A 57,671-nucleotide genomic window follows, 5' to 3' on the forward strand; every position below is an offset into this window, starting at 1 on the left:
GGAGTCTCGCATCTTACGCTCCAATCAACCTGTCAATGAAGCTAAAACAAAAATGATCAAACAACATTTTTAGAAAAAAGCCTTTTAAAGATATGAATGTTAGAAAGGGAGGCAGTGGAGTGGGAAATGAAAAGAGTGCAAACGATTTTCTTCCTCAGCTTCAAAAGATGCTGAGCAGTATTAAATTCGGTTCGATCACTTTAATCGTCCAAGATGGAAAAGTAATTCAGCTGGAAAAAAATGAGAAGGTAAGAATTAAATAGTTCGCTGACTAGAAAACTAGAGGCGGTTTTAACGATAGGGCTAAGCTCTAAAATCGTTAAAGCCGCTTTTTGTATGTTAAAAGGAGGTAGCGAATTGCTAACGTATGGAACTTGGAACAACAATTTACCAGATTTTGATCACGAAAATCCGACCAAAGGTGCTCTAGATGTGTTGGAGTGGGCTTTTGGAACATACGGTGAGGACTTAGTCTATGCTTGCAGCTTTGGTATAGAAGGTAGTGTTCTTGTGGATCTTGTTTCCCAAGTGAAACCAGATGCACAGATTGTATTTCTCGATACAAACCTGCATTTTCAAGAAACATATGACGTAATTGAAGCTGCAAAGAAACGATACCCTTCACTTCGAATCAAGCTGAAAACGTCAGCTCTCACTCTAGAGGAGCAAGCAAAAAAACACAGTGAGGAGCTTTGGAATGTGGATTCTAATCTATGCTGCACGATCAGAAAAGTAATACCTCTAGAAGAAGAGTTAAAAGGGGTAAAAGCTTGGCTCTCTGGTCTGCGTAAAGAGCAATCAGCAGCTAGGAGCAATACCGAATTCGTCAACAGAGATGAACGGTTCAAAAGTATTAAAGTCTGTCCTCTCATCCATTGGACGTGGAAGGATATTTGGCGGTATGCCCATAAGCAAGACTTGCCGTATAACAAACTACACGACAATGGTTATCCAAGTATAGGCTGCGCTCCTTGTACACAGGCAGCTATTAACGCAGATGATCTTCGTTCCGGAAGATGGTCAGGTACCGGAAAACTTGAATGTGGACTTCACGAGACTAAATAGAGAATCACTAGGAGGAGAGAAACAATATGAGTACGATTCAACCGCACGGAGGGCAATTAATCAATCAGTTCAAGCCTGATACACCACATCAGAACATTAAAAAAGAAATTAACCTTGATGCAACAGCACTTAGTGATCTTGAATTGATCGCGATCGGAGCATACAGTCCATTAACAGGATTTTTGAACCAAAAAGATTATCAATCCGTTGTCCACGATATTAGGCTCAGTGATGGTACGGTTTGGAGCTTGCCCATCACGTTACCCGTAGATTCTGATACAGCATCAACACTTACAAGAGGTGAAGAAGTTCGTTTAACATACGACGGCGTAACCTATGGAATTCTTAAGGTAGGTGATGTTTATTCTCCTGTTAAACAAATTGAAGCGGAGCGAGTTTATAAGACATCTGACCTTAATCATCCAGGAGTTAAGAAGCTGATTGAAAGAAGTTCTGTTTATGTAGGTGGCGAGATTACGCTTGTTAGACGTATTGAGAAAAGTTCGTCCAAAGAGTATCATCTCGATCCTATCGAAACAAGAAAACAGTTTACGGAATTAGGTTGGAGTACCGTTGTAGGTTTTCAAACGAGAAATCCCGTTCACCGTGCTCATGAATATATTCAAAAAGCTGCACTTGAAATTGTAGACGGTCTGTTTTTAAACCCACTCGTTGGTGAAACAAAGTCTGATGACATACCAGCTGATGTTCGAATGGAAAGCTATCATGTTCTTCTAAAAAACTATTATCCTAATAACCGCGTGTTTCTTGCTGTCTTTCCTGCAGCGATGCGATATGCAGGTCCTCGTGAAGCCATCTTTCATGCGATCGTCAGAAAAAATTACGGCTGCACACACTTTATCGTAGGTCGTGATCATGCTGGAGTAGGAAATTATTACGGGACGTATGAAGCACAAGAGATCTTTTCACAGTTTACAGAAGAGGAGATCGGCATCCAAACATTGTTTTTTGAACATAGTTTTTATTGCAACAAATGCGAAGGTATGGCTTCTTCTAAAACATGTCCACACCCAACGGAAGAACATGTCATCTTATCCGGAACAAAGGTAAGAGAGCTCCTTCGAAATGGAGAACTTCCACCAAGTACGTTCAGCCGAAAAGAAGTAGTAGAGGTATTAATAAATGGACTAAATCGAAATGATGAAAATCATAGAATAGGAGATTCAAATGAGCAATCCGCACAATATCATTTGGCACGATAGTTCAATTTCAAAAGAAGCTAGGCGAATCCAAAACAACCATTCAAGTTTTGTACTTTGGTTTACAGGACTTTCAGGGTCAGGAAAATCAACGGTTGCTAATGCATTAGCGCAAGTATTGTTTGATCAAAACATAAGAAGCTACGTGTTGGATGGAGATAACATTCGAAATGGATTAAACCGTGATCTTTCTTTCTCAGATGAAGATCGAAGTGAAAACATACGACGCATATCTGAAGTATCAAAGCTTTTTGTAGATAACGGAACGGTCGTACTTACAGCTTTTATCTCTCCGTTTATACAAGATCGGGAAATGGCGAAGAAAATCGTTTCAGAAGAGGAATTCATAGAAATTTTCGTTTCATGCCCGATTGACGAATGTGAAAAAAGAGATCCAAAAGGTTTATACAGCAAAGCTCGAAAAGGTGAGATTCCTGACTTTACTGGTATTGATTCACCTTATGAAGAACCGGTTTCACCTGCTCTTACCATACATACTAACGAACAAAACGTTTCCGAGAGTGTGGAGAGCATCGTAAATTACTTGAAAAATAGAAAGCTAATCTAACTAACTAAAAAAGGAGATTGAGAGAATGGCATATGAAAAGCCGTGGGCAGAAAATCCGAAGATCAATAAAACAGAACAAAAAAAGCTCGTAAAAGACGGTTTAAAAATATTTGAGGATATTCCTCATTACGCAGAGCTAGGCTTTTCTTCTATCCCAAAAGAAGAATGGGATAGTTTCAAATGGGCAGGACTCTATCTGCAGCGTCCTAAAGAAGATGGTTATTTTATGATGAGAGTCAATGTTCCATCAGGCATTTTAAACTATGAACAAGTAAAAGCGCTTGCTTACATTTGTAAAGATTACGGAAGAGGCGTATTCGATATAACCACTCGGCAAGCGATTCAGTTTCACTGGCTTACCATTGATCAGATCCCGGATATTTTTAATCGGTTAGAAGCGGTTGGATTATCAAGCGCTGGTGCATGTGGTGACATTACGCGTAATATCATGGGGAACCCGATCGCAGGCATCGATCCGCATGAACTTTTTGATACCACTGAAATAGTAAAAGAAGTTTATGAGTTCTTCCAGCATAATGAGGATTTCTCGAACCTGCCAAGGAAATACAAAATGTCGATCAGCTCAAATGTAAACAATAGTGCACATGCTGAGATCAACTGTGTGGCATTTACTCCCGCATACAAACTTATTGATGAAAAGGAAGTTCCAGGGTTTCATATCAAGATTGGCGGAGGCCTTTCTTCTCGGCCTTTCTTAGCACAGCCACTCGATGTGTTTATTGAACCACAACAGGTTAAAGATGTTTCTATCGCAATTACTACTATTTTTCGTGACTACGGTTATCGGGAAAAGCGTCACCTTGCACGTCTTAAATTCTTAATGGCAGATTGGGGACCAGAAAAATTTAAAGAGAAACTCTTAGAATATACTGGACCTCTCCAGACTAAAGGAAAAGATGCTCTTAAAACATGGAATGGAGGATACTTTTATGGTGTTCACCCTCAAAAGCAAAAAGGGTTAAGTTATATCGGCTTTAACGTACCTGTTGGTCGACTTCATGCTGACGAAGTTTTAGAGCTCGCTGAAATTGCGAAGAAATACGGAAACGGTGAGATTCGAACAGTAAATTCTCAAAACTTAATTATTCCAAATGTAAAACACGAAAACGTCGAGTTGCTCTTAAAAGAAAGCATCTTCAAGCGCATTACAACGCAGCCTCTATCTTTCATTGGTCATTCTGTTTCTTGTACCGGGATCGAGTATTGCAACTTGGCACTCGTTGAAACGAAAGAAAGGATGCGTAGAATTGCAGAGAATCTGGATCAGAAAATTACACTAGATGTACCCGTTCGAATTCATATGGTAGGCTGTCCTAACTCATGCGGACAGCGTCAGATCGCAGATATTGGCCTTCAAGGCGTATTGTTAAAAACAAAAGAGAAAAAGATGGTTCAAGCCTTTGAGATTTATGTAGGAGGCACACTTGATGATGGCGGAAAATTTAATGAAAAGCTAAAAGGAAAGTTTCATGCGGATTCGCTAGACGAAGTACTTTTACAGTTTCTTACTACATTTAAAGAAACGAAACTTCCATCAGAAAGCTTTTTTGACTATATAGACCGACTTGGAATACAACAGCTTCAAATAGAACTTGATCGTATCGCAGAAGAATTAGAAGAAAAAGTCTCATGAAATGGAGATCTCGCCATGTATTTATACCGGTTTGAAGTGATCTCAAAATCAGAGGTTATTCCTGTTGTGATAGCCGCTTCAACAGATGAACAGGCTTTTCAGTTAGTTGACATAGAGCTCGAGAAGTATTTTTTGAAACAACCTGAAGTTGATGAGATCTCTCTTTATGAAAAGAAAAGAATTCGTACGGGGAACGGATTCGTGCTGTATGAACGTGAAACAATATTAAATCCTTAAGGAGTGATGATGATGGGAAAAGTCTATCTTGTCGGAGCTGGTCCGGGTGATCCAGGACTGATAACTGTAAAAGGTCTGCGTTGTATACAGAAGGCGGATGTCATTTTATATGATCGATTAGTGAACAAAGAACTGCTCTCTTATGCAAAACCCGACTGTGACTTAATCTATTGTGGAAAACTGCCAAACTATCATTTCATGAAGCAAGAAACGATCAACAGTTTTTTAGTGAAACACGCTCAAAAAGGAAAAGTAGTAACTCGGCTTAAAGGTGGTGATCCCTTCGTGTTCGGAAGAGGAGGAGAAGAAGCAGAAACGCTAGCAAGAAGTGGCATTCCCTTTGAGGTGATTCCTGGAATAACATCTGGGATTGCAGCACCAGCTTATGCCGGAATTCCTGTTACTCATCGAAACATCGCTTCAAGCTTTGCAGTCGTTACAGGTCATCGTAAAAAAGGCGAAGAAGATGAATTGAAATGGGAAAGTCTGGCAAACGGTATTGATACGTTAGCGATCTATATGGGTGTAGGCAATTTAGGTTATATTTGCGAACAGTTAACGAAAAACGGTAAAAGCAAAGAAACACCAGTTGCCCTTGTTCAATGGGGTTCCATCAAGAGTCAACGAACCGTTACAGGTACACTCGATACGATTGAGGAAATCGTGGTTAAAGAACAAATTGAAAATCCGAGCATGATCATTATCGGTGAAGTCGTTCGTCTTCGTAGTGAATTGAAATGGTTTGAACAGCTAAATGAAGAACCAAGTAAGCTTGCCGTAAGAGAGGCTTTGTAAATGAAGTCATTGCTCTTTATCTGTCACGGTACAAGACTTGCAAAAGGACGAATCGAAGCGGAAGAATTTGTGAGACTTTGTATGGCGCAAGTTGATGTGCCTATTAAAGAGATTTGTTTTCTAGAGCTTGCTGAACCCTCTATCGCAGAAGGGTTTGAAAGGTGTATACAAAAGGGAGCAAGTAGTATCTCTGTGATTCCTGTGTTTTTATTAAGTGCTAATCATATAAAAATAGATATTCCAAAAGAACTACAGCAAATGCAGAACCAATATCCAGAAGTTGAAGTGAATTACGGACGTCCTTTCGGTGTACACGACGCCATTTCACATTTGTTATGGGAGAAAATTACCAAAAGTGAACTTAGTTTAAGAAAAAATACACATATCCTACTTGTAGGCAGAGGCAGTACCGATCAAGATGTAAAGCGGGACCTAGATGTAATAGCGTCTAACGTACAAAACCATTATGGAATTCCTAGAATTCAAGCTTGTTTTCTAACGGGTTCAAATCCAAGCTTTGAGGAAGCATTATGGAGTAGTCGCGAGCTATATCACCAAGTTATAGTTGTGCCTTATCTTCTATTTTCAGGGCTATTAATAAACGGAATGAAACATACGATAACTCGTTATCAGCAACAAACCACTCAAAACGTAACTCTTTGTGAGACGCTTGGCTACCATCCTATTCTTAAAGACGTTTTACTCACCCGTATCAATGAAACACTTGAAACAAAGAAATATGCATTTTCTTAAAAAGCGAGGAATGCTATGTATCCCATACATGTAAACTTGTCGGGTAAAACGGTCGTAGTAGCTGGCGGTGGCTTAGTAGCCTCTAGAAAAATTAAAGATTTATTGAATGAAGAAGCAAAAATTACAATAATCAGTCCAACGGCGGTTGAAGAAATTAAGGAATGGCATGCGGAACGAAAGCTGACTTGGATTGAAAGAAAAGTGAAACGAGAAGATTTGGAGAAAGCATTACTAATCATTGCGGCGACAAATTGTAAGGAGGTTAACTCTTGGATTGCAGAACAGGCAAGTACAAAACAACTTGTGAATGTAGTTGATCAACCACACCTTGGCAATTTTATTGTTCCTAGTGTTGTAAAAAGAGGAAAACTCATACTTTCGGTTTCAACCTCTGGAGCTAGTCCAAGTCTATCTAAATCTATAAAAAAAGAGCTTCAACAAAAATACAGTGAAGACTATGAAACGTATTTAGATTTTTTATTCCAATGCAGATCAATCATTAAGAAGGAATTTCCGGAAAAATATCGACAAGACTTATTAAAAAATCTAACTGATTGGTCCTTTTTATATGACGAGGAAAAGCAACACGCGTACAAACAGGAATTAATAAGAAGTATTGATCGCAATTTAGTAAATGAACACATAAATGAATAAATCCTTATCAAGAGAGGTAGAGGGAGCGGCCCTATGAAACCTCAGCAACCAGCAGCTACAAGCTGAAAAGGTGCTAATTCCTGAGAGTTCAATTGCTGAACTTGTAAAGATAAGAAGACCCTGACGCTTTAAAAAAGTCTTCTTTTATAGAAGGCTTTTTATTTTTATATAGGAGGTTATCATGAGTTTAATCACAGACTTGAAACAAAACAAGATACTAATAGGTGATGGCGCGATGGGAACGCTTCTGTATTCGTATGGATCTGACTTTTGTTATGAAGAGTTAAACCTTTCTCAAGAAGAGCAGATCTATAACATTCATCGCGCCTATTTAGATGCAGGTGCCGATATCATTCAAACCAATACTTATGCAGCGAACTATTCAAAGCTCGAACGTTATGGACTTCAAGATCATGTAAAAGAGATTAATAAAGCGGCTGTTCAAATCGCTAGAAAAGCCGCTCATAACGAATATGTTGTAGGTACGATCGGTGGGATACGCGGTATTAAACCGAATAGTATTCCTCTCGATGAGATTAAGCGCAGTTTTCGTGAGCAGCTGTATTGTTTGTTGATGGAGAATATAGATGGAATTCAATTAGAAACTTATTATGACCTAGAAGAACTAGAAACCGTTTTAGAGATTGCTAGAAAAGAAACATCTTTACCGATCATTGCTCAAGTGTCATTGCAGGAAGTCGGTTTTATGCAGGACCGTACGCAGATTTCAGATGCTTTGACGCGGCTTGAGAACTTAGGTGCTGATGTTGTGGGATTAAACTGTCGCCTTGGGCCGTATCACATGCTGATGACGCTTGAAGAAGTTGCATTACCGAATCAGGCATTTCTTTCAGCGTTCCCTAATGCATCTCTTCCTTCCTATACAGATGGCCGTTTTAATTATGAGGGGGACGCTGATTATTTTAAAGAATGTGCCCATTTGTTCAGGCAGCAAGGTGTTCGTTTATTAGGCGGATGTTGTGGTACGACGCCTGCTCATATACATGCCTTCTCTAGTGAACTTAAAAACTTAGAACCTGTAACGGAAAAAGAAGTGAAACTAAGAGAGCAAAAAATTGTTATTCAGTCTGCATCAAAACCTAAATACGTACCACTAAGTGAAGAAGTTAAAAAGAAGCAATCCATTATTGTTGAATTAGATCCACCGCGTAAATTAAATACATCACGTTTTATGGAAGGAGCAAAGGCGTTAAAAGAAGCGGGAATCGATGCACTTACCCTCGCCGATAATTCGCTTGCTTCACCCCGTGTTTGCAACTCTGCATTAGGGTCGATTGTGCAGTCCCAACTTAACCTTCGTCCGCTCGTTCATATTACGTGCCGCGACAGAAATTTAATCGGCCTTCAGTCACATTTGATGGGGCTTCACACACATGGCATTCATGAAATACTTGCAGTTACCGGAGATCCGGCAAGCGTCGGAGACTTCCCAGGTGCTTCATCTGTTTATGATGTCACGTCTTTCGAACTGATCAAGCTCATCAAGCAGTTTAATGAAGGGTTATCACTATCTGGTAAAGAGCTTGGAGAAAAAACATCCTTTACAGTTGGAGCGGCTTTTAACCCTAATATCAGATCCATTGATAAAGCTGTTGAGCGGTTGGAGAAAAAGATTGTTTATGGCGCAGATTACTTTATCAGCCAGCCTGTATTTTCAGAGCAAAGACTTATTGAAACGTATGAGGCTACAAAACACATTGATAAACCGATCTATATTGGAATTATGCCATTAACTTCTTTCCGAAACGCAGAATTTCTTCACCATGAAGTTCCAGGAATCAAACTATCTAATTCTGTGCGTGATCGCATGGGCAAGTATAAAGATGATCCAACACAAGCTTGTAAAGAAGGCTTATTGATTGCCAAGTCATTATTAGACACAGCCATGGAACTCTTTAACGGCATCTACCTGATCACTCCATTCATGCGTTACGAACTAACCGTGGAATTAGCACAATATGCACGAGCTCATCATCCATCACTTTTAGCCAGGAGGTCACAGAATGCCTAAGTCATCAATAGAAAGACAGATGGAATCAAAGATTTTAATCATGGATGGCGCGATGGGAACGATGCTTCAAGAAGCCAATCTTACACCAGAAGATTTTGGCGGTGAATCGTATGACGGTTGTAATGAGTATTTAAACGTAACGGCACCTCATGTTATTAAAAACATTCATCATAAATATCTTGAAGCGGGCGCGGATATCGTTGAAACGAATACATTCGGCGGTACGAATCTTGTACTGGATGAATACGAATTAGGACATAGAGCTTATGAGATCAATAAGCTTGGAGCAGAAATTGCAAGAAAAGCCGCTGATGCTGTTTCAACAGAACAGTGGCCGCGTTTTGTTGCCGGCTCACTCGGCCCGACTACAAAAACACTCAGTGTTACAGGCGGAACAACGTTTGATCTGTTAAGAGATGCTTATGCTGAACAAGCACAAGGATTGATTGACGGGGGTGCGGATCTTCTGCTTTTAGAGACAAGCCAAGATATGTTGAATGTAAAAGCTGGCTTTTTAGGGATTGAGCAAGCTATTGAACAAACTGGAAAAAGAATCCCACTCATGGTTTCTGGAACGATTGAACCAATGGGAACCACACTTGCGGGACAGTCGATAGAGGCTTTTTATATATCGTTGAAGCATATGAATCCGATCGCAGTGGGACTAAACTGTGCGACTGGTCCTGAATTCATGCATGATCACATACGCTCCTTATCGAATCTGTCTAATACAGCCGTAAGCTGTTATCCGAACGCAGGTCTTCCTGATGAAGAAGGAAATTATCATGAAACACCAGAATCATTGGCTACTAAACTATCTGGGTTTGCAGAAAAAGGGTGGCTGAACATCGTTGGTGGTTGCTGTGGTACTACACCCGCTCATATAGAAGCACTTACAAAAGTTATGAAGAACTATCCACCTCGTCACCTGCAAGTATACGAAACTCATATGGTCTCAGGAATCGAACCTTTTATATATGATGATCCAACGTTAAGACCGATCATGGTAGGAGAAAGAACAAATGTTATTGGATCACGAAAATTCAAACGGCTAATTGCTGAGGGGAAGTTTGAAGAAGCTGCTGAGATTGCGAGGGCTCAAGTAAAAGGCGGTGCACATGTACTCGACGTTTGTTTAGCTGATCCTGATCGAGATGAATTTCATGATATGGAAGAGTTCATGAAAGAAGCCGTTAAAAAAGTAAAAATTCCATTTGTCATCGACTCTACAGATGAGGATGTGATTGAGCTAGCGTTAAAATATTCACAAGGAAAAGCCATCATCAACTCCATTAATTTAGAAGACGGCGAAGAACGGTTTGAAAAGGTGATACCGCTTCTTCATAAATACGGAGCAGCGGTAGTGGTTGGAACGATTGATGAGATTGGAATGGGCGTTTCGGCTGAGCGAAAACTTGAAATTGCAAAGAGATCGTATAACCTTTTAGTTAATAAATATAATGTTTCACCATCAGATATCATTTTCGATCCTCTTGTATTTCCAGTTGAGACAGGTGATGAGCAGTATTTTGGTTCAGCTAATGCAACGGTTGAAGGCATCCGCCAGATTAAAGATCAATTTCCTGAATGCTTAACCATTTTAGGAGTCAGTAATGTATCGTTCGGGTTGCCTCCAGTGGGACGTGAAGTTCTAAATGCAGTATATCTCTACCATTGCACAGGAGCGGGACTTGATTACGCGATCGTAAATACCGAAAAGCTAGAACGTTACGCTTCTATTGCACCGGAAGAAATTGAGATGGCAGAAAATCTATTATTTCAAACAACAGAAGAAGCATTATCTGCTTTTACAGACTTTTATAGAGGTAAGAAGAAAGAAACAAAATCAAAGCTTCCTGATATGAGTTTAGAAGAGCGACTACACTATTACATTTTAGAAGGTACGAAGGAAGGTTTAATTCCCGACTTAGAGATCGCATTACAAAAGTATGCTACACCTTTAAGCATCATTAATGGTCCATTAATGGATGGAATGAAAGAAGTGGGCAGGCTTTTCAATGAGAACCAGTTAATCGTTGCAGAAGTCCTGCAAAGTGCGGAAGTCATGAAAGCATCTGTTGCTTTTTTGGAACCTTACATGGAAACGAATGATGAATCTGCTTCAAAAGGGAAGGTATTACTTGCTACAGTTAAGGGTGATGTTCATGACATCGGAAAAAACCTGGTAGATATCATTCTAAGCAATAATGGATTTAAGGTGGTAGATCTAGGGATCAAAGTATCGTCACAAACGTTAATCGAAGCAATTAAAAAAGAACAACCAAATATTATCGGACTTTCTGGATTGCTCGTAAAATCTGCTCAACAGATGGTGTTAACAGCAAACGATATGAGAGAAGCAAACATTTCAACACCCATTTTAGTCGGCGGTGCTGCTTTATCTAGAAAGTTCACCGATACGAAGATATCAAAGGAATACGAAGGAATGGTTCTTTATGCAAAAGATGCGATGGAAGGTCTCTCGTTTGCCAATCAAATTCAAACTCCAAAAGAGTTCGATCGACTAGCTGTAGAACTTGCACAGAGAAAAAAGACAATAGCGATACACTCAGAAATGAATGAAAGCTCTGCAGGAGTTGCTACTGCCGTTAAAGTCCGGTCAAAGGTTTCAGAAACTGCTCCCATTTTTGTACCAAACGATACAGTAAGACATATTCTAAAAAATTACTCACTCTCACATATTCAGCCTTATATCAATCTACAGATGCTGCTCGGACATCATCTTGGCATCAAAGGTAAAATAACTAGATTACTTCAAGAAAAGGATGAGCGAACACTTGAAATTAAATCATTGATTGATCATCTGTTAACAGAGGCAAAAGAAAAGAATTTGATTCAACCTTCAGCTCTATATCAATTCTTTCCTGCACAAAGTAATGGTGAACAGGTATTAATCTATGATCCGATTGATCAAAGGACAGTAATTGAAACTTTTGACTTTCCAAGACAAAATAAAGAGCCCTATCTTTGTATTGCAGATTATTTACGCTCAAAAGAAAGCGGGGAAATGGACTATGTTGGATTCTTTTCTGTTACAGCAGGTACAGGTATTCGTGAACTAGCTGCAGAATATAAGAAAGAAGGCCGTTTTCTTGAAAGTCATGCACTACAAGCTTTAGCACTAGAAACAGCAGAAGGTTTCGCCGAACTTCTTCACCAACAGATGCGAGATCGCTGGGGCTTTCCTGACTCGGTAGATTTTACGATGAGAGAACGATTTTCGGCTCGTTATCAGGGACAAAGGTTTTCATTCGGCTATCCCGCTTGTCCAGAACTAGAAGATCAGCAAAAGCTATTTAAACTGATACAGCCAGAAGATATTGGTATTCACCTGACCGATGGGTGCATGTTGGAGCCAGAAGCATCTGTTTCTGCGATTGTTTTTGCTCATCCTGAAGCGCGGTATTTTAATGTGTTAAGTTAGAATAAAGCACCTGATTGAAGTTTCAGGTGCTTTACATAATTAACTTGGGATTTAAAAAGTAAGGTGTTGTTAAGTTTTAGATTTTTGAAAGAAAGCTTTATGAGCAGATGGAGGATAAGCAAACCACTCAGCTACAGCATTTGCTTGTTCTTGATTTGTTACACCTTCTAATAAAGTATTAACAACATGCTGCGGCAATGGTTGAGACATCGCATTTGTCCATTGGGTAACTTCGGCTACATACGTTTTTATTCGATTCCAATAAGATAACCCAATTTTTTCGTCCCATTTATCATGTTTAGAATCAACTAACGTTTCGTACAATTGCTCTGCACAGTATGAGGACAGATTTGAACCTTGACCAGTGATAGGGTCATGGAGAAAGACGCTGTCACCACAACCAATAACGAGCTTATCATTAAATGACATGTAAGGAAGACGAATTTCAGGTTTGATGGCGACCTGAAGAAAAGCACGATCATCTATTAATGAGAATTCTTGCGCATTCAAACGTTCATGAATATCTCGGAAAAACTCTTCAACTGTCTTTTTCATTTGTTTCGTAAAAGATGAAGAATCTTTAATTGTTTTAAACGTGTCTAGTTCTTTATCAGGGACTGCCATGATAAATAGAATGGTAACTGAACCTTTTTCAGTTATTGCAGGAATTTCAAACATCTCACCAATTTCCGGGAGGACTGTGACATTAATACCTAAAGGCTTGTGTTGTGTAACACCTGTAAAGTAACCGACTATACATTTACGCTGAGGTACATCATTCAACATGTTCATTGTCTACTTTTTGTTCTTGAAATGTAACACCTTTTAAAGCCAAATCTTCCATACTAGTTGCATAATATAATCGTTGATCAACAGATAACGCATCTTCTTGCAGCATACCTGTAAAAAGCTTTTGGTTTCCTATCGTTACACGTACACATTTTAACGGTTCGGTATCATCACATTTTGGCATGTGAAACCGGGATTCACGTGAACGGGTTGGTCCAAAATGAACTTGAGTTGACATAACTCGTCCAGAACGTATCTTTTCAGGAGATTGAGAGTGAATAACCGTTACTTGAAAATCTTCTCTAAGAGCATAAGCGAGCTGTAAACCAGAGGTACCGCTTCCGACAATACAAATCTGTTTCTTCAAGATCATCGCTCCTTCTATGTAGTTTATATAGACAACACATTGAACTCGTAACGCTCTCAGTCTATTTTTGATTCCGAATTTTGTAAATGAGCCTTTTTGTTTAATTTCATATAGGTATATATGAATAGAAATATGTAACGGAAAGTGGGGAAGCGGGTATGTTAAAACAAATCGAACATTCATTATCTGAATTATTAGCTTCTGGAAAAGGGATATATGGCTGTTCTTTGTATGATTTTAAAACGAATGAGAGTTTTGCTTACAAAGAAAATGAATCATTCTATGCTGCTAGTATTATCAAGGTTCCTATTATGGCTGCTGTTTTTGCACATGCATATGAAGGGGAATGCCGTTTAACGGATAAAATTCAAATTCATGAAGAAGACTTTGTACCTGGGGATGGTATTTTGAAGCATTTGTCTGCCGGTATGGAATGGTCGATTTATGATCTACTTGTACTAATGATTATTGAAAGTGATAATACGGCAACAAATGTCTTGATTGATTTGGTAGGTGTTGAGAACATAGCAGCACACATGACACGATGGGGATTCAAAAAGAGCCAACTTAATCACAAGCTGCAAATTTCACCCGACAGAAAACCTGGTGAATTAAACGTTATAATACCTAATGAAATTAATCAGTTTTTAATCCATTTAGCATCAGGTAGAGTTGTATCAATAAAAGCATGTGAAATGATGATAAATATCCTAAAGCAGCAGAAGATGAATGGTTTACTTCCAAGGTTATTACCAGATGCAGAAGGTGCTATTGGTATGATTCCAAATTGGGAAGCAGCTCATAAGACGGGCTATGTATCAGGGGTGGAACATAATGTGGGATTATTCTATTTTCCAGGTCATACATACGCCATTTCTATAATGAGCAAAAACATTGTAAACCGTAATGAACCTAGGCGGATAATGGGAGAAATCGGACAATTAATATTCAATGTTTCTAGATAGAAAAAAAGCTAATGGATCAACACCCATTAGCTTTTTTAAAGTTAACAAATTGAATCTGTAGATTTAGGGTTCTTTAACCCGAACAACGGTCGAACGAACAGAGCTAAATACGTACCCAACATAGCCATAACTGCCCATACCCAGCCGTGGAGACTAAATGAAGCAATTCCACTAAAATAAGCACCAATGTTGCAGCCGAATGCTAAGCGAGCACCATAGCCCATCAATAAACCACCGATGATCGATGCGCCAGCAATACCTGGTTTGATCTTTCCGGGTTTAAATGTTCCTTGGAAAGAAGCTGAGATAAATGCACCAAGTATGATACCGAAGTTCATAACACTTGTTCCATCTGTTAGAACACTTCTTGTAAGAGCTTCTCCATTCTTCCCGTCAAAGTAACCCCACGTAGATACGTCAACACCAGTTGCCATCATCGCTTTACCGCCCCATAATGCAAACGCTGATGTAATACCCCATGGACTTCCTTTAACTGTTAATGTAAGTGCATTTAATAATGCTAGCACAATTGCGGCTGCAAATAATGGCCATGAGCCACGAAGTACCTTTTTCCAACCAACTGTAGTTGGGAGTGGCTTCATCATAGGCGGCTTTTTCTTTTTAGCAATTTGAACAGTTATCCAATAGATGAAAGCGAAGAGTGCTAACTGAACGACTAACGCTCCTAGGTAACCGAGTCCTGGAATCTGATTTAAAGATAATGGTGGGAGAGAAGGCAATCCCATCCAAAATGTGAAGTGGTAAGCCCCTAAAACAGATCCTGCAATAAATGAAATCAGGGTTAAAACCATTGATGATGATCCGCCACCTAAAGAGTAAAGAGTTCCTGATGCACATCCATTGCCAAATTGCATCCCTATACCGAACAAAAAAGCACCAACTAGAATACTAATGCCAACAGGTGATACATTTCCTGTTGGTTCGCTACCTGTGAAGGTAAAACCAGTACTAAAGATAACGGCGAATAATACCGATGCCACGGCTAGCATAACCATATGTGCTTGCAATCCTTGAACGTTACCGACTGAAACTAATCTACGAAATGCTGAGGTAAAGCCAAAACGTGCATAAAGTAAAGCTCCACCAAGTGCTAATCCAATGATAAAAAGGGTTCCTTGCGTCCAGCTCGCAACTTCAATTGTAAAAAAAAGTAGAATCAATGCTGCAAGGACTCCTATAAATACGTAAGTTCTTTGCATAGGCTGTAATTTTGATACAACAGTAGTAGGCTGAAATGCTCGTTGTTTATTTGTTGAAAGATAAGTTTCTGTTTGTTCCATAACTACAAACCCTCCAATTCCTATGAGTTATGTCGGAATTATAGCATTATACTATGGAACCATAAATATGAAAAGTAATTTCTGTTTATTCTACTATTGTTCACAACCAACCATTAACAACTGCAATAACGAAGGGGGTTTAGGAGCAAAGTTAATACAAACTTAATTGGGTATTTTTTTAATGCACGCTTATTTTTCCAAGAGTGTCAAAATTATTTAGATCGATCAAACCAATAATAATCAGCAGGTACAATCAGAATAAAAACCAGCTTGAAATTATTAGAAAAATAATAAAAAATTTTGCTGCGGGGACTAATAAATCAAAAATTTTCATTTCGTCTCACTATTTTAAGTAATCTTTAATTTTGAGACTAGTTTCATTATGTTTTACATAGCTGCCGAGAATAGATATTATGTCTACAAGAAATAAAAAATTAGAATTAGCTACATTCAACGCTTCCGCTTCACTTACTCCTCTTACTCCTAATTTTAGTTCAAATTAAAAAGCCCGCTTATTGAGCGGACTTAATTTAGACACTGTTTAGATTTGTATGTGTCAATAAAATTTTTCTTTCTCTGAGCTACAGCTTCTTTTGTTCTTTTGTGAAAGTTGTTTGTTAAATTAGTTGATTCGATATGTTTATCCTTGAATAATTTAAATTTCCTTTCTAAATATAAGTTTTTATCGCTATAGATATAATTGTAGAACTCTTTTAATGTTTTTCTACCACTAATATAGAGTCTATAATATTGTTGAGTTTGTTTTATTCTTGGCTGAAACCCTAGTTTTTCTAATACATTATTCAATCCAATCATGAATGCAAGTGATCCTCCAACAAAACTCACTATATTACCTCTAGCGTATATGTTACCATCACCATCAAAATAACCTCTTACAAAATGGTGTAAAAGCTCATTTGGTACATAAGGAAACTCAAGTATAGTTGATTTTTTTGGTAACATACCATGTACATTCATTAGGTCATCTTTAATTATTTTACTAGAGATTTTTAATAGATGTACACCTGTTCGGGGGTTAATTGTTATTGGATGTGTAGATTGAAGATCTTCCCTAATATCTTCGAGGATCTTTGGGTCTTTTTGTGAAAAACTAATCATTTGCGCGTCTTGAGGCATGTTTCCATCTGCAGCGAAAAATCCTAATACATATGCCATAGATGCTGACCATGTTTTGAAGTAATCTTCATTCACTGTATAACGTCTTAACCAGCTGCTATGTGGTTGTCTTTCAACGTTATGTTGCTGCAGAACAGAATTGATATATCTTGTTGTCACATTTGCCTCTAATGCGATCTCATTGCTGGTCATTCCGCTTTGAAAACGTTCAATAATGGTAGGAATACTCATGGTGCACTTCTTTTTTCGCATACCAATCAACTCCTTTATTCACTTAACTCTATTATACCGAACACTCGTTCTCTAGTCGAGTTTTTGGCACTATTCTCAATAAAAAGACGCTATCTTAAATGACAGCGCCCCAAAAAATTCTATTTCATTAACTTTTTAATGATCTTTAAACCATGTTTGGCATTCGGATATCGAAAACTAAAGTCGAATTTGTTCGTTTGATTGAGCACACTTTTGTTATGAGAAAACGCGACGAAACTGGACTCACCGTGATAACTTCCAATCCCGCTCTCTCCCACCCCACCAAAAGGTAGATAAGGTGTGGCGATGTGCATCAATGTGTCGTTGATTGAACCACCACCAAATGAGATGTTATTCACCACTTTTTCTTCGATCTCTTTGTTAATCGTAAACAGGTATAGTGCAAGTGGTTTTGGGCGTTTTACAACAAAATCGATTACTTCATCAATGCTTCCGTATTCCATGACTGGAAAGATAGGTCCAAAGATTTCATCAGTCATAACAGGTGAAGTTGTATCAGAGGGAGCTATTAAAGTAGGTTCGATCTTTTCACTGGTTTCATCGTATCGACCACCGAAAAGTATCTCACCTTCTGCTAAGTAACTTTTTAAACGATTAAAATGACGATCATTAACGATCTTACCGAATTCCTCATTCTGCAGTGGGTTTTCGCCGTAAAATTCTTTGATTACTTCTTTAAATGTATCAATGAATGGTTGACGTATGTTTTTGTGCAGATAGATATAATCTGGTGCTATACACGTTTGACCAGCGTTCGTGAACTTTCCGAACGCTATACGCTTTGCAGCAAGCTTAAGGTCTGCTGTTTCATCTACAATGCAAGGGCTCTTACCACCTAGTTCTAATGTGATAGGAATAAGTCTCTTACTAGCCGCTTCCATCACAATTTTACCTACAGGAACACTGCCTGTGAAGAATATATAATCTAATGGTTGATCGAGCAATATTTTATTGGTTTCAACTCCGCCTTCTACTACTGCAATAAAGTCAGGATGATAGTATTCTTTGATCAGTTCATCCAATAGTTTTGACGTTTGTGGCGTAAGTTCAGATGGTTTTAAAATTGCCGTATTACCAGCTGCGATAGCACCGATTAACGGAGCTAGTTGCAGTTGAAACGGATAGTTCCAGGGTGCGATTATTAATGTGACGCCATAAGGTTCAGCAATGGTATAACCCTTTGAGCCAATATGGGTCTTTGCTGTTTTGACTTTTTTAGGTTCCATCCATTTTTTTAGATGTTTTTGAGTATGACGAATCTCCTCTAATAAAAAGCCGATCTCAGTTGTGTAGGCTTCGGCTTCTGATTTATTTAAGTCTGTCTTTAATGCGTGAAGAATCTTTGCTTCGTTGTTACGAATAAGCTTAGAAAGGTTGTTTAATGCTTTCATGCGGAAATCATATGAACGAGTTACTCCGCTTCTAAAATATGTTCTTTGAGCTCGTACGAGTTTATCAATCGATTCCTTTGTGTTTTCTTTCATCGTGTTTGGCTGATTCAAACTTTACGCCTCCTACAACATAAAATAAAATTAAGTGTTTAAACTTATGAACACGTATTAGTGAAATCACTATAATATGTTTATGAAAGGTAGTCAATGATTTTGACTTTTTCTCATCTATTTTAGTGATACATTACTAAAATAACCCTAAAAAAAGCGACCTAAACAAAAAGACCCTTTCTATGTAGAAGAAAGGATCTGCATTATTTATTATTTTAGTCTTGCTGAATGGCAGAAACTTGCCACTCTACACCATATTTATCTGTTACTTGGCCATATGATGGGCTCCAGAATGTTTCTTGTAGAGGCATTGTAACTTTACCATCTTTAGAGAGTTTCTCAAAAACTTGTTTTGAAGCATCTACTGAATCGATATGAATCGCGATGGTTACTTGATTTCCTACAGTATAAGGCATTCCAGGAAAATTATCAGAAAGCATCATAACGGTATCGCCTACTTTAAATTGAGCGTTCATTACGCGGTCCATCGCTTCTTCTGAAAGTGGATGATTAGGATCCTCTGGCATCTCTCCGAATGTTTGAAGTGAGATAAGTTCTGCGTTAAAAGCATCTACATAAAACTCTACTGCTTCTTTTCCGTTTCCATTTGTTACTACGTAAGGATTCACTGCTACAATCATTTTTAGCACCTCATCGTCTCATTTTTTCGACCATAGAACGTTTGTTCGTTATCATTATATCAAACTTTATTTCTTATTGCTACAATTTTTATATTTCTACTAAAACAGATCTACACCTTCTTTTCCATATAAAAAAGAGAACCATTTAGGCTCTCTTTCATCTTCATTATTTTAGATCAATACTATAAATTCCAAATCCGTTTGCATCTGTTTTGTTAGTGTATTGAATCTTGCCTGCTTCACTCGTATATTTTTGACCGTTTGGTGATGATAAGAACGTTACGTTAGCGTTTCCGCTAATGGGAGCAATCGACCAGTTGTTGTCAGCTGTAGGTGTGATTTCTTTCATCTCTGTGATGTAATCCATTAAGATCTGACGGTTCTCATCAGCAGAGTCTACTACATATTCGCTTCCTTTTACACCTGGGAAGTTTCCACCGCCACCCGCTCTGTAATTGTTCGTTACTACGATAAAATCTTGGTTAGGATCGATGGCTTTTCCGTCGTATGTTAGGTTCACGATACGATTGCTATTAGCATTGATCACTACACCGTTTTTGTCATACTTAGGAGCTTTTGTAACGTCCACTTGATAATTAACGCCGTCAATTACATCAAAGTTATAAACAGGAAAACCTGCATCTAAAAGTTCCTGTGCTTCTGTTTTGTTTGGATCGATAGTCTTAAATTTCCCAGCGGACATTTCTAACCACTCTTTAACAACAGATCCTTTTACTTTTAGCGCTTTTAGCGTGTTGTCATAAAGGTAAAGGTCACCTGCACTGCGAATCGTAAGTGGTCCTTTTTGAATCTCAGTAAATTCCGTTACGCCATTTCTTCCTGCTTTAAATGGAGCTCCAACTGAAAGTATTGGAAGGTCTTTGTATTCTGGTTTGTTTAATAAAATGTATTTTTCTACATACCATTTCTGAGCGTTCGTTACGACTTGAACAGATGGATCATCTTGAACAAGTGCAAAGAAGCTATGAATATCGTCTGTTGTTGAACCAATTGGTGTGTTTACATACTTGATCGTTGCTTCATGGACATTTTTAACTGTATTAACTACTTTCTCGTCTGGCTTAACGGTTGCTGCACTTCTAACTGAAGATTGAGAAGAAACTACTTTCCATCTTCCACGATCTTGTTGAAGAGTTAAGTCGATCAAACCAAGTGATCCTCCGCCATAGCCTGCTTGTACAGCTGGCACACCGTTAATCGTACCTTTTGCATTATCAACGCCAGGAAGAACATTACCTTTCGCGTCTTTAAACAGTGCATCTAATGATTTTTCATCAGCAGCAGGGAATATCTTGTGTGTGTGCGAGAACGTAATGGCACTGATCCCTTTTACTTTGCTGAGTGAATAGATCACATCTTCTGTGTTCGTTTCACTTCCGTTAAAGCCAGAGTGAGCTTGTGCGATGATGATATCTGCACCTTTTTTCTTCATTTGCGGAATAAACTTTTCCGCACTTTCAATGATATTCTTCGTGATTACTTTCCCATCGAGGTGTGATTTATCCCATTCGTTAATCTGTGGTGGTACGAAACCGATATAACCGATTTTCAAAAGCTTCGGTCTGCCATATTCATCTCTTACGAATTTTTTTACAATTTTGTAAGGTGTGTATTTGTTTACATCATTCTTAGGATTGTTATCTTTATCATCTACGTATACGTTAGCGTTTACAAAAGGAAAGTTAGCATCGTCGTACGTTTCAGCTAGAAAATCGAGTCCGTAATTGAACTCATGGTTTCCTAGTGTTGCCATGTCGTAATCCATAAGATTCATAGCTGCGATGGCCGGATGAACTTCTCCGTCTTTTAGCGGTGCGATCTTTGCTTTATATGTACCAAGTGGTGTGCCTTGAATTAGGTCTCCGTTGTCGACTAACACACTGTTCTGACTGTACTTTAAATCTTCACGGGCTGTTTTAACCAGTGTAGCTGTCTTTGCTAAACCAACATTTTCAGATGCTGCATTTTTGTAATAATCGAAGTTTAATAGGTTTGTATGAATGTCGGTTGTTTCCATAATTCTGAGGTTAACTTTACTTTTGTGTTTTGCTGGCATTTTAGCGATGGCTTGGCCAGCTAGAGGTGAACTTAAGAGACTAATAGCTAATGTAAGTGAAGCTACTTTCTTAACATTTTTATTCACAACAATAACCCCTTTATTTCATAAGATTGAGACTAACTAGTCAGATCTAGAAAGATTTCTCCGTGTAGTTCGTTGCTCTTGAAGTTAGCTGATTTCCGTTACCGATGTTCACTTTCCACGGGGAGAACGGTACGCCTCCTGCCACTACGCTCACGTTAGAGGCTCGCATCTTCCCCTTCAATCAACGTCGCTAAGAAGAAAAACAGAATCTATTCGAAGCATTTTACTCATCCAAAGATCTAACATTTGGGTCCCAAGGAAGATTATAATCTTCCTTTTCTGATAATACTAGCTTGTTTTTTTAAGATTCTGTGCATTCTTACACAACGTGCATCTTTTCAACGTATAAATATAGTATAGTAATCTTGTAGTACCCATTAACTTCCATCTTAAGAAACGAAAGGAATGAACAAAATGGCTAAATCAAAAGCAAAGAAAATGAGAGAAAAATGTGTTCGTGAAGGAAAACGAAACCCTATTCTTGATCGAAGTGCTTTTGCTCAAGGTGAGATGTATAATCTGATGACAACGAAGAGAACAAAATCAAGAAGTGAAAAACTTAATCGTATCAAACATAAAAAGCGGCTATCATCCACTGGTTTCAGTGAGGATCATAGCCGCTCTTTCGTTTATACCGCTTCCTTCTGACTTTGTTGAACGTGAGAAACGATCACTTTCTTAGACTTCGTGTTAAATAATAAATTTAATGTAACAGCCATCAAACTCCCAGCTACAATTCCGTTTTCCGTGAGAATCTGTATACTTTCAGGAAGTCTGCTGAAAAGTTCAGGTTCAACCGTAACACCTAACCCCATTCCTACTGAGCAAGCAATGATAAGAAGATTTTCTTGTTTAGCGAGGTTCACTTCACTTAGCATTTTGATACCAGAAGCAAACACCATACCAAACATGGCAACCATCGCTCCGCCCATAACGGCTGTTGGAATTAATGTTGTAAGTGCAGCCACTTTAGGAATCAAGCCTAGGAAAATCAACATCCCCCCTGCAACATAAATTACCTGCTTTGCTTTTACTCCGGACAACTGAACAAGGCCGACGTTTTGTGAATATGTCGTATACGGAAATGCATTAAAGATTCCACCTAAGATAATGGCAAGACCTTCTCCTCGATATCCTTTTGTTAAGTCCTTCGGTGTTAAGTCTCTGTCGCATATCTTTCCTAGTGCCATAAACACACCTGTAGACTCGATCAAACTTACGATAGCCACTAAGATCATGGTGATAATTGCACCAAGTTCAAAGGTAGGAACTCCAAAATAAAAAGGTTTTGGCATATGAACCCATGACGCTTCCATAACTGGTGTAAAGTCGACTAAGCCTAGAAATACAGAAACTACAGTTCCCGCAACTAGACCGATCAGGATGGATACGGATCGAATAAAGCCTTTAGAAAAACGATATAAAAGTAGGATGAATGCTAAAACACCAAAAGAGAGCAATAAATTTTGCGCTGAGCCAAAGTCCTCGCTTGCCGCTCCGCCTGCCATGTCTTTGATGGCAACTGGAATTAGTGTAATCCCTATAATTGTTACAACGGTTCCTGTAACGATTGGTGGAAATAGCTTAAGAATTTTGCCGAACGCCCCAGCAAAAATAACAACAAAAAGACCTGCTGCAATAATAGAACCATAGATTGCACTCATCCCATATTGACCTCCAATGGCGATCATCGGTCCTACAGCTGTAAATGTGCAACCTAAAACAACTGGGAGGCCTACTCCAAAGAAACGGTTTTGCCAAACTTGGATAAGTGTTGCTAGTCCACACGTTAGTAAATCGATGGCCACTAAATAAGCTAATTGTTCAGGAGATAATTTTAAGGCGCTTCCTACAATCAATGGCACTATAACTGCTCCTGCATACATAGCAAGAACGTGTTGAATCCCTAAAGAAAATACTTTACCCTTTTTCATGATGACATCACCTCTGATTGGATGAAAGATATCCCATTCGTGTTCATTTCTTTTATTCTTGCGATCGATTCAACGCGATATCCTTTTTCTTCAAGCTTTTGACGACCGACCTGGAACGATTTCTCGATTACGATGCCAAATCCAGTGACCGCAGCATGAGCTTGATCAACGAGGTCCGCTAGTCCAAGGGCTGCTTCACCATGCGCTAGGAAATCATCGATTATCAACACTTTATCACCAGGTTGAATAAACTTCTTGGCTATGGAAATCTCGTTCTGCTCTTGTTTTGTAAAGGAGTAAACGCTAGAAGTTAATAATCCTTCTGTTAAGGTTAACGATTTCTTTTTACGAGCAAAGACGACAGGAACGTGTAACTGTAATCCTGCAAATACAGCGGGTGCTATTCCTGATGATTCAATTGTTATTATTTTTGTTATTCCTTCACTTTTAAAACGATTCGCAAATTCGGTCCCAATTTGCACCATAAGTTCAGGATCGATCTGATGATTCAAAAACGAGTCTACTTTTAAAACGGACGAGGACAATATAATCCCTTCATCACAAATTTTCTTTTCCAAAAAATTCATTTTCCCACCTCATATTTTTTTGAAATACAAAAAACCGGAGAACTGCTTCTCTCTGATTGAGTGAAGCAATTCTCCGGTAATAACAATATCGGAACACATAAATAGCCCAATACATCATAAAAAGATGCATGGAAAGTTTGCGTCACTCGTAGTCAAACCCTTAACGGGGGTTTGGTAGAAACTTGCAGGCCATATCCCTGCGATTATACGAGCCTTATGAAGTTAACTCACATTATACGTTAATCGCTTAAAAAAGAAAACCTCTTTAAGCGACTTCACGATTGTTACTATTCTTTGGCGTATATCTATGGAAGATCGGATATACAAGGAAACCTAAGAAAAATAAACCGATTCCTAAAGTAAAGGTCTTTGCATCCGATGTTCCAGAAATAATAACCCAGCTCGAGTAAATGAATGCCAATAAAGCAATAGCACCATCTCTAACGCGAGATCCTTTTATCTCGTTGTATGTTTCTCCGCTATATACGAGCTTTAAAAAGTAAATTGCAGAAATCAAATACGGAATTAAATATGCTAGCGTTGCTGAAGTGGTTAAGAATGTGTATGCCTCACCAATAGTACCTGATATTGTAGAGAAGATAAATATCTGAGACATAATATTTGTAACTGCTAATGCGTTCACTGGACTTCCATTCTTATTCACTTTAGCGAAGAAAGCAGGAAACACTCCTGATTTAGCTGCTTGATAAGGAACTTCAGAACTTAACAATATCCAGCCAATCGTGGAACCGAACAAAGAGATAACGGCTAACAATCCCATTAAAGAAGCCCCTGTATGCCCAATCAGTACAGATAATACATCTACGAATGGTTTGTCAGAACTCATAAGAACTTCTCTAGGCAGAACGTTCATCGTAAGTAAAGTCGTAATCATATAGATGCTTAACGCAATAAGCAGACCAACAATCGTAGCTTTTTTTACATCTCGTTGTGAAGAAGCTCGTCCGGATAAGACAACTGCTGATTCAATGCCGACAAATGCCCATAACGTTGCAATGGCTGCCATATTGATCTGACTTCCTAGCCCGTGTGAGGTGCCTGTATCATCAACAATCGGGAAGTAAGCATCAGCAAAGATTGTTGACTCTACTGCGAAAAGTGCTGCTACAATAAATAACATAAAGCCGATTACTTTTGAAGCTGTTGCCACAAAGTTAAGTTTACCTGCTCCGTTCATGCTCTTGATTAAAATAAAATGTGTAAACCATAGAAGTACGGTACACACTACAAACGTAATAAGCTTACCTAACTGAATGTCTTGATTAAGAACTGTTCCGATAACCTTAGAACTTCGCATCATTGGGAAAAACGTTGACAAATATCCAGCGAAACTCGTAATAATTGCGACGTTGCTGATCCAGTTTGCTACCCAATATCCCCACACCATACTAAATCCAGCTACATTTCCTGCTTTTGGATTTGAGAACAAAGCTCTTGCATAACTTTGAGGACCTGCTGTTAATTCTGGTTTTCTTATAGATAGAGACCCAAAGACTAACGCGATCATCAGTACGCCAAACCCTGTAACTGCCCATGCCGCAGTAACACCAAGTGGACTAGCTGTTTGAGCTAATGTGTTTGGTAACATAAAGATTCCCGAACCTACCATGTTTCCAACAACAAATGCTGTTAGCAGCCATACACTCCAATTATTATTTTTCATGCTGTAAGTACCTCCTGTTGATTTAAAGCCAATAAAAAAACACGTATGGAAACGCCCATACGTGAATATAATCAGCATCCTCCCAAAATCTCTCATAGCTCAACGCAGAAAGTTCTGCGACAGTTCTGCACTTGTTCAATGCAGCCCCAATGGATTTTTCAAGTGGATAAAAAACCATTTCGGCATCAATTCCTTTTAAACTGTTGTCAAAAGCACCACTTGCCTCTAACAGTTCTACTCATAATTAATGCGACCTCTACCTCACAGAGATTAATGTGAGGACTTTTATTTAATTATTTTCTTTGTACCGTTTTGTAGAATAACAGATTGTTCTTTCAGCGTCAATGAATAAAGATTTATTTATAATCCGAACTCTGTCGGATAGTTTCGTAAACTCTTTTTCCAATTAAAGCATAACCTTTTTCGTTAGGATGAAGTTTATCAGAGAAATAATCTCGTTTATTTTTGTTAATGAAAAGGTCATCCGTGCGTATATAAACCGTATTTTTGTTTTTCTTGGTAACTTCTTTTGTGGATTGATTCCAGTTTGATACAGACTCGTTAACAACAGACATATCACTCCATTCAACTTTAGGGTTATAAATACCTAGTATATAAATGGTCTTAGGGTTCTCTGGATTTTGTACATTTCGAATGATTTGGTTCAAATTTTCTTTGTAAATTTCCTCGTTGGCTGCTAGCTCTTCTTTATTAAATTTAGTCAATAGATCCGTACTTTTCAAAAAATCATTCGTTCCTATATTTATAAAAATCATATCTGAGCTTTTAGCTGTTTTTGCTATTTTAGGATTGCTCAATCGTTCAAGAAGATCAGTGCTTGTATCATTTGGAACTCCAAAATCATGTACAACGAGGTGTTTGTTTAAATCTTCTTCATACCGATCTTCCACATCTCCTATATACCCATTATCCTTTGTATCACCTAATCCGTAAGCGAGTGAATCTCCAAGAGCTGTAACTTCCATTTCTCTAGAATTATAGGAGTATACGCCAAAAGCAACGCCTAACACAACAATAATACCCGCAACCATAATCAATATTTTCTTCATGTTTCTACCTCCGGCTTTCTAGTTGATTATTCTAAGTATGTATCAGGGGGAATTTCTTTAGACCTTACTGCATTATTGCTATTCATACCTGTTTTGAATAGCTTTTAAACAAAAGATGAATATAGCTATTGAAAAATGAATCAAAAAAAGACAACAGAAATTGTTTCTGTTGTCATAGTTGATTATGTTAACTTTTGTGATATCAAGTCTGCTACAAGAATATAGCGTTCAGGTGATGCTCCTATAAAATTAAAAGGATAACATGTTGAGACAGTTAATGTTGCTCTCGGTTTAGGAACAATTACAGTTCTGTCATCTTTGTCAACGATGCGCACATTCCGAATTTTATAGGTAAAGGTTCCTGCTGACGTTTTCACGATCAACGTATCCCCCTTGCCAACTTCACCAAGCTTTCGAAAAACGGTATCTCGGTGTCCAGATAGAACAGAATTGTCTTGTTCTCCTGGTAATACACTTTTCTCGAAATGACCAACACCTCTTTCTAATTCTTCTTCATCTGTTCCATGAAAAATAGGAAGTGTAGCATTTAATTTTGGTATGAATAGTTCACCGATATTCTCACCTTTTTTCGGTCTTACCGAATAAAGTGTTTCTTGATCAGAACTCTTCATGTGTGATTTGGATAACTTATCTGAACTCTTTACGATCTGTGTCTGGCCGGTTTGAAAGAGAAAATATCCTTTAATAAATGTATAAGCATTTGTAGTACTAAACCAAAAACCGAGCAATATTAAAACAAGTGAAAAGATAAGAAGTGTCGTTCGAATACTAATTCTCGTTTTCATTAGATCCCTTTTACCCGAAATCTTCTAAATAAGAATATTCCTGCTACTAAAACACCTAGACCCATTAAAGAGTTCTCCAAATGGTTTGTTGCGGTTGTTGGAAGTTTTCCACCTTTCACTGTTTTCACAGGTGGGCTCGCTTTAGTAGGTGTTGCAGAAACAATCTTTTCAACTTTTTGAATATCTTTACCTGTTTCTTGAATCATTTCAGAGCCAAACATTTCAGCTGTAATACGAATATCAGCTAATAATTTATCATCCAGATTATAGATTTCCATTATAAGATCATTTCCATTTGTAGTTTCCATCGTCATCAACACATCCATTGACACAGCTTGTTTTTGTCCATCTACAACTAAATAGTATTTTGTCTCAAGTTGTAATAGCTGCTTCATCTCAAAAAAGATGGATAGTAGTTCCGCAACTTGTTCAGAAGTAAGTTCGTTTGCTGTTTCAAAATCTTCAAACGCCATCATTCTTTCGGCAAGTACCATCATTTGATCAAGAAAAGCTGGATCTTCCCAATTAAGAGTTTCCATATGAGTTAAAAGCTTTTCTATTTCTCCTTCTGTTAAATCAATCTCTGTAAATAGATCCTCTATATCATCACCTATATAATCATCGCCATTAATATAAAAATCAACGGCTCCTTCAAGGTCCTCAATGTATTCGTAGTTTTCTCTAGAATCATCATTTTCTTTTAATAAAGCGTCCAGTTCCGCAAGTGAAGCTAAGTTGTAATCTCTTAATAGCTGTTGAAGGTTATCATCATTAATAAGAGTTCCTTCCCAGTTATCTCCATTGAGATAATAATCAACAGACCATTCCAGTTCTTCGATATATTCGTAGTTTTCACGTGAATCATCGTTTTCTTTTAATAAAGAATCCAGTTCTTCAATGGATTTTAAATCGTAATCACTTAATAACTTTTGAAGGTTTTTATCGTCTATAGGTGTGCCAATCATAAAATCAACTTCTTCAAACAATTCCTCTTCAAAAATAATGTAAGTTCCGTCAAGAACGTCTTGTCCTTCTTCAATATTTCCATATTCAACAAGAAGTTCATTGAGTTTATCACGACTTATGTCAAACTCTTTTAACACAGCTTGAACACCTTTTTCTGATAGTGGTGTACCAAGCTCATCGACAGAATCAAAATCTCTTAATGCCCACTCTTTACTGTTCAAATAAGCAACAAAATCCTTCGAGTTCCAACCAATCTCTTGTAAAAACGCTTTGTACTCTTTGTCGTTTGCATTTATTGCGAACGCTGACAATGGCAAGATGCTGAGGCTAATCGTAATAGCCAATAAGAAAGTTACAACCTTTTTCATCCCTGACCCCCAAAAAACTTGTTTAGTATAATTTCTAGAAAATTATACTGCCAAAATCTTTTTTTGCATACAAGTTTTTTAGAAATTGCTATTTTAAAAATCATGTGCTGTCCATAATCAGAAATTATATAAAAACATAATGTTCAATATTTCTTCATTGTAAATACCGTCAACTTTGTTTACGATAAAAGTAACTTCTTTTTATTTAGTAAAAATTCTACGAGGTGAACAATGGGTAAACAAAAAAAGAATAAGGCTTATGTAAACAGCTCAAAGAAAAAGAACAACTCTTCTCCTGTTTGGCTTTTTTGGACGATTGGTATTTTGACTCTAGGATTAATCATTTTTCTGTTCAGCGGTGCACTTGATAATAATGATACGTCCACAGCTGACATTTCCTACGAAAACCAGCCTTACTTAGGTGAAAAAGATGCAACTGTTAACATTATTGAATTTGGAGATTACAAGTGTCCTGCATGTAAGAACTTTAATGAGACATTCTTCCCGCTTATTGACAAAGAACTGATTCAAACAGGTAAAGTAAAATTCTATTTCTTAAACTATCCGTTTATTCATGTAGATTCAGAACGATCTGCTATCTTTGGTGAAACCGTTTATAAAGAGTTAGGAAATGAAACGTTTTGGAAGTTTCATAAGACGCTTTATGAAAAGCAGCCTGACGATCAGAGTCTAGAACGACAGGACATTTTTACCGAGAAGTTCTTAACAGAAACACTTGGTGAAGTTACTTCAGATGAAGATGTTAAGAAAGTAACCGAAACATGGAAGAACAAAGAAAACGATAAAGCATTAAAAACAGATGAAGCACTTGTAAGCGACCTTGGTGTAACGAGTACACCAACATTGTTTGTTAATGGTAAAAAGTTTGAAGGTACAACTTTAGAAGATTTAAAGAACATGGTAGATGATGCTGCGAAGGAGAGTAAATAAAGGTGGGTAATAAACCTTTACTGATTGCTTGGATTGCATCGATCCTATCCATGGTAGGAAGTTTGTTTTTTAGTGAAGTCATGAAGTTTGTGCCATGTAATTTTTGCTGGTACCAACGAATTCTGATGTATCCGTTAGTCATTCTGCTAGGAGTTGCCTTTTATCAACAAGATCATAAAGTCACACGTTATGTCCTCCCTCTATCCATTCTGGGCATTATCGTTTCAGGCTATCATTATGCCCTTCAAAAAATACCTGCACTAAAAGCTTTTGAGGTGTGTACATCAGGTATTCCATGTTCGGGTGAATATATAAACTGGCTAGGGTTCATCACGATCCCGCTATTAGCGTTTGTTGGATTTACGATCATAACAATCTGTATGTTATGGATGAGAAAGCAATCGAATTAATCGGTTGCTTTTTCTCTTGGTCTAACCTACATGCATAGAAAAGAGCAGGTCCACTAAATGGAACCTGCTCGTCATTTAAAGAATTAGTTCAAATCAACATTATGATACACTTGCTGCACGTCTTCTAAATCTTCTAAAGCATCGATCAGTTTCTCAAACTGAACCTGTGATTCGTCAGTGAGTTCCACATCGTTTTGTGCAAGCATCGTAAGTTCTGCTACTGAAAACTCTGTAACCCCTGCATTCTTAAATGCTTCTTGCACAGCATGAAACTGATCGGGTTCAGCGTAAACAATTACAGATTCATCCTCTTCAATCACATCTCTAACATCAAGATCTGCTTCCATCAACAGCTCCAATACATCATCAGCTGACTTTCCTTCTAGACCAATTACAGCTGTTGCATCGAACATGTATGACACAGCACCAGAAACTCCCATGTTTCCATTATTTTTATTAAAAGCTGAACGAACTTCCGCTACTGTTCGATTCACATTATTCGTCAAGGTATCCACAATAATCATCGATCCGTTCGGACCAAAGCCTTCATAACGAAGTTCGTCGTAGTTCTCGTCTGAACCGCCTTTTGCTTTTTCAATCGCACGGTCGATGATGTTTTTAGGTACGCTATATGTTTTTGCACGTTCCAAAACCACTTTTAACGACTGATTGGATTCCGGATCAGGCTCACCTTGTTTAGCAGCCACATAGATTTCACGACCAAACTTTGCATAGATACGGCTAGTATTTGCGTCTTTTGAAGCTTTTTTCTCTTTAATATTATTCCACTTACGTCCCATATTGTTCACTCTCTTTCAACTTTAAATCTATGTAGAACATTATACATCAACTTAACTAATTTTTAGTAGTATAAGGATCAAAACAAAAGCAACCCAATAAACAGGTTACTTTTAACTATAATCCATATTTGTAGATTCTTTCTGGTCTGCCAACACCTCCATAAGTGATGTCCGCTTTTGCTTTTTGTTCTGAAACGAGATATTCTAGGTACCGTCTTGCAGTTGTTCGGCTAACTCCGGTACGCTGTCCGAGATCTTCTGCCGTAAAGCCTTTTTTGTGTTGCATCAATATGGACAAAATCTTTTCTAATGTAATAGGATCTATTCCTTTTGGGAGTATGAAAGGTTCAATCTCGACCTTTTCACGTTTTAATAAAGAATCAATCATATTTTGATTGACTTCTTTATCAGCTGACAATTGTGTGATAGATCGCTTATAATCGTTAAATTGTAGTAAAGTATCTTTAAATCGCTGAAAGATTACAGGCTTTACTATATAATCAAAAATACCATCCTCAAGAGCGTGTTTTAAGGTTTTTACCTCTGTTGCAGCTGTTATCATGATGACTTCCATTCCTCGAAATTCACTTCGAATCCACCTTAACAGGTCAAGTCCATTCATATCCGGAAAATATATATCCAAGATAACTAAGTCAGGTTTTAATATCGAAATCTGTTCTTTTGCCTCTTCTTCGTTCAATGCGATGCCACATACAGAAAAACCTTTTACTTTTTCAACAAATTTTCTGTTGATCTCAGCAATACGAATGTCGTCCTCAACGATAAAAACTTCCCATGAATTCATGATGTCTTTCCTCTATTCTTTTGGGATTATTACAGTGAAAAGCGTTGTTCCCGCTTTTGTTCTCTCAAAAAAGATATGACCGTCTAATACTTCCAAAGCTTGTTTGATTAGATATAAACCATACCCGCGATTCTGTCCTTTTGTAGAGAATCCCTTTTTATATAACTTATTAGCGATATCTCCAGGAATTCCTTCTCCATTATCTTCAACTTCAATGATCAGCTGTTCTCCAAAATCAGAAAGATTGATTGTTACTATTGGGTCATATGTTCCTGACTCTATTACAGCTTCCATGCTATTATCTATTAGATTACCTATAATCGTAACTAGTAATTGTCTGTCGATTGAGTCTGGAATATCTTTTAGGTGACTTAAAGGATCAATCGAAAATTCTACTCTTAGCTCATTCGAACGATTGAACTTACCAATTAATAGACCACCTATATAAGGATCAGAAATATGCTTCATAATAAATTGTGTAAAATGATGATGAACATTTGATTCTTTTGTAATAATATCTTGTGCCTCCTGATAAGAACCTAGCTGAATAAGTCCGGATATTAAATACAGTTTATTTGAAAATTCGTGTGTTTGAGCTCTTAAGCCTTCACTATAGCTTTTCACTTGCGCAAGTTCTTCATTTAAACGGAAAAGCTCGTCTCTATTCCTAAAAGTTGCGACAGCCCCTATGACTTGATCATGATGATTGAATATTGGAATTCTATTGGCGATAACTTTCGTGTTTCCTAGTTTCATCTGTTCGTCAAATTCATTTCTTCCAGAAGCAATAACATCAAGTAATCTTGTATTCGGAATAGCTTTTAACACATTTTCACCCAATAACCTCTCACTTTCTGTTTGTAGCATCTGAAGTGCAGTGTGATTGGCAAGGGTTATTTCACCTTCTCGATTAACAGCAATGACCCCTTCTCTAATCGCTTCTAAGATCGCGCTTTTTTCTTTGTATAACAATCCGATCTCTTTTGGTTCTAATCCATGGGTTGCTCTTTTTACTCCTTTTGCAATCAGTACAGAACCGAGTGTTCCTAGCAACAAAGTAATCGTGCCTATAATGATTATTTTTATTTTATATGGCCAAATGTCCTCTTTGATCTGATCAGTTAGAAAACCTACTGATACCAATCCAATGATTTCGCCGTCATTATTTATAACGGGTGATTTTCCTCGTACAGCTGGACCAAGTGAGCCTGTTGCTTCAGTGATACTCGGTTCACCAGATAAAGCTTTTTGGTTGTCACCACCAACCATCTTCTTACCGATTCGTTCTTTAATGGGGTGTGAATAACGAACACCTTCTTTGTTTCCAACTACGATGTAATGAGCTCCTGTTTTCTTTCTGATTTTCTCTGCATAAGGCTGAATCAATTTAGAGGGATCATTACTTTCAAACGCATCAATAACAAGTGGATTGTTACTTACTGCATAAGAAACACTTAGTGCCCTCTCCCCAATTTGACTCTTCATCGTGTCTTCAAACATATTTTGAAAGATAACCGCTAATACGGCGATCACTAAAAAGATTAGGGAACAGCTGATGAGAATTAATTTTGTTTGCAGTTTCATAGTTTCCCTCCGTGAAAAATAGAAAAGACTTTCTCAGAATAGAAAGTCTTCTCTATCAGTCTTCTTTTATCCTTCAACGTTTACAACAACTTCTTTTCCTCTTAACCGAAGAACAAATGGTATGAGAATCCATAGAACAGCGCAAACCAGAAAAAAAGCAGAAATGGGTTGTTGAATAAATACCATAAAATCACCGTTCGATGTTGTTAAAGCACGTCGCATGTTGTTTTCAATCATTGGCCCTAAGACTAAGCCGAGTACAAGAGGAGCGATCGGATAGTCGTTCTGTGCTAATAGATATCCAGCAAGTCCAAAGCCGATCAATAAAAATAGATCGAACGTGGTCACTTGTACGGCGTAAACACCAAAGACAGAGATGGCAATTATGATGGGTAGTAAGTATTTAGCAGGTGTTTCAATAATTTTCGCAAAAACCTTAACAAGAGGCATGTTAAGGAGAAGAAGCATTAAGTTTCCGATAAACATCGAAGCAATGAGTCCCCAAGCTACGTCAGGGTGATCACTAAACAATAAAGGACCTGGCTGAACGTTATACATGATAAGAGCTCCCATAAGAATCGCTGTCGTTCCTGAGCCTGGAATTCCGAGAGTCAATAAAGGGATCATCGCTCCTCCAGAAGCTGCGTTGTTGGCTGACTCTGGAGCGGCAACTCCGGCAATCGCTCCTTTTCCGAACTTGTCAGGATTTTTACTTATCTTCTTCTCAGCAATATATGAAAAGAAAGAAGCGAGTGTTGCGCCTGCACCTGGTAAAACACCAATAAAGAACCCTAAAAATGATCCGCGCGCTATCGGTCCGGCACTTTCTTTTAGATCTGCTTTAGAAGAGATAACTCTCCCAACTTTCGCTACCTTTTCAGCATCTTCTTCCTTATGCAGAACAGTCTTAAACACCTCACCTAATGCAAACAAACCAACAGCAACCGTTAAAAATTCAAGTCCTCCAAACAGAACAGGAATATCATAGGTGAATCGAGCAACACCTGAAACCGCATCGATTCCGATTGTGGCAATCAAGAGTCCGGTTACAGTCATCATCCAGGCCTTCGTGATCGATCCCCCCGCCAAACCGCTAACTGCTGCAAGTCCTAACAGCATTAAAGAAAAATATTCAGCAGGTCCAAATTTCAATGCCACCTCTGAAAGTGGTTCTGCTAATAACACCAATCCGATGATGGAAACGATTCCGGCAAAAAATGACCCGATGGCTGCGATAGATAATGCAGCTCCTGCTCTTCCTTGCCTAGCCATCTGATAACCATCAAGTGTTGTAACAACAGATGAAGATTCACCAGGTGTGTTTAATAGAATGGACGTAGTAGATCCACCGTACATGGCACCGTAATACACACCTGCTAACAGAATGATAGAACTTGTAGCTGCTGCAGAAGGATCCATTCCGCTCGTAAAAGTAGCGGTTACAGGTATTAAGAGTGCAACACCACTCATCGGTCCGATTCCAGGTAAAACACCTACTGCCGTTCCAATTAATACTCCGATAAAAGCAAAGAATAGATTTTGAGGCTGTATCGCCGTTTGAAATCCTTGCATTAAAAAATCCATAACACCCATTCTAAAGTCCTCCTAACTAAACCAAATTGGCATTCCAGGCAAAGAGCCTTCCAACACAACAACGAATAAATAGTAGACAAAGAATGAGAATGCCAATGCAATGATTCCATTTTTTATCCAACTTCCTCTTTCCATCGCTTGAAAGGAAATAAACAAAAATAAGAAAGTACTTAAGACATAACCTAATGTTTCGATGAAACCTGCGTACAGAAGACTTGCAGTTAAAATAATGACAAATCTTTTGATCTGTATGGTTTCTTTGTTCTTTATTTCTTTCTGTATGTTTTTAAATGATTCAAGAAAAAGTTTAACGCTAAGTAAAATTAGAATAAGTCCTAAGAGAAAGGGAAAAACGTTAGGTCCAACTTCACTTCCATAAGCACTTTTTGAAATGTTGCGGCTTTCTATTAAAAATGTAGCTCCTAGTAAAGCAAATAAGATACTTGCATAACGGTCAAACTTTCTTGTTTGCAAAGTGCTTCCCTCCTTATTTGAAGAATGGAGAAGTAGAAAAACTTCTCCATGTCAGATCTATTTATTCATTTCTAATGATTTCAACAAGTCTTCTACTTGTTTTTCTTGATCTTTTAAGAAAGTTTCAAATTCTTTACCATCTTTAAATTCCGCTTCCCAACCGTTCCGCTCTAGCTCGTCCTGCCACTCTTTACTTTCATTTAATTTCTTCAAAGTTTTATCCCAATATGCCACTGCACTATCAGACATCTCTTTCGGTCCGAAGATCCCTCTCCAAATCGTGAAATCTGCATCGATTCCAGCTTCTTTAAATGTAGGAACATCAGCAAGATCTCCTTTTAAACGCTCCGTTGAAGAAATTCCAAGCACTTTTACTTTCCCCGCTTTTAAATATTCCCCTACTGCAGAAGCATCAGTTGCGATATAGTCTGCGTTGCCTCCCAATAGAGCTGCAATCGCCTCACCACCGCCATCGTATGAAACATACTTGACTGTTTTAGGATCAATGTCAGATTTGTAAGCAGGAAGAACAGCAACGAGATGGTCCATGGATCCAGGTGCAGATCCTCCAGCTGCTGTAACAGACTTCGGATCTTTCTTAACAGCTTCCATTAGTTCTTTTAGATTGTTGTATTTTGAATCTTCTTTAACAACGATTGCTCCAAAGTCTTTTGTTAATTGTGCAAGTGGTGTTGTATCTTGAAAGCCGTACGGACTGTTTCCTTCTTTTTTCAAGTTATTGATTAAGATTGGCGGAGAGTTCACATAAAGTTTGTAATCATCTTTCTTATGCTGTGTTGCAAATTCTGCAAGATAGACAGCTCCGCCTCCTCCAGGTTTGTTTTCAACAGTCATCGTTTGCTTAACTGTTTTTGTTTCACCTAAAATTTTGGTCAATGAACGTGCCGTAAGATCCCATCCACCTCCAGCACCCGATGGAGCAACTACTGTTACTGGTTTTTTCGGATAATCAGATTCTCCTGCATTTGAACCTGAGCCTCCGGTACTACAAGCAGTAAGTGAAGATAGTATGACTCCTACTACAAGCCAATTTTTCCATTTCTTCATTTTCATCATTCAAATCCCCCTTATTAATGATAGCGCTTTCATTTTCTTTTCATTATCCTACCATTCACATTTTTAAATGGAAGTTTAACAGCATAAAATGCATTTTGTTCATATTGTTCACGAAAAAAAAGACCACTAAGAATATCTTAGTGATCCATTCCATTACAACAAGCTGTTAACGTTGTGATGAATTTATGTTTCTTCCGTAAAATATCTCATCCATCTCTGCATTGATCAACCCTGTGATGTGTTCTTGAGTATCGCTATCAATTTCATCCTTTGTATAACCAAAAAGATAGTTATTGAGTTCAAAATGCTTTAGTTTGCACTTTGTGTGAAAGATATTTTCTTGATAGATATTTGTGTCTATCATGGTATAAGTTTCTTTAATATCTGCAGAAAGATAGTTTTGTATCGAATTGATGTCATGATCGATGAACAGCTTGTGGCCTTTGATATCTCTCGTAAATCCTCTAACTCGATAATCCATCGTCACAATATCCATATCGAATGAATTAATCAAATGATTGAGTGCTTTTAGCGGTGAAATTTCCCCACAAGTAGAAACATCTATATCAGCTCTAAACGTACTAATTCCTTCTTCTGGATGAAACTCAGGATATGTATGAACGGTTAGGTGACTCTTATCAAGTTGCATAACTACAGATTCTGGCATAGCGGTTGAATTTTCATCAAATGAATCGGTTGGTACTTCTACAATTGGTCCTTCCGAGACAAGTACAGTAACACTGGCCCCTTGAGGTACATAATCTTGTTTGGCTATATTTAGCACGTGAGCTCCAATCGTATCGGAAACAGTTTGCAAAATATTCGTAAGCCTTTCCGCGTTGTATTGTTCGTCGATATACTCAAGATAAGCTTCCCGCTCTTCTCTCGTTTTCGTATAACAAACGTCATACAGATTAAAGCTAAGCGATTTAGTAAGATTATTAAACCCGTGTAATGTTATTCGTTGATCTGGTGAGATAGACATATGTTAGAATCCCCTTATGTTTAGACATTCAATATTCTTTACAACAATGATGGAAATATATCTATAATACCCATTTAAATGATTTGAAAAACAGTATGAGGTTGAAAAAGCGTCAACATTGCTTTGTGATGGTTTGTTTCTGACCGTAAATTAAGAATGTAAGTGGTGAATCCAAAAGTTTCGACTCTCAATCCACGAGATTTTGCTGTTTATCCACGAGTTTACAATCCTCGACACTTATCGACACCTACTTCTTTGCGATTTTCAGCTAGAGCTAATACGTTGCATAAAAAAAGATCCTCAAAAGCTATCTTAAGCTTTTTGAGGATCTTTACATTTAGGCTTTCTCAACTTTAGCCACCGGAACAACCTTTTGTCGAATAAGTGGTAGCATCGTTAATATACCGATTGCAAATAGCAGTGCTGCCCCTTCAAACATTAACACAAGTGAAAATGTTTCTTTTAGCCAACCCGTAATGGACATCGTAAGAACCATCGCACCCATAAATAATGGATTTAATATACCGTTAACACGGCCGATGAATTTAGCCTCTGTATTCTGGAGAATGAGCGTATTGATACCGATATGAACGCATGGCATGAATAGACCACTTATGAACTCGGCAGATAAAGTTAACCAGAAATGTTCGGAGAATCCCATAATCATAAATCCGATCGCACTTGCTCCCATTCCTAAAGCCAATAATAATTGTGGCTTAACTTTGCTCGCGATTCCAATGGTCAAACCTCCACCTAGAATCATTCCAGTACCGAAAGCTGCCATGAGCCATTGCAGTTCTTCTTTAGGAAGACCTAATTGTTCTGTTACTAAGAAAACGGTTAACGGCTGTGTTAATCCTAAAGCTAATCCGGCTACGGCGAAACACGCACCTAGTAAGGTTAAAGAGCGTCTATTGAGCACATAGCTGAAACCTTCTTTCATCTCTAACCAAATAGAAGGTTTCTCTGTCGTTTTCTCTACTTCTTCATCAGGAGGAAGTAAAAGAAGAATAACGGCCGACAATACGAAAGCTATTCCCATGATTGCGATTGCTACTGTAATCCCAAATTGCTGGTATACATAAGTTCCGAGAATTGGACCTAAAATCATAAATACAGCAAAAAGTGTTTGATACATCGACATCCCTAACTGTACCATTTTCTCAGGTACATGAATCTTAAATAACTTCATACCTGATGGCTGAGAAAATTGGGACAAGATCGATGAAACGAGCGTTGCAAAGAATATGACTTTCCAGCTTCCAAAAAGTAGCGTCAATAAAACTACGAAGATCGATACGGCACTTAACAAATCACACCAAATCATCGTCTTTTTCGGTTTCCATCTATCTGCAAACGTTCCACCAATGAACGAAAACAAAAATATTGGTGCAAACTCTGCTACAGATATTAATGATACAGCGATTGGATTTTCGTTCGTTTTTTCTATCACGTACAACAAGATGGAATAGTTACGAACCCATATTCCAATCTGTAAAAAGAATACCGAAAAAAGAATGGTTCGAATCACTTTATTTTGAAGAAGCATACCCATTGTGATCTTGGGTTTGTTTTGAACTTGTTCCACTTCATTAATCCCCCTTATTTGAAGAGAAGTTATTTCCACTCTCCAAACCAATGTTTCCATTTATTTAAAATTATATCCTTTAATGGTGGAGAATCAATTCCTTTTTGTTTCTTGAATTCATTATAACTAGCAAAACCTATGAGAAGGATACCTGTTAATAATAAGTATGCCCACCATGGCATGTTCCCCCAGTATGGACGTGTTTGAACCAAGACATTCAGAAGTAGTACGATCAATCCAGTAAAGAAATAACTTTTTTGTTTTGAGATAAATCCATAAATGATACTTGCGAATGACAAAGAACCAAGTATGATCGCATCCATGACTTGATAGCTTTCTATCGCATCGATCATTAATGTAATCCCTATTACACCAAGTAACACATATTGAATCAGATTAGCTATTTGTTCCGAAATGTCCCACATTTTCCTTGTGATTATATAACTCAATAAAATCCATGGCAGTACAATAAGTTCAGTTTGTATAATCTCTGGAATCTCAAATTGATCAAGAAGTGAATAATAAGAGAACAGGACAAGCAAGCTCGAACAGGTTTGGAGTATTCTCTTTCCGATCAAAACATCTAAGAATCGATTTCCTTGAACGAAAAAAAGAATTGCAAGAATGACTAGACCAATCGTTGTTAACATATTTTCCGAATGCACCAATCCTGTAAGTACATAAATCATTCCAAAAACTGCAAAGAAATCAATTTGTAGATAATCAGATTTGCTGTAAAGCTTTTTAAAGAAATGCATACCTGTAAGTGAAATAAGTATGCCTGAGATGAACCAAGCAAGTGAATACATTTCAGCAGCTATTCGATTTATCAACAGCCATTCTTCTAAATCGATCATTAAGTAAATCAACATGATCACTGATGCGTATTTCCAGTACCTTTTTAACGATTGGTAGAAGAATATAAAACCGATTAGTGCTGCGGCATGAATAATAAGAAAGATCTCATTAGATCCTCTAATCGTTATATACTCTCCTAAGAAAATGACGGAAAAAGGTACAAGGAAAAATCGTAATCGTGTTTTCCATTGATTATTTAAAATAAAATAAAAACCTGCTAGAAGAATGCTGTAAAGAACAGGTCCCTCATTTGTCAGCCATTCTTTAATAAAGTAATGGAAACCAATAGCTAAAAATATCAAACTAACATAAAGATTGTACCTGATTTCGTATTCTTTACGAGCAAGGTATACGTAAATTCCATACACTAACGCAAGTAAAATGAACGGAACCGTTGAAGTAGTTAAGAGTAAAGAATAAACACCTAAGATTAAAGTGATTAAGTGCGATACAGCTTTCGTTGGATATTCACTGCTTGAATCTAGTTTTTGGAATACCTCACTACTCATTAATAACAAAAAGGAAATGATGATAAACGTATAAACGGATTCCTCAGTTCCTAAAGAAACTCCAAGTAGATCTGCCACATGATTCAGTGTAAAGAAAAATGCAATCTGTATACCAGAGAACCCAATCGCCCAATTAAAATGTTTAGTGAAAAACCATAACACAGTCATTAGGAAAATAGACGATGAAATCTTTAGCCACGTAAAATCACCTTCAACTAAGATGACTAAAAAATTCACAATCGTTGTAATGGTTGTAATTGAAATAAATGAAGTTGCTAGCTGTTTCTGCTTTCTTTGCCAAAGAAAGACTACTAAAGTGACGACACTGCCAAGAAGTAAAGAGTATGATAATGTCGGTGATGGCAAGTACTTCATCCCTAAAAGGCAGAAAGAAAAAAATGTAAAAACTGGTGCCAGCCAGGTGGCTAAGATTCTTTTTTTACCATTCTCAATTAAGAAATGACGAACAGATAGCATGGTTAAAATGACGGAAATCATACTTCCTTGACCATAATGAACAAATTCCAAGGACAATAGAAAACTAATAATTAATCCTCCACCGCCCACTAATAAGCTTGGTCTGTTCAGGGGTTTGAGATACTGTCCGATAGAATAAGATAATGCGCTTGAGATGCCGATCGCCAGAGTCCAATATTCTTCAAAGCGATCACCCGTCACATGATAAACTTCCATAAACGCACAGAATAGATAAAACGGTGCAAGAAGTTTAAATAATGAAAACGTAGAGTTATAGCTTAAAAATATAAAATTAGCAGCTAAAACAAGATACCCTAATAACAACCACACACTGCCTTCTCCTACCGACAATAACACGCCTTCAACGGTAATATATAAGAAAGCAAGTATAGATATTAATCCATTCGCAAGCTGATAATATTTTTTTAATAATGCATCTGAAAAATTAGCAACCACCACTAACACGACCGGTATAAGCACGATCAAAAACATTCGATATTCTGTTAAAAAAGAGTTTTGAATCAATTGATAAAGACCGTATGTGATAAAACCGATAAAGAAAAGTTCATATTCTTTTCTCTGATTGACTATTCTCATCGACAAGTATAATACGGCGGTTAAGATAATATTGAAACTTTGGAGTAGTTGATTTTCGAATAAGATTAAAATGAACAGCGTCGATAGAATCAAGTTAACTTGTATAAACAAAGGCAAGATTTGAAGAAATATAGATTGCTTTGCTTTTTTGATATGATATAAAAGAATAAATCCTACATTTCCTAATGCATAAACAAAATAAAAAGCTTCCTTTGTTAAGCCAAACGAGAGTATTAAATATGCATACCCAATTGCGATAGCAACATAAGTAAACCAGCTAAATAGCTTGGATTTAAAATACTGCCCGAAAAAATAATAGATCGGGGTACAAACTACAGCCGCCATAACGCCTAAAATATATCTTCCCTGGCCATAAAAACTTAGCCAACTCCCAAATAATTCAAAGTAACCTGCCGAGAGTACGGTAATTGGAATAAACAAAGCAAACAGAACAAAGAACGTAAACGCCGTTTTTCTAATCTGAAGTATTTTTTCAGAAAGTGCTCCAAGACCACCAAATAATAAGGCGATCCCTCCAACTAACATTGTTTTTGTAATTGAACTGAACACATCCCAGTTGCTTGTAGCTAGAGTAAGACCTCCTAATAAAAGCAGAATCACACCCGCTGCCATTATGGATGTAATATTTCTTTCTCTTCTCTGTTCAGGTGTAACTTCCACTTTTGGCTGAGGTCGAGGAGCTACTGTTTTTACTGGCTGTGGCTTTTGTTTAGGTTCATCCATCGTAACTTCCGCTGTATGTACAATCGTATCGTTTACTTCTTTCCTTCTTTCATCTTCTCTGTATCTGTAATAGCCATCTAGAACTTTTAAATAATCTTTCTCTTTTACATATCCTCCATCTTTTAACTCGTTAAGATCTTTAATAAACCTGGATTGGTCCATCATACGGCCCCCTAATCTTCTCCTTTGTTGAATGTATGTAACAAAAAGAAAAGAGATAACATGTAGTTACCTCTTTCTTAACTTCTGTATCATCGTCATTATTTTACATTAATTACCTTTATGTGTCACTAACAACTCTACTTTACAAAGTTCTCCTCACCCCTTTTCTTTCTTATCATATTCTGTATTACATCACGAAAGGGCTAAATACCCATTTCAACGGGGAGGAATACGGATGGGCGTTGAACTAACAGCGCTGCATTGGATTTATGTTGTGTTTATCGGTTTGATCATTGGTTTTATGGTTAAGAGGCGCGATACTACATTAATAAGTATTCTCAGTATCTTCTTAATCGCTATAACTGCGACTGGTTCTTTAACGGGTTCTGTCAGCAGTATTTTTAATAGTTTTATTTATGCGATCACTGAGCTTCTTCCTACAATACTTGTAATCTCAATTATCGTTGCCATGAGCAGAATTCTGACCTCTACAGGCATCAATGATGTAATGATTTCTCCATTTTCGAAACTCATTAGAACACCAGGACTTGCTTATTGGACGATAGGTATTCTAATGATGATTATTTCTTGGTTTTTCTGGCCATCACCTGCAGTGGCACTCATGGGTGCTGTACTTCTTCCCGTTGCCATACGGGTTGGTCTACCTGCACTTGGCGTAGCTATGGCTATGAACCTGTTTGGCCATGGTATAGCTTTATCAGGAGATTTTATCATTCAAGCAGCACCTAAATTAACCGCTGATGCCGCAGGTTTGCCGGTAAGTGAAGTGATTAATGCGAGTATCCCACTCGTGTTTGTTATGGGTCTTGTAACGACAATAGCCGCTTTCTACTTTTTAAAGCGGGATTTGAAGTCAGGGAAGTTAAACGCAAGTACAGGGCTTACTGATATCCCAGTAAAAACTTCAAATGAGCAGGAATTAAATTTGCTATCGAGTAAGCAAAAACAATTCTTTGCTCTCTTTATCCCTGTCATGTTTGCACTGGATGTAGCCGCGATGTCTATTTTTAATCTTCAAGGTGGAGATGCAACTGCACTTATTGGCGGAACCTCTGTATTAATTCTGCTTTTAATTACGATGGTCAGCCATAAGAACAAAGGATTAGAGAAAACAACTTCTTATATGATTGATGGTTTCCAATTCGGATTTAAAGTGTTTGGTCCAGTGATTCCAATTGCTGCCTTTTTTTATCTAGGTGATTCAGGTTTTGCTAAGATTATCGGTGATTTCCTTCCAAAGACATCTCACGGAATCGTTAACGATTTAGGTGTAGCACTTGCGTCATTGGTCCCTTTAAGTAAAGAGGTAGGGGCAATAACACTAACTACTGTAGGGGCTATTACCGGCCTCGATGGCTCAGGATTTTCAGGGATCTCACTGGCAGGATCTGTCGCAAACATATTTGGTACCGCAATAGGAGCCGGAGCAGCGACATTAACAGCACTTGGTCAGATCTCGGCAATCTGGGTTGGAGGAGGTACACTCGTCCCTTGGGCGTTAATTCCAGCTGCTGCAATCTGCGGAGTTGATCCATTTGAACTTGCTAGAAGAAACATAAAACCTGTATTTATCGGATTAGTTGTAACTACCATTGTGGCGATTTTTTTGATTTAATACGCAGAAGTAGGAACGAGCTGGTGTTAGGGGGCACTATTGGAAAAGAAGTCTTAATTCACAAGTTTGTGCAGCATAATTGGATATGTAAAACAGAAGTAAACGACCAAAAGTACCTGGTCGTTTACTTCTATTAACTATAAATATTTTTTGTATTTACCATTTCTAAAATTTTCTTTCTAAACTTATCAGTGTTATTTTCATTTTTTAATATTTTTTTAACTTTCGCCCACCCTACTATGTATCGTAAGTCTTCATCTGTCATAAATAAATCTTTATTATTTGAATATATCTGGTTAAACCATTCTGTTGTACTTAATAATACAATGTTCCGCTTAATTCTTTCTTCATTTGGCATTCCACGAAGGAAACTTACCATTGATAAGCCAATATTAGCCATTAATTCAATAAGCATGTTACTCCCCTTTCGTATATATACACATATTCGATTTTTGTAATCTGCGAGTGAAAAAAGATTATTCATGTGGATATTCGTTCCAAACCGTTTATAGAAATAAAAAACAACAACGTATTCTGTTGAAATTTACTAACGCTTATAGTAGATTTTATGACTTATTTACATTCAATAATGTCTCCTGTACAAATTCAATAAAACGAATCATATCCTCTTTTGAAGCAAATCCAGCTTGAGCAGATTTATCATTTCCGCCGCCCTTACCATTAAAAGAACTAAGGTTCTCTTTTAAAAATGTACCGCAGGAAACATGAGAAGAACCATCATGCATGAAGATGATACGATTATCTACTGTGGAAGCAAGTAAGATCAATAATGGTTCCTCACTCGCGATTTTTATCGCAAGATCTTTTGTATCGTTAAAGCTTCTATCTTCAAAAACATGCATAAGTAGTCCTGCTTTTGCTTTTGAGATAAGTTCTTTACTTAGAAAATGATTATTCATCTCTTTAAGCTGTCTGTTCTCCAATTCTAATTCCTTTTGATTGTTCTCCCATTTTTCAAGACGGTTCATCACTTCATCTCGACCCGTATTAAACTTGCCTGAGATCATCGTAAGCAGTTTTAACGCTTCATTGTAGTCTACTAAAGCACGCTGACCACATTTAAAATACAATCGGGTGGCACCTTTTTGTTTTTCGGCTTTCAAAAGTTTGATGATTCCAATCTCAGCGGTTGAACGAACATGAGTACCGCCACATGCATTATGCTCAATACCTTCAATTTGAACAATTCGAATGTTCTCTTTCACTTTCGGCATCTTTAATAGCGGCAATTGTTGAAGCTCTTTATCGGATACAAAGTATGTATGTACTGTTCTGTTTTTATAAATCTCCTGATTAACGGCTTTTTCAATGAAATCCATTTGATGTTGACTCAGTGTGTCTGTTTCAATATCAATCGTTGCAATCTCAGAACCTAAATGAAAACTTATGGTACGTGCTTGATACAAAGAGTAACAAACAGCAGATAATAGATGTTGTCCGGTATGATGCTGCATATGGTCTAATCTTCTATCCCAGTCTAACTCACAGGTTACCGAGGAAGTTTCAGGTAGACTCCTCACCTTATGTATCACTTCGTCATTTTCAATAAAAACATCGAGCACATCATGTCCGCCAATCTTACCTATATCAAATGGCTGGCCACCACCGGTTGGATAAAAAGCGGTACTTTCTAGGATCACAAAAAAATCTCCATTTTTTTCAAAAGTGGATTTAACCGTTGTTTCCCAATTTTTTGTATACGGTGAAGAATAATATAATTTTTCAGTCATAACTTTTCATCCCTTCTTACTCACTATACATAGTTTAAACGAATTGTAGAGATGAATAAAACAAAAAGGAGAAAACCTAGATGGTTTCCTCCATATGAGATGGTTCACATTATATGATTTATTTGAAATCTGTATAAATGTGGATAGCATCTCGTAAAAATGCAGCGGTTCCTGGCTGTTCTTTATCATAATAAGCAGTGAACCGTTCGTCATCTACATACATCTGCGCGAGATTCGCATGTGCTTCTTTACTATATTCGTGCCAGTACAGCATCAACCACTCCTTGTGAAGCTCAGCTGCCTTTTGCGCTGCATCTCCAGCAGGGTCTCCTGTTTGAAAAGCTTCAGCAAGAATCGTGTGAATTTCCTCTCCTAGTTTCGTAGCATTTTCGTGCTCACATTGAGTCATGTTCAATACTTTTTTATTTGATTGATCGATAACCTGATCTCCATATTTTTCACGTATCTCTTTACCAAATTTTTGTTCGTTTTCTTCAATCATCTGTTTTTTAAATCCTTCAAATTTCTCTTTATCTTTCATCGTTATTCTCCCTTCGTTCGCAGCGATCGTCTGCTCTACATTAAAGATCAGACGGTCTAACTGTTCTCGTTTGTTCAGGAGTTTTTCACGGTGTTCAAGTAGTGCTTCAGCTGGTGAGAAGCGTTGAGATGTGATGATTTCTTTAATTTGATGTAGCGGGAGATCGAGTTCTTTATAAAACAAAATCTGCTGTAGTCGATCCACTTCTGCTTCACCATAAATTCGATATCCTGACGAGTTTATTCTTGCCGGCTTAAGAATATCTATCTCATCATAATATCTTAATGTTCTGGTGCTTACTCCAGCTAGTTGGCCAAGTTTTTGAATAGTGTATTCCAATGTGATCACCTCCTGACACATATAACTCTACACCTTTACGCTGCGTGAAGGTCAATGGGGATTTTAAACATATTTTGATTTTTTTTAATCAGGCTTTGATAATTGTGAAAGTGGTTTATTTCCATTTCAAGCTATCTGGAAGGTGTGCTGTGTGCTCTTAAGTTAAGAGTCTCACCTGTAACGCTGATCTCAAGGAGTCTCCCACTTTACATTCCAATCAACTTAAAATGATGCCTTGTAAATTTCAGATGTAACTATCATTAGATATGAGCGAAAAAATAAAAAAACGCATATTTTACGACATATGCGCCTGAAATGATTATAGGAATTTTTCTATGTCATTTAAACCTTTTCTTCGTCCTAAAAGCTGCAATAGCTGCAATTACAATTGCTCCTGCTGTATCTGCAAGTAGATCCACCATCGTGTCAAAATTCCCTCCGCCTTGTAAGGTCATTCCAAAGAATTGATCCATGCTGAATTCATAGATTTCCCAAACCACCCCGCCAAAAACAGAGAAAGCTAGGACAAATAAGAACACAAGCCAATAAGAAATCTCTTGCCTAGCTTCTTGGTGCGTCATCCTCTCATAAAGGGCAATGGCTACAAACGCCAATAACGCTCCACTTAAAAGGTGTAAGAAAGTATCCCACCACCCTAAACGATAGAATTCTAAGATAGATCCTAAATACTGCGATGCGAATAAAAAGGCAAAATATGAAATCATAATTGGCATGTTAAATTTAATCTTAGTAAATAGAATTAAACATAATGGAATTAGCCCGCAAAATATACCACCAAATGCCACTTGATAGCTATGTGTCTCACCTGTTGAAAAATAATAAAAACATAGGTAAGCCATAAATATGACATAAGCAGCACTTAAAACCAGCAAAATTTTTCGTTTCAATTTATGGTCACCTCACAATATCATATCTTACTTAACGTTTTTCTTAGATTCCTTTGTATAAGGTTTGACCTAATGAACGGGTTATATACTCCGTTTCTTTCCATATAAAAAAGACACAGTAATGTGCCTTGTAAAAACCCTTCTTCATACTTACGCATTATATGCTTAATCAATATCTTTAATAAACGCAATCAAACGATTCACCTCTTTGAAACCTACATTTTTATGAAAGTGATAACTCGTGTCATTTGACTGTTCAATATCTGAACCAATCTGACTGCAACCTTTAGTTTTTAACCAGCTTTCTCCTTTTTCTATTAATTTTTTTGAGATGCCCTTCTTTCTATACTCTGGTTTAACATAAATGCCTTCAATAAACCCTGTTGGACTGTCATGGGATCCTTCAACATAATCACTTCTAACGGAAATATGAATAAAAGCAATGAGTTGAGCATGCATTAGATATACAATCACTTTATCCTTATCAGAATTTAGAAGTTGTTTGAATTCTTTTCTCAATTCACTGAATTCATTATCTGGCCATAATGCTAAAGCCATTTCAGTCAACGGATCAAGAATGTGTTCATTTGCTTCCTTAATACAATCCATTTTCAACGCTCCTGTTTAAATTTTTAAGACATTCTTATTTCGACAAACACACATGTGAAACCTTTTTTTAAGAAGAGTTATTTAAAAATAGTAAGCAACTTCTTTTCATTTTTTCTCATATTGATTTATAGTCAAAGATAATTATAGGGTTATTTTGGAAAAGAGGAATTTTTGGTGAAGTATGCTATTAATTTAATCTTCTTTTTTATTGGCTTATTAATTTTTAGTTATGGAATAGCCATGTCTGTTCAAGTGAAATACTTAGGAATTAGTCCGTGGGACGTGTTGAACCTTGCTTTGTATGAGCGGTTTGGTTTCACGATCGGAACATGGAGTATTATAGTTGGTTTATTATTGATTACTTGTACGCTGATTATTAATCGAACGTTTCTTAACATTGGAACTTTTTTAAATGCAGTATTGGTTGGTGTTTTTGTAGACTCCTTTCTATTTCTTCACTTACTTCCTAGATCTCAAAAAATGATTAATATTTCACTTTATTAAACACTTAAACATCCCATAGATGAATGATGGGATGTTTGTTTTTTGGCAGGGCTATTGAGATTTTTTATTTTCTAATTCGAATGACTTGTCCTTTGTTTGTCAGTAACATACTATTTGTTTCTACTTTTATCAATGAAAACTGTGAGCCGCCTCCCGTGTATATGTATGGAAGCTGAGTTACTTTTGGATCAACTAAAAAAGTAGCTTTGAATCCAAATGACGGAACTCCACCTGCAGGAAATCCAGTTTGTGCTAATATTTCATCCTCTGTTGCGAGCCGAGGTCGTTCAATATCCAAAGCTTTTCCCACACGTGTGGTGCTCACACGATCTTCTCCTCTTACAATGGCTAAGATGAGTTGTTCTTTATTATCTAAAAAACAAATGTTTTTTACGAAATTATTCTGGGAAACATTTATGGCTTTAGCAGCATCCTGTACAGAATGACATGATTCCCTTAAAACGAAATGAATGGCATCTATATTATTCTCGGTTATAAAACGATTAATAGTGCTATGAAATTCCTCCACTTGTATCTCCCCTTTTACTGACGAGGTAACGCTGAAATCACGGCACCGGCAGCCTGGATCCAACTTCCTGCAAATATTAAGGATTCACTATAGCTTTTATCTTCATTCGGATGGTCAAGTTCATATTTTCCACCTAATGCCTGTAACGAGTTGCCTGCTGCTTGAAGTAAATTGGAAATAATAGTTATCCCTTGGTTTGAAGGAGAATCACCTAGTTCGTTATCGAATTCAACACCTAGAACAATAACTGCTCCAAATGCTTGTAGTAAGTTCCCTTTAATATTCAAGACTTGAGAAGTATCATCTTCTATTGGTAAGACCATACCTGCGATTACCGTGGTATTTCCAATAGCTTGGACTTCATTCCCAATTCTCTTAAGGCTAAACGGGATTTGTCCATCAGCAATTAAACCATTTCCCGTAGCTTGCAGAACATTTCCTATTAAATCGAGATCCTCCTGAAACTGATCACTCAAAACCGAATTTGGTGTGTTGGCAATCGCTGATACAACTGTTCCAATTGCTTGTATAACACCGCCAATTTGTTGTTTTTGCTGATTATCCATTCGGCAACCGTCCATTTGATGAGATGTTTTAATGTATTCGTGGACGAGAAAAAACGTTATTTTCGCAGAGGTGCTAAATTTAACTGTTTCCATGTTTCAGCTAAATCATCACCAATTTCATTGATGACTTCATTCGTTTTAAAGTAATTATTATGAGAAAGGGGTGTAGAACTGCTTATAAAGCCGCCGCTATTTATTTCTTTATCAACCGCAATTACTCGATCATAAGAGTCATTGATCGTTTTTAACGGATAACCGAACACGTCATCTTTATCGTACATATTTACCCATTTACCTTGTAGTTCAGGGTAATAATCTTTTAAGTGTGGTGATGGAACTTGGATGGGCTTATTAAAATCAGCATACCTAAGACTCCATAACGCCAATGGACTTCCTAATGTATAAAAGCTGGTTAGAGTTTCACCTTTTTCTAAAGGAGTCTTTTTCATATTTCGCATGACATCTTCAGATATTCGTTCAGCAATGAACTGTAGATCATAAAAATAATTACTCGAGATAACCGTACCTAAACTATGTGCAATGACAAAGAGTGGAGCATCTTCACCAGCAACTACACTTAATTCTCGAAGGCCCCTAGCATATACCTCATGTACTTTAATATAGTTCGGATTGTAATCGACTACAGGCTGGTAGGCAATGGCATCACCAAAAAAGTGGATAACAAACTGTCTTAACTGCTTGAAATCTAAACTATCTTCTTTATTTAGCCTTTGCCACAAGTGCGTTTCCCTTTCGTTAAAGACGCTCCCCCAATAAATGGGTTGGATGATCAGTTCTTTTTCAGGAGTTGCATAAAATGGTTTTAGTTGTTGAGAGAATCTTTTAGTAAGCACTTCAATAAACAAATCCGAAAAATCCTCGTTTTGATTACCAATCCCATGAAGAATTGCCACTGCGATTTTTTTAGTCATGATGTATCACATCCCTATTTAAAGTGTGTTTAAGCAACAAAAGAATACGTTTCTAACTTAATATCAATACTAATGTTAGATTGTGAGGGATTGCTCATGAAAGTTAACAAGATACATGTGTTTCTATTAATCATCGTTTCCTTCTTTTTTCTGTGGTCACTTATTAAACCTGCACATTATCCAATATGGATACTAGAAGTCGCTCCATCTGTTATAGCTCTAATCTGCGTTTTCTTCCTTTATAAAAATTTAAGGTTCACTACTCTTACATATTGCATCATTGCATTATTATCGATTTTGACATTTATAGGCGGACATTATACGTATGACGATGTTCCCTTATTTGATTGGCTTCAGCATCACTATGATTTGAATCGCAATCACTATGATCGTTTCGGTCACTTTATGAAAGGATTGGTGTCGATTGTTATACGCGAGATCCTTCTTATCAAAACACCCTTACACATTGGAAAATGGGTCCAATTTATTGCAATAAGCATTACGTTGGCAATCGCCGCTCTCTATGAAATTGTTGAATGGATCGCGGGCAAGATAGCAAAACGTGGAACAAAAGACTTTGTAGGTGCTCAAGGAGATATTTGGGATGCTCAATGGGACATGTCTCTTACACTACTCGGTTCATTCCTAGCCTTACTATTGCTCACATCATGGCAAAGCAAGTTGATCCAAAAAGTTAAGAAGTAATTTGTTGTTTCAATAGTATTAGATCAATTTCATACAAACCCTTCTTTTGTTTTCCCTTTTTTCTTCATATACAAAACTGAGGTGAGAAAATGCAAAAAGCAAGTTCAATCGTTTATACATTTTTAGCAGGATTTTTGTTGTTCTTTGCATGGTCTGGTTATATAAGAGAGGAATTTAAAATAAATGAGTATAGAGGTAAGATTGTTAAAAAAGAAAGAATTGAAAAAGTAATAAGCATTGGAGATTCATTCGTAACAGAACCACATTACATTGTTTTCTTTGAGAAGGGTGAGAAGTTGCGTGTACCTAACACTATATATATGAAGATAAAAAAAGGCAGTCATACGGTGCTGATGAAACAAAATGAAAACATCACTTTGATGAAATAAAGAGACTGAATGGATAAAAATCCAGTCTCTCAATCAGGTTAATTTCTCACATCAGTATTTGGAAGGAGTGGATATTGGATAGAAAGAAGATAGGCGAGTCCTAACAGAATAAGAAAATAACTTATGAAAAATAGATCATTTCTTGAAAAACCGACCTCATAATAATAGGTCCTCTTTCTGTTCGAATGAAATCGTTTTGCCTCCATTGAAACGGCTATGCGATAAGCTCTACGAATGCATTGTGATAATAAAGGAATCGCTAGCCTCTCAATTCTTTTAAGAAAGTGATTTCTTTTTTCAAATCCTCTTACTTTTTGAGCATTCATAATAATTTGGTATTCCTCAATCATGATTGGAATTAATCGAATGGCTGCCATGAAACTATAAGCAAACTTGGGTGGCAGTTTAAGTTGTTGCATGAGGGAATAAAACAGCTTAACAGGTTTTGTAGTTAAAGCAAATATCAATCCAAGCATTGCAAATGATAAAGCTCTAAATCCTAAGTGAATGCCCCTTATCAAACTCTCTTCGGATATTCGAACATATGCCCATTTAAACAAAATCGTTTCCCCCTTTCCAAATAAAATCATGGATGAAGAAGTTGAAAGAAAAACAAACAAGAAAGGCAGAGATAGTAAGAATAATTGCTTATAAGAATATCCTGTACTAAATATAAACAATGTTAAGATCACGCATGAAAAACCCACCATAAAATTTAGATTATGGATGTTGATAGCAAATACGAACAGACTCAATATCGTTAATAGTTTTAGAGATGGATTTATGCTGTGTAACCAAGTGCACTTCCCACTAAATAATGAATTCATGCAGAATCTCCTTTTGTACTTTAACGCCTCTATCGAGCTGATGATCAATTACAATTTTACCGTTCTGTACTTTCCATAACCGTGTAGCAAAACGTTCGGTGATATGATGATCGTGTGTGACCATGAGAATGATCGTTCCTTTTTGACGCTCTTGTTCGATCCATTCCAAAATCTTGAACGTGTTTAAAGAGTCTTGACCAAAAGTTGGTTCATCAAGAAGTAAAATATTTGGTTTTTGTAAAAAAGCAGTTGCAACACTTAGACGTCTCTTCTGACCAACAGATAGTTGATAAGGATGTTGGTCCTTTTTGCTTATCAGCTCGAGAGAAGAGAGTATCTCTTTTACATTAGATTCAATATCCTTCTTGTTTTGTAATCCATAGGTTATTTCATCGTAAACAGAATGAGTTAAAAATTGATACTCAGGGTTCTGAAATACGAGGTAAACAAGTCCAAAGATGTCTTTCGTTTTTTGAATAGGTATATCATTAATAAAATAGTCTCCAGATGTTTTTATGAGCTGCATCATAGCTAATAATAATGAACTCTTACCTGCTCCGTTTTCACCCATTATTGTGACCCACTCTCCTGAATGGACCTCTAAGTGATCTGCCACGATCTTAACTTCTCTGTTTCGATACCCTTTGAATTTTTGTAACTTCATGGTCACTAAAAGTTCTTTCTTGTTATTCACGTTCGGTGTTCGTTTATATTCATCCCAAGCACCAGGGTACCAAATTCCATACTCTTTGATCTTTTCCTTATAATGAGTAAAGACCATTGAAGTGTTACCATCAGCAAGGATTTCTCCATCTGGTGTAAATACAATAAGACGATCAGCGAAATCCAGGATTTTCTCAATTTTATGTTCAACAATTATTAACGTCTTATCTTTCCATATTCTTTTTACCGTTTCCCAAATTTGTTCTGTACCCTTTTCATCAATAAAAGCAGTTGGTTCATCTAAAAATATTACATCTGGTTTCAGTGCTAATACAGAAGCAATCGCTAATCGCTGCTTCATTCCCCCTGATAGATGTTGAATCGGTGTATGAATGTTATCAAGCTCAAGTCCAACTTCTTTTAATAAAGAGCGAATCTTGCCTCTCATCTCTTCTCGAGGGATTTCAAGGTTCTCAAGCACAAATGCTAATTCTTCATCAACATATGGCATACAGAATTGCGTTTCAGGATCTTGAAATACAAATCCCCATTGATCAGGGATTTGTATTTCATCACATTTCATAGGAATGTCAATTGTTCGTGGTACTAGGCCAGAAAGAACTTGCAACAGTGTGGATTTGCCACATCCGGAGGTACCTAGAAGAAGAACTTTTTCACCACGATTAAAAGACAAACTCAAATCTTTAAACAGCATTTCTGATTCACCGGGAAACTTTAACCTTAAATTCTTCACAGCTGTTATGCTTGTCATCTAACCACCTCAGTTATTGATCTAATGCTTCATGATCCTTTTTTGACGTAGATCTTACTAAATTCGTTACTCCAGTAGCTTCTAAAGCTTTTGCGATAGAAACGGCAAACAATCCCGTAAACAATATAGAGCCAACCATTCTAAATACGATAAATAAGGTGAGGTTCCATGTTGAAAGATCACCGATATAGCCTTTGTAAAAGTCCATGATTAAAGATCCTACACATGAACTTAACGCAGCAAGTGAGATGACAAAAAGGTCAAACCGTTTATAACGAAATGCGAATAGGATAATTTCTGCAAACAATCCTTGAATGATTCCATATAGTAACACTTCAAGTCCAAATTCTGAACCCATTAAAAATTCTCCTGACGAAGCAGCAATTTCTGCCAATAGGGCAACTCCAGGCTTTCGGATGATTAGGAATGCTACTGTCGCCGCCATGAACCACATTCCATATATTAACTGATCAATGTGAAGGCCAAACGGTTTCACGGCATAATATATAGGTCCCCAAATCTTATACAATATTCCAAAAGCGATCGAAATTACGATCGTTACTAGGATATCCGTTAACTTTAACCCTTTTTGCATTCTATCCTTCACTTCCGATCGTTGCTGTGGTAAGGCTGGATGATATCGGCCATTTTTCCAAGGTATAAGCCATCTCCCAAAAGGAATACTCATACTGACAACTGATTACGAAATGTTGAATCATCTTATTTTTTTCCACTTCGTTTGCTTTTTCAGCCAACTGATTCAGTCTATCAATCTGCTCTTGTACAAGTTCTGAGAACCATTCACCGCCATATGCAGCGATCCACTCCTGATAGATTGGCTCTTGTGGTGTAGCCCCTTTGAACGTTTTACCAATCTCTTGATAGATCCAATAACATGGCAGAATGGCTGCAATAATTTCTCCCAAACTTCCAGACTCTGCTACACGATAAAGGTGTGAGGTATAATGATAAGCAGTTGGAGCAGGTTCAAAATTAGCTAGTTCTTCATCTGTCACTCCAAGCTGTTTCATAAATGTCTCATGAAGTCCTAACTCCGCGTCATTTGTACCTTGTGCATGTGCTGCCATCCTAGAAGTTGTATACAAATCCTCAGCTCTTGCAGCTCCCATCGCTTGTATTCTTGCAAAATGAGATAAATAATACGAATCTTGTAAAACATAGTACCTAAAGCATTCTAAAGAAAGGTCACCTTCTGCTATTCCCTTTACAAATGGATGTTGAAGGTTCGCTTCCCAAACAGAAGCCGCTCTTTCTCGTAAGATATCAGTAAATGTGTTCATATGAATCCTCCTTGTTTTATCCAACAAAAAAACCACTCTCAGCTAAGAAAGTGGTTGTATATGGAGAATTCAAAATAGAAATAAAAGCTCCGCAACACCACTTCCCTACGCTGGTATAATCCAGATCAGGTTCTAAGAGTCTCAAAGTTTCACTTTGATCTCAGCCTTATAAAAGGCACCCCTAGTGGTTATTTTTTATGTAGTTGGTTTATGTTTTAAATGATAGCAGTCTCGTTTTGTTTGTCAACTGTTTTTAAAAAGCACGATGAATTGCAGTTTGAAATAAAAGGGTAAAACCCACTATGGCTTTACCCTATAGCACCTCTATTTACTTGCTCATCGTTTCTGTTAATACGGGTACAATTTGTTTTTTACGAGATACAACACCTTTAAGAACGGCTGTATTGTTTTCTAATTTAACATTATAAGCTTCTTCAACAGATTGTGATCTCTTACCAAGAGCTAATGTTGTCGAGTCATTTGTTAAAATATCAGTTACAACGAACATGAATAGGTCTAAACCTTTGTCAGCAATAACTTTAGTAATCGCTGATTCTAGGTCTTCTTGATGCTTTAATACATCGCTAGCATCAACCGTATTTACTTGAGCAACTTCAATTTTGTTTTCACCAATGTTAAATTCCTTTGCATCAAGTGAAATCAATTCTTCAACAGATTTATCACTTAGGTCAGCACCTGCTTTTAGCATTTCTAATCCGTACTTTTCCGCATCTACACCAGCAATTTCAGCCAGTTCCTTTGCTGCAGCAACATCTTCATCTGTACAAGTAGGGGATTTAAATAACAAAGAATCAGAAATAATCGCAGATAACATAAGTCCTGCAATATTTTTCTCTACTTGAACGCCTTTCTCTTTGTACATCTTGTTCAAGATTGTAGCTGTACAGCCAACAGGCTCAGCACGATAGTATAACGGATCACTTGTTTCGAAGTTCGCGATACGATGATGGTCAATAACTTCTAATACTCTTACTTTGTCAATGTCATTTGCACTTTGTTGGCGTTCATTATGGTCAACTAAGATTACCGCGTTTGCTTCAGCAGATACATGTTCAACTAAACGTGGAAGTTCTGCTTTAAAATAATCTAATGCATATTGTGTTTCGCCATTAATTTCACCTAGGCGAATAGCTTCTACATTTTGTCCTAATTTAGTCTTTAAGTCAGCGTAAACGAGTGCTGATGTAATCGTGTCAGTATCTGGATTTTTGTGTCCAAAAATAAGTACTTTTTCCATGCGTCTACTCCTTATAAATAAAAGAATTGTTTTTAGCCTAAGCCCTATTTTATCATAGAGCTTATGGCTTTTGGAGTTTATTGTAGCATGGAAAAAAGTATTAAGGCAAAACCGTACTTCCCATTAACGATAGATCAACTTGACGTGCACAATCACGTCCTTCTTGGATCGCCCAAACGATTAAACTTTGACCACGTCTAGAATCACCCGCTGCAAATACTCCATCTACATTTGTTCTATAGTCACCATGTTTAGCATGTACTTTGTTATGTTTTACTTCTACACCGAATTCTTTTAAGACTGGTAGTTCTGTACCTTCAAACCCGATCGCGATGAAAACATGATCTGCTGGCCAGATTTTTTCAGATCCCGGAATTTCTTCAAAAACCATATTTCCGGCATCATCTGATGTTCGTTTCATCTGAATTGTGTGAAGTTCTTTTAATCGGCCATTATTATCTGATACGATTTTTTTCGTTTGTACGGAATACTCTCTTGGATCATTTCCGTATTGAGCAGTAGCTTCTTCATAGGCATAATCCATTGTAAAAATGTTAGGTTGCTCTGGCCACATGTTTTCATCACTACGCACATCAGGAAGTTTAGGGTGCTTACCAAATTGAACCACACTCTTACACTTTTGCCTAAGAGCTGTGGCCACACAGTCAGCACCCGTGTCACCACCACCTATTACGATTACATTCTTACCTTCTGCATCAATTAGTGGCTCAGAAACTTCAATGTTTAATAATCTCTTCGTAGCTTGAGTGAGATAGTGCATTGCAAAATGAACACCTTCTGCTTCTCTTCCTTGAAGAGTTAAATCTCTCTGTCTCTGCGCTCCTGTACA

Annotated in this window: 56 protein-coding genes and 4 riboswitches (1 of these 60 running past the window's edge); of the genes, 19 read left to right on the forward strand and 37 right to left on the reverse strand. The window is 37.4% G+C overall.

All coding sequences use genetic code 11. The annotated features are described in order from the left end of the window. Positions 1-119: 119 nt before the first annotated feature. From P4V41_RS13455 to metH, 11 genes are all read left to right on the forward strand, one after another. Positions 120-263 (forward strand): YezD family protein, encoded by a 144-nt coding sequence (locus P4V41_RS13455; protein ID WP_328085560.1) that lies wholly within the window; start codon positions 120-122, stop codon positions 261-263. A 94-nt stretch (positions 264-357) separates the two neighbouring features. Next, the gene (locus tag P4V41_RS13460) at positions 358-1,065 is read left to right on the forward strand and encodes a phosphoadenylyl-sulfate reductase (protein ID WP_328085561.1); all 708 of its coding nucleotides are present in this window, start codon (positions 358-360) and stop codon (positions 1,063-1,065) included. A gap of 26 nt (positions 1,066-1,091) precedes the next feature. Then, complete coding sequence (sat, locus tag P4V41_RS13465) at positions 1,092-2,288, forward strand: sulfate adenylyltransferase (protein WP_328085562.1); 1,197 nt, start codon at positions 1,092-1,094, stop codon at positions 2,286-2,288. Next, positions 2,254-2,853, forward strand: coding sequence for an adenylyl-sulfate kinase (cysC, locus tag P4V41_RS13470; protein ID WP_328085563.1), 600 nt, complete (start codon positions 2,254-2,256; stop codon positions 2,851-2,853). The genes sat and cysC overlap by 35 nt, the downstream gene beginning before the upstream one ends. 25 nt (positions 2,854-2,878) lie before the next feature. Next, complete coding sequence (locus tag P4V41_RS13475; protein WP_328085564.1) at positions 2,879-4,507, forward strand: nitrite/sulfite reductase; 1,629 nt, start codon at positions 2,879-2,881, stop codon at positions 4,505-4,507. A gap of 15 nt (positions 4,508-4,522) precedes the next feature. Continuing rightward, a complete protein-coding gene (locus tag P4V41_RS13480; protein ID WP_191753389.1) occupies positions 4,523-4,744 on the forward strand; it encodes a DUF3906 family protein in 222 nt (73 codons plus the stop codon). A gap of 12 nt (positions 4,745-4,756) precedes the next feature. After that, positions 4,757-5,539, forward strand: a complete 783-nt coding sequence (gene cobA, locus P4V41_RS13485; RefSeq protein ID WP_328085565.1) for a uroporphyrinogen-III C-methyltransferase — start codon at positions 4,757-4,759, stop codon at positions 5,537-5,539. Then, positions 5,540-6,292: a sirohydrochlorin chelatase gene (locus P4V41_RS13490; RefSeq protein WP_328085566.1), complete on the forward strand. Its 753-nt coding sequence runs from the start codon at positions 5,540-5,542 to the stop codon at positions 6,290-6,292. Positions 6,293-6,307: 15 nt separating this feature from the next. After that, the gene (locus tag P4V41_RS13495; RefSeq protein ID WP_328085567.1) at positions 6,308-6,946 is read left to right on the forward strand and encodes an NAD(P)-binding protein; all 639 of its coding nucleotides are present in this window, start codon (positions 6,308-6,310) and stop codon (positions 6,944-6,946) included. Position 6,947: 1 nt separating this feature from the next. After that, a riboswitch (SAM riboswitch) is annotated at positions 6,948-7,062 on the forward strand. 65 nt (positions 7,063-7,127) lie between these two features. Then, complete coding sequence (locus P4V41_RS13500) at positions 7,128-8,978, forward strand: bifunctional homocysteine S-methyltransferase/methylenetetrahydrofolate reductase (RefSeq protein WP_328085568.1); 1,851 nt, start codon at positions 7,128-7,130, stop codon at positions 8,976-8,978. Continuing rightward, positions 8,971-12,423: a methionine synthase gene (gene metH, locus P4V41_RS13505; protein WP_328085569.1), complete on the forward strand. Its 3,453-nt coding sequence runs from the start codon at positions 8,971-8,973 to the stop codon at positions 12,421-12,423. Before P4V41_RS13500 ends, metH begins: the two co-directional genes overlap by 8 nt. A 69-nt stretch (positions 12,424-12,492) precedes the next feature. On the opposite strand, the gene P4V41_RS13510 is transcribed toward metH, so the two are convergent. Beyond that, positions 12,493-13,209, reverse strand: coding sequence for a styrene monooxygenase/indole monooxygenase family protein (locus P4V41_RS13510; RefSeq protein WP_328085570.1), 717 nt, complete (start codon positions 13,207-13,209; stop codon positions 12,493-12,495). Beyond that, positions 13,199-13,579 carry a hypothetical protein gene (locus P4V41_RS13515; protein ID WP_328085571.1) on the reverse strand — a complete coding sequence of 127 codons (381 nt, stop codon included), beginning with the start codon at positions 13,577-13,579 and terminating at the stop codon, positions 13,199-13,201. Before P4V41_RS13515 ends, P4V41_RS13510 begins: the two co-directional genes overlap by 11 nt. Positions 13,580-13,737: 158 nt before the next feature. Between P4V41_RS13515 and P4V41_RS13520 the strand changes: the two genes are divergently transcribed. Continuing rightward, the gene (locus P4V41_RS13520; RefSeq protein ID WP_328085572.1) at positions 13,738-14,544 is read left to right on the forward strand and encodes a serine hydrolase; all 807 of its coding nucleotides are present in this window, start codon (positions 13,738-13,740) and stop codon (positions 14,542-14,544) included. A gap of 41 nt (positions 14,545-14,585) precedes the next feature. Here P4V41_RS13520 and P4V41_RS13525 read toward each other — a convergent pair whose 3' ends face one another. The 6 genes from P4V41_RS13525 to P4V41_RS13550 form a co-directional block, all read right to left on the reverse strand. Further along, complete coding sequence (locus P4V41_RS13525) at positions 14,586-15,845, reverse strand: YeeE/YedE family protein (protein WP_328085573.1); 1,260 nt, start codon at positions 15,843-15,845, stop codon at positions 14,586-14,588. A gap of 525 nt (positions 15,846-16,370) precedes the next feature. Further along, complete coding sequence (locus P4V41_RS13530; protein ID WP_328085574.1) at positions 16,371-17,234, reverse strand: LAGLIDADG family homing endonuclease; 864 nt, start codon at positions 17,232-17,234, stop codon at positions 16,371-16,373. Positions 17,235-17,353: 119 nt separating this feature from the next. Further along, the gene (locus P4V41_RS13535) at positions 17,354-18,739 is read right to left on the reverse strand and encodes an aldehyde dehydrogenase (RefSeq protein WP_328085667.1); all 1,386 of its coding nucleotides are present in this window, start codon (positions 18,737-18,739) and stop codon (positions 17,354-17,356) included. A gap of 233 nt (positions 18,740-18,972) precedes the next feature. After that, a complete protein-coding gene (locus P4V41_RS13540; RefSeq protein WP_328085575.1) occupies positions 18,973-19,398 on the reverse strand; it encodes a VOC family protein in 426 nt (141 codons plus the stop codon). Between the two features lie 166 nt (positions 19,399-19,564). Further along, complete coding sequence (locus tag P4V41_RS13545) at positions 19,565-21,562, reverse strand: bifunctional 2',3'-cyclic-nucleotide 2'-phosphodiesterase/3'-nucleotidase (RefSeq protein ID WP_419181316.1); 1,998 nt, start codon at positions 21,560-21,562, stop codon at positions 19,565-19,567. Between the two features lie 46 nt (positions 21,563-21,608). After that, positions 21,609-21,731 carry a hypothetical protein gene (locus P4V41_RS13550; protein WP_328085576.1) on the reverse strand — a complete coding sequence of 41 codons (123 nt, stop codon included), beginning with the start codon at positions 21,729-21,731 and terminating at the stop codon, positions 21,609-21,611. 245 nt (positions 21,732-21,976) lie between these two features. Between P4V41_RS13550 and P4V41_RS13555 the strand changes: the two genes are divergently transcribed. Continuing rightward, entirely contained in the window at positions 21,977-22,210 is a 234-nt protein-coding gene (locus P4V41_RS13555) for a hypothetical protein (RefSeq protein WP_328085577.1), read from the forward strand. Here P4V41_RS13555 and P4V41_RS13560 read toward each other — a convergent pair. From P4V41_RS13560 to P4V41_RS13585, 6 genes are all read right to left on the reverse strand, one after another. Beyond that, complete coding sequence (locus P4V41_RS13560) at positions 22,192-23,496, reverse strand: nucleobase:cation symporter-2 family protein (protein WP_328085578.1); 1,305 nt, start codon at positions 23,494-23,496, stop codon at positions 22,192-22,194. The genes P4V41_RS13555 and P4V41_RS13560 overlap by 19 nt on opposite strands. Next, a complete protein-coding gene (locus tag P4V41_RS13565) occupies positions 23,493-24,083 on the reverse strand; it encodes a xanthine phosphoribosyltransferase (protein WP_328085579.1) in 591 nt (196 codons plus the stop codon). The genes P4V41_RS13560 and P4V41_RS13565 overlap by 4 nt, the downstream gene beginning before the upstream one ends. A gap of 129 nt (positions 24,084-24,212) precedes the next feature. After that, a riboswitch (purine riboswitch) is annotated at positions 24,213-24,314 on the reverse strand. A 34-nt stretch (positions 24,315-24,348) separates the two neighbouring features. Beyond that, positions 24,349-25,767 carry an amino acid permease gene (locus P4V41_RS13570; protein WP_328085580.1) on the reverse strand — a complete coding sequence of 473 codons (1,419 nt, stop codon included), beginning with the start codon at positions 25,765-25,767 and terminating at the stop codon, positions 24,349-24,351. 87 nt (positions 25,768-25,854) lie between these two features. Beyond that, a riboswitch (Lysine riboswitch) is annotated at positions 25,855-26,034 on the reverse strand. 89 nt (positions 26,035-26,123) lie between these two features. Beyond that, on the reverse strand, positions 26,124-26,837 hold the full coding sequence (locus P4V41_RS13575; protein WP_328085581.1) for a GDSL-type esterase/lipase family protein: 714 nt from the start codon (positions 26,835-26,837) through the stop codon (positions 26,124-26,126). Between the two features lie 182 nt (positions 26,838-27,019). Continuing rightward, positions 27,020-27,643 (reverse strand): class D sortase, encoded by a 624-nt coding sequence (locus P4V41_RS13580; RefSeq protein WP_328085582.1) that lies wholly within the window; start codon positions 27,641-27,643, stop codon positions 27,020-27,022. Next, positions 27,643-28,977, reverse strand: coding sequence for a processed acidic surface protein (locus tag P4V41_RS13585; protein ID WP_328085583.1), 1,335 nt, complete (start codon positions 28,975-28,977; stop codon positions 27,643-27,645). The genes P4V41_RS13580 and P4V41_RS13585 overlap by 1 nt, the downstream gene beginning before the upstream one ends. 231 nt (positions 28,978-29,208) lie before the next feature. Between P4V41_RS13585 and P4V41_RS13590 the strand changes: the two genes are divergently transcribed. Beyond that, positions 29,209-29,928, forward strand: coding sequence for a DsbA family protein (locus P4V41_RS13590; RefSeq protein ID WP_328085584.1), 720 nt, complete (start codon positions 29,209-29,211; stop codon positions 29,926-29,928). 2 nt (positions 29,929-29,930) lie between these two features. Further along, a complete protein-coding gene (locus P4V41_RS13595) occupies positions 29,931-30,338 on the forward strand; it encodes a disulfide oxidoreductase (protein ID WP_328085585.1) in 408 nt (135 codons plus the stop codon). Positions 30,339-30,421: 83 nt separating this feature from the next. Here the strand turns inward: P4V41_RS13595 and P4V41_RS13600 are convergent, their stop codons facing one another. The 9 genes from P4V41_RS13600 to P4V41_RS13640 form a co-directional block, all read right to left on the reverse strand. After that, the gene (locus tag P4V41_RS13600) at positions 30,422-31,138 is read right to left on the reverse strand and encodes a YebC/PmpR family DNA-binding transcriptional regulator (RefSeq protein WP_328085586.1); all 717 of its coding nucleotides are present in this window, start codon (positions 31,136-31,138) and stop codon (positions 30,422-30,424) included. 115 nt (positions 31,139-31,253) lie between these two features. Next, positions 31,254-31,943 (reverse strand): response regulator, encoded by a 690-nt coding sequence (locus tag P4V41_RS13605; RefSeq protein ID WP_328085587.1) that lies wholly within the window; start codon positions 31,941-31,943, stop codon positions 31,254-31,256. A gap of 12 nt (positions 31,944-31,955) precedes the next feature. Beyond that, positions 31,956-33,527, reverse strand: coding sequence for a sensor histidine kinase (locus P4V41_RS13610; protein ID WP_328085588.1), 1,572 nt, complete (start codon positions 33,525-33,527; stop codon positions 31,956-31,958). Positions 33,528-33,593: 66 nt separating this feature from the next. Next, on the reverse strand, positions 33,594-35,120 hold the full coding sequence (locus P4V41_RS13615) for a tripartite tricarboxylate transporter permease (RefSeq protein WP_328085589.1): 1,527 nt from the start codon (positions 35,118-35,120) through the stop codon (positions 33,594-33,596). 12 nt (positions 35,121-35,132) lie between these two features. Next, positions 35,133-35,594, reverse strand: coding sequence for a tripartite tricarboxylate transporter TctB family protein (locus P4V41_RS13620; RefSeq protein WP_328085590.1), 462 nt, complete (start codon positions 35,592-35,594; stop codon positions 35,133-35,135). A 57-nt stretch (positions 35,595-35,651) separates the two neighbouring features. Beyond that, positions 35,652-36,668, reverse strand: a complete 1,017-nt coding sequence (locus P4V41_RS13625; RefSeq protein ID WP_328085668.1) for a tripartite tricarboxylate transporter substrate binding protein — start codon at positions 36,666-36,668, stop codon at positions 35,652-35,654. Positions 36,669-36,837: 169 nt separating this feature from the next. Then, positions 36,838-37,656: an adenosylmethionine decarboxylase gene (gene speD / locus P4V41_RS13630; RefSeq protein ID WP_328085591.1), complete on the reverse strand. Its 819-nt coding sequence runs from the start codon at positions 37,654-37,656 to the stop codon at positions 36,838-36,840. 337 nt (positions 37,657-37,993) lie between these two features. Next, on the reverse strand, positions 37,994-39,211 hold the full coding sequence (locus P4V41_RS13635; protein ID WP_328085669.1) for an MFS transporter: 1,218 nt from the start codon (positions 39,209-39,211) through the stop codon (positions 37,994-37,996). A gap of 62 nt (positions 39,212-39,273) precedes the next feature. After that, a complete protein-coding gene (locus P4V41_RS13640) occupies positions 39,274-42,591 on the reverse strand; it encodes a hypothetical protein (RefSeq protein ID WP_328085592.1) in 3,318 nt (1,105 codons plus the stop codon). Positions 42,592-42,826: 235 nt separating this feature from the next. Between P4V41_RS13640 and P4V41_RS13645 the strand changes: the two genes are divergently transcribed. Further along, the gene (locus P4V41_RS13645; RefSeq protein ID WP_328085593.1) at positions 42,827-44,227 is read left to right on the forward strand and encodes a hypothetical protein; all 1,401 of its coding nucleotides are present in this window, start codon (positions 42,827-42,829) and stop codon (positions 44,225-44,227) included. A 133-nt stretch (positions 44,228-44,360) separates the two neighbouring features. Here P4V41_RS13645 and P4V41_RS13650 read toward each other — a convergent pair whose 3' ends face one another. The 5 genes from P4V41_RS13650 to aac(6') form a co-directional block, all read right to left on the reverse strand. After that, positions 44,361-44,642: a hypothetical protein gene (locus P4V41_RS13650; RefSeq protein ID WP_328085594.1), complete on the reverse strand. Its 282-nt coding sequence runs from the start codon at positions 44,640-44,642 to the stop codon at positions 44,361-44,363. A gap of 151 nt (positions 44,643-44,793) precedes the next feature. Next, positions 44,794-45,978 (reverse strand): alanyl-tRNA editing protein, encoded by a 1,185-nt coding sequence (locus P4V41_RS13655; RefSeq protein WP_328085595.1) that lies wholly within the window; start codon positions 45,976-45,978, stop codon positions 44,794-44,796. Between the two features lie 118 nt (positions 45,979-46,096). Beyond that, positions 46,097-46,858 (reverse strand): MerR family transcriptional regulator, encoded by a 762-nt coding sequence (locus P4V41_RS13660; protein WP_328085596.1) that lies wholly within the window; start codon positions 46,856-46,858, stop codon positions 46,097-46,099. 338 nt (positions 46,859-47,196) lie between these two features. Then, a complete protein-coding gene (locus P4V41_RS13665; protein WP_328085597.1) occupies positions 47,197-47,766 on the reverse strand; it encodes a hypothetical protein in 570 nt (189 codons plus the stop codon). A gap of 165 nt (positions 47,767-47,931) precedes the next feature. After that, positions 47,932-48,375, reverse strand: a complete 444-nt coding sequence (gene aac(6'), locus P4V41_RS13670) for an aminoglycoside 6'-N-acetyltransferase (protein ID WP_328085598.1) — start codon at positions 48,373-48,375, stop codon at positions 47,932-47,934. Between the two features lie 174 nt (positions 48,376-48,549). Here aac(6') and P4V41_RS13675 point away from each other — a divergent pair, with 174 nt between their 5' ends. Further along, entirely contained in the window at positions 48,550-48,879 is a 330-nt protein-coding gene (locus tag P4V41_RS13675) for a hypothetical protein (RefSeq protein WP_328085599.1), read from the forward strand. A 64-nt stretch (positions 48,880-48,943) separates the two neighbouring features. On the opposite strand, the gene P4V41_RS13680 is transcribed toward P4V41_RS13675, so the two are convergent. From P4V41_RS13680 to P4V41_RS13690, 3 genes are read right to left on the reverse strand one after another with little or no spacing between them, the layout of a single operon-like run. Beyond that, the gene (locus P4V41_RS13680) at positions 48,944-49,408 is read right to left on the reverse strand and encodes a YbaK/EbsC family protein (protein ID WP_328085600.1); all 465 of its coding nucleotides are present in this window, start codon (positions 49,406-49,408) and stop codon (positions 48,944-48,946) included. Positions 49,409-49,422: 14 nt separating this feature from the next. Beyond that, entirely contained in the window at positions 49,423-49,974 is a 552-nt protein-coding gene (locus P4V41_RS13685; RefSeq protein ID WP_328085601.1) for a DUF6944 family repetitive protein, read from the reverse strand. Between the two features lie 56 nt (positions 49,975-50,030). Further along, the gene (locus P4V41_RS13690; RefSeq protein ID WP_328085602.1) at positions 50,031-50,906 is read right to left on the reverse strand and encodes a chemotaxis protein; all 876 of its coding nucleotides are present in this window, start codon (positions 50,904-50,906) and stop codon (positions 50,031-50,033) included. A 96-nt stretch (positions 50,907-51,002) separates the two neighbouring features. Between P4V41_RS13690 and P4V41_RS13695 the strand changes: the two genes are divergently transcribed. Together P4V41_RS13695 and P4V41_RS13700 are read left to right on the forward strand one after the other, a co-directional pair. Beyond that, on the forward strand, positions 51,003-51,611 hold the full coding sequence (locus tag P4V41_RS13695; RefSeq protein ID WP_328085603.1) for a DUF2238 domain-containing protein: 609 nt from the start codon (positions 51,003-51,005) through the stop codon (positions 51,609-51,611). Between the two features lie 89 nt (positions 51,612-51,700). Further along, the gene (locus P4V41_RS13700; protein WP_328085604.1) at positions 51,701-52,000 is read left to right on the forward strand and encodes a hypothetical protein; all 300 of its coding nucleotides are present in this window, start codon (positions 51,701-51,703) and stop codon (positions 51,998-52,000) included. A 38-nt stretch (positions 52,001-52,038) separates the two neighbouring features. Here P4V41_RS13700 and P4V41_RS13705 read toward each other — a convergent pair whose 3' ends face one another. From P4V41_RS13705 to P4V41_RS13730, 6 genes are all read right to left on the reverse strand, one after another. Beyond that, positions 52,039-52,827, reverse strand: a complete 789-nt coding sequence (locus tag P4V41_RS13705; protein ID WP_328085605.1) for an energy-coupling factor transporter transmembrane component T — start codon at positions 52,825-52,827, stop codon at positions 52,039-52,041. Further along, complete coding sequence (locus P4V41_RS13710; RefSeq protein ID WP_328085606.1) at positions 52,811-54,262, reverse strand: ABC transporter ATP-binding protein; 1,452 nt, start codon at positions 54,260-54,262, stop codon at positions 52,811-52,813. Before P4V41_RS13710 ends, P4V41_RS13705 begins: the two co-directional genes overlap by 17 nt. A 13-nt stretch (positions 54,263-54,275) precedes the next feature. After that, positions 54,276-54,857 carry an ECF transporter S component gene (locus P4V41_RS13715; RefSeq protein WP_328085607.1) on the reverse strand — a complete coding sequence of 194 codons (582 nt, stop codon included), beginning with the start codon at positions 54,855-54,857 and terminating at the stop codon, positions 54,276-54,278. A gap of 1 nt (position 54,858) precedes the next feature. Continuing rightward, the gene (gene tenA, locus P4V41_RS13720; protein ID WP_328085608.1) at positions 54,859-55,563 is read right to left on the reverse strand and encodes a thiaminase II; all 705 of its coding nucleotides are present in this window, start codon (positions 55,561-55,563) and stop codon (positions 54,859-54,861) included. Between the two features lie 85 nt (positions 55,564-55,648). Beyond that, positions 55,649-55,756: riboswitch (TPP riboswitch) on the reverse strand. 135 nt (positions 55,757-55,891) lie between these two features. Further along, positions 55,892-56,821, reverse strand: a complete 930-nt coding sequence (locus P4V41_RS13725) for a manganese-dependent inorganic pyrophosphatase (protein WP_328085609.1) — start codon at positions 56,819-56,821, stop codon at positions 55,892-55,894. Positions 56,822-56,921: 100 nt separating this feature from the next. Then, positions 56,922-57,671 carry the 3' portion of a glutamate synthase subunit beta gene (locus P4V41_RS13730; protein ID WP_328085610.1) on the reverse strand. 729 nt of this gene lie beyond the right edge of the window, so the window shows 750 of its 1,479 coding nt (coding positions 730-1,479); its start codon lies beyond the right edge, outside the window; it ends in the stop codon at positions 56,922-56,924.

Source organism: Fictibacillus nanhaiensis (assembly GCF_036213205.1).
GTDB classification, from domain to species: Bacteria; Bacillota; Bacilli; order Bacillales; family Fictibacillaceae; genus Fictibacillus; species Fictibacillus nanhaiensis_E.

What these genes read in the sequence shown, in the direction of transcription:
- sat (WP_328085562.1), top strand. Translation starts at nt 1,092, where the DNA reads ATGAGTACGATTCAACCGCACGGAGGGCAATTAATCAATCAGTTCAAG.
- cysC (WP_328085563.1), top strand. Translation starts at nt 2,254, where the DNA reads ATGAGCAATCCGCACAATATCATTTGGCACGATAGTTCAATTTCAAAA.
- P4V41_RS13475 (WP_328085564.1), top strand. Translation starts at nt 2,879, where the DNA reads ATGGCATATGAAAAGCCGTGGGCAGAAAATCCGAAGATCAATAAAACA.
- P4V41_RS13480 (WP_191753389.1), top strand. Translation starts at nt 4,523, where the DNA reads ATGTATTTATACCGGTTTGAAGTGATCTCAAAATCAGAGGTTATTCCT.
- cobA (WP_328085565.1), top strand. Translation starts at nt 4,757, where the DNA reads ATGGGAAAAGTCTATCTTGTCGGAGCTGGTCCGGGTGATCCAGGACTG.
- P4V41_RS13490 (WP_328085566.1), top strand. Translation starts at nt 5,540, where the DNA reads ATGAAGTCATTGCTCTTTATCTGTCACGGTACAAGACTTGCAAAAGGA.
- P4V41_RS13495 (WP_328085567.1), top strand. Translation starts at nt 6,308, where the DNA reads ATGTATCCCATACATGTAAACTTGTCGGGTAAAACGGTCGTAGTAGCT.
- P4V41_RS13500 (WP_328085568.1), top strand. Translation starts at nt 7,128, where the DNA reads ATGAGTTTAATCACAGACTTGAAACAAAACAAGATACTAATAGGTGAT.
- metH (WP_328085569.1), top strand. Translation starts at nt 8,971, where the DNA reads ATGCCTAAGTCATCAATAGAAAGACAGATGGAATCAAAGATTTTAATC.
- P4V41_RS13510 (WP_328085570.1), bottom strand. Translation starts at nt 13,209, where the DNA reads ATGTTGAATGATGTACCTCAGCGTAAATGTATAGTCGGTTACTTTACA.
- P4V41_RS13520 (WP_328085572.1), top strand. Translation starts at nt 13,738, where the DNA reads ATGTTAAAACAAATCGAACATTCATTATCTGAATTATTAGCTTCTGGA.
- P4V41_RS13525 (WP_328085573.1), bottom strand. Translation starts at nt 15,845, where the DNA reads ATGGAACAAACAGAAACTTATCTTTCAACAAATAAACAACGAGCATTT.
- P4V41_RS13530 (WP_328085574.1), bottom strand. Translation starts at nt 17,234, where the DNA reads ATGCGAAAAAAGAAGTGCACCATGAGTATTCCTACCATTATTGAACGT.
- P4V41_RS13535 (WP_328085667.1), bottom strand. Translation starts at nt 18,739, where the DNA reads ATGAAAGAAAACACAAAGGAATCGATTGATAAACTCGTACGAGCTCAA.
- P4V41_RS13540 (WP_328085575.1), bottom strand. Translation starts at nt 19,398, where the DNA reads ATGATTGTAGCAGTGAATCCTTACGTAGTAACAAATGGAAACGGAAAA.
- P4V41_RS13550 (WP_328085576.1), bottom strand. Translation starts at nt 21,731, where the DNA reads ATGCGAGCCTCTAACGTGAGCGTAGTGGCAGGAGGCGTACCGTTCTCC.
- P4V41_RS13555 (WP_328085577.1), top strand. Translation starts at nt 21,977, where the DNA reads ATGGCTAAATCAAAAGCAAAGAAAATGAGAGAAAAATGTGTTCGTGAA.
- P4V41_RS13560 (WP_328085578.1), bottom strand. Translation starts at nt 23,496, where the DNA reads ATGAAAAAGGGTAAAGTATTTTCTTTAGGGATTCAACACGTTCTTGCT.
- P4V41_RS13565 (WP_328085579.1), bottom strand. Translation starts at nt 24,083, where the DNA reads ATGAATTTTTTGGAAAAGAAAATTTGTGATGAAGGGATTATATTGTCC.
- P4V41_RS13570 (WP_328085580.1), bottom strand. Translation starts at nt 25,767, where the DNA reads ATGAAAAATAATAATTGGAGTGTATGGCTGCTAACAGCATTTGTTGTT.
- P4V41_RS13575 (WP_328085581.1), bottom strand. Translation starts at nt 26,837, where the DNA reads ATGAAGAAAATATTGATTATGGTTGCGGGTATTATTGTTGTGTTAGGC.
- P4V41_RS13580 (WP_328085582.1), bottom strand. Translation starts at nt 27,643, where the DNA reads ATGAAAACGAGAATTAGTATTCGAACGACACTTCTTATCTTTTCACTT.
- P4V41_RS13585 (WP_328085583.1), bottom strand. Translation starts at nt 28,977, where the DNA reads ATGAAAAAGGTTGTAACTTTCTTATTGGCTATTACGATTAGCCTCAGC.
- P4V41_RS13590 (WP_328085584.1), top strand. Translation starts at nt 29,209, where the DNA reads ATGGGTAAACAAAAAAAGAATAAGGCTTATGTAAACAGCTCAAAGAAA.
- P4V41_RS13600 (WP_328085586.1), bottom strand. Translation starts at nt 31,138, where the DNA reads ATGGGACGTAAGTGGAATAATATTAAAGAGAAAAAAGCTTCAAAAGAC.
- P4V41_RS13605 (WP_328085587.1), bottom strand. Translation starts at nt 31,943, where the DNA reads ATGAATTCATGGGAAGTTTTTATCGTTGAGGACGACATTCGTATTGCT.
- P4V41_RS13610 (WP_328085588.1), bottom strand. Translation starts at nt 33,527, where the DNA reads ATGAAACTGCAAACAAAATTAATTCTCATCAGCTGTTCCCTAATCTTT.
- P4V41_RS13615 (WP_328085589.1), bottom strand. Translation starts at nt 35,120, where the DNA reads ATGGGTGTTATGGATTTTTTAATGCAAGGATTTCAAACGGCGATACAG.
- P4V41_RS13625 (WP_328085668.1), bottom strand. Translation starts at nt 36,668, where the DNA reads ATGAAAATGAAGAAATGGAAAAATTGGCTTGTAGTAGGAGTCATACTA.
- speD (WP_328085591.1), bottom strand. Translation starts at nt 37,656, where the DNA reads ATGTCTATCTCACCAGATCAACGAATAACATTACACGGGTTTAATAAT.
- P4V41_RS13635 (WP_328085669.1), bottom strand. Translation starts at nt 39,211, where the DNA reads ATGGGTATGCTTCTTCAAAATAAAGTGATTCGAACCATTCTTTTTTCG.
- P4V41_RS13640 (WP_328085592.1), bottom strand. Translation starts at nt 42,591, where the DNA reads ATGGACCAATCCAGGTTTATTAAAGATCTTAACGAGTTAAAAGATGGA.
- P4V41_RS13645 (WP_328085593.1), top strand. Translation starts at nt 42,827, where the DNA reads ATGGGCGTTGAACTAACAGCGCTGCATTGGATTTATGTTGTGTTTATC.
- P4V41_RS13650 (WP_328085594.1), bottom strand. Translation starts at nt 44,642, where the DNA reads ATGCTTATTGAATTAATGGCTAATATTGGCTTATCAATGGTAAGTTTC.
- P4V41_RS13655 (WP_328085595.1), bottom strand. Translation starts at nt 45,978, where the DNA reads ATGACTGAAAAATTATATTATTCTTCACCGTATACAAAAAATTGGGAA.
- P4V41_RS13685 (WP_328085601.1), bottom strand. Translation starts at nt 49,974, where the DNA reads ATGGATAATCAGCAAAAACAACAAATTGGCGGTGTTATACAAGCAATT.
- P4V41_RS13690 (WP_328085602.1), bottom strand. Translation starts at nt 50,906, where the DNA reads ATGACTAAAAAAATCGCAGTGGCAATTCTTCATGGGATTGGTAATCAA.
- P4V41_RS13695 (WP_328085603.1), top strand. Translation starts at nt 51,003, where the DNA reads ATGAAAGTTAACAAGATACATGTGTTTCTATTAATCATCGTTTCCTTC.
- P4V41_RS13700 (WP_328085604.1), top strand. Translation starts at nt 51,701, where the DNA reads ATGCAAAAAGCAAGTTCAATCGTTTATACATTTTTAGCAGGATTTTTG.
- P4V41_RS13705 (WP_328085605.1), bottom strand. Translation starts at nt 52,827, where the DNA reads ATGAATTCATTATTTAGTGGGAAGTGCACTTGGTTACACAGCATAAAT.
- P4V41_RS13710 (WP_328085606.1), bottom strand. Translation starts at nt 54,262, where the DNA reads ATGACAAGCATAACAGCTGTGAAGAATTTAAGGTTAAAGTTTCCCGGT.
- P4V41_RS13715 (WP_328085607.1), bottom strand. Translation starts at nt 54,857, where the DNA reads ATGCAAAAAGGGTTAAAGTTAACGGATATCCTAGTAACGATCGTAATT.
- tenA (WP_328085608.1), bottom strand. Translation starts at nt 55,563, where the DNA reads ATGAACACATTTACTGATATCTTACGAGAAAGAGCGGCTTCTGTTTGG.
- P4V41_RS13725 (WP_328085609.1), bottom strand. Translation starts at nt 56,821, where the DNA reads ATGGAAAAAGTACTTATTTTTGGACACAAAAATCCAGATACTGACACG.